Raw genomic sequence first — 56,088 nt, 5'->3', positions numbered from 1 at the left:
CGCGAGCGCCGTCGGCGCCGCTCTGGTGCTTGCTGTTCCCTTGGCGATCCTGATCGTTCCCGGTGTGCTCGCCCACGTGAGCGTGATGGGTTGGCGCCGCTGCGCGGAACGCATGGACGCTCTCGCGCTGCGACGCGTGGCACACCTGCCCGCCTGAGCGCGCGCAGCACCTGCGAGACCGAGGGCCCCGCAGCCCTCACTCCCCCGCCGACCCCACCACGAGCTCGTTGAGCGAGCGGAGAACGGGCGCCTCCACCAGTTCACGGGCCCGCTCGGCGGGCACGCCCTGCACCCGGATCTCGTACGTGCGGCCGGGCAGCAGCGTGAGCATCATCTGATCGGCCTCGGCCGCCGGAGCGACCCGGTCGGCGAACACGCAGAGATCCTTCACGACGGACTGGGCCCGGACCGTGAGTACCGCCTCGGTCCCGTCCATGGCGACCTCGGTGCGCACGTCCGGGTCGGCGAGCCGCAGTTCCTTGTCCACCGCGAAGAAGTGGGTGGCCTCAACCCCGGACGGTGTGGACAGGTGCACCAGCTCGTTGCTCGGGTCGCCAGGACGTGCCACCCGCTCGTCGATCAGGGCGCGCGCTGCACTCAGTCGGTCGACCGGTAGCCGGAGCGTCTGCGTGGCCAGCACGTTCCCGTCGAAGTCGAGGCGCGCGATCGTGACTTCCTCGCGCCAGGTGTCGCCGCCGTCGTTGACCGCCACCACCTGCAGGTCGCCCTCGATCGTGCTGGTCGTGAGCAGCCGCGGGGCGAAGGCGTCACGCATCGCGTACCACAGCGGCTTCTTCCGGCCGTACCCATCGATCGCGGCCCACGAGGTCACGGGCCAGCAGTCATTCAGCTGCCAGATCACCACGCCAGTGTTGGAGGGCCGCAACGATCGATAGTGCTCGATGGCGTACTGGATGGCGTGTGCCTGGTTGAGTTGCATGGCGTAGTGCCAGTCGACCATGTCGCTTGGCACCGGCAGGTGCGGTTCCAGGCCGCGGGACAGTTTCCCGTTCCCGTCTTCGGCCTTCTGGTGATGAAGCATCCCGACGGATCCAGGAGTGAGGGGATCATCAGAGATCGACCTCGTGATCGTCGACCACGTCGGCGGACCCTGCCACCCGAACTCCGAGACGAACCGTGGTGCGGCATCGGAGTAGTGGCGCCACTCCTTCTTGTTCCACACCCCCCACTCGTGGGTGCATCCGTGGGCGGGGTCATTCGGGTGAACCCCTCCACCGGAGTACGGACTCCCCGGCCAGTAGGGCCGAGAGGGATCGACGGCAGTGACGATCTCGGGCAGATCATGAAGGTAGTAAGCCTCTCCCCACGGCCGCCCATCGAGCACCTCCTGCCAGCCCCAGTCGTGCCAGCCCCAGATGTTCTCGTTGTTGCCGTTCCACAGCACCAGACTCGGGTGCGGCATGAGGCGCTCGACGTTGTCCCGGGCTTCGGCGCGCACCTGGCCGCGTAACGGCTCGTCCTCCGGATAGGCTGCACACGCGAAGAGGAAGTCCTGCCAGACGAGAAGTCCGCGTTCATCGCATGCCTCGTAGAACTCCCTGCTCTCGTACACACCGCCGCCCCACACCCGCAGCAGGTTCAGATTCGCATCCACGGCCTGATCGAGGCGCTCGGCCAGTCGGCGCTCGTCGACCCGCGGAAGGAAGCAGTCGTCGGGGATCCAGTTCGCCCCACGCACCGGGATCACCACCCCGTTGATCTCGAAAGCGAACTCGGAGCCGGCCTCGTCCTTCTCGGTCAGCAGGCGCAGGCTGCGGAAGCCCACTCTGGCCAACCACCGATCAACGGGGCGCCCGTTCTCCTCCAGGCTCACGTCAAGGTCGTACAGCGGTTGGCCGCCGAGGTCGCGCGGCCACCACAGGTCGGGATCGGGCACGTCCAGAACGAGGCGGGAGCTGCCCGAGGTCACCTCCTGCACCGCGGTGACGCCAGCAACGGAGGCCACGAGGCGAGTGTCGCCGTCGACGATGTGCCGGTCGAGATCGACATCGACGATCACGCGCCCGTCCGAGCCCTCGAGCCACGCCTGCGGCCGCACCGAGGTGAGCCGGCCGGCCACGCTGCGCACCAGGCGCACCTGGCGCCAGAGTCCGGCGGTAACCAGGGTCGGCCCCCAGTCCCACCCGAAGTTGCTGGCGTTCTTGCGGATGAAGTTGAACGGTGCCGGGTAGGCGTTCGGCATCGGCGGCGTCCGATCCCGATACGCCTCGGCGTACTGCCAGGCCGAGTGCAGCTGGACGGCGATGTGATTGCGTCCGGGGCGGAGCGCACCGGCCAGGGGCACGTCGTAGCGACGGTGCATGTTCTGCGTCTGGGCGACCTCGATGTCGTTGACGCGGATGGTGGCGATCGTGTCCACCCCGTCGAACTGAAGAGTCACGTCCGTACCGTCCACGAGCCCGCCCTCGGCGGTGAACCACTCCGGTGGGATCTGGACGTCCCGGTGGACGACCCATTCGACTCGTCCGATCCAGTCGCTGCGAAGTTCGTTCCGGTCCAGGTACGGATCCGGGATCAGCCGCGCGGCCAACAGGTCCAGGTGGACGGTTCCCGGTACAGATGAGGGGATCGGCAGAGCCTCACGCACGTGCGGCGGCACGTGCGTGCTCCCACGATCGGCGAGGTCCAGAGACCAGTCCTCCAGCGGCCAGCGGACGGCGTCGATGCTCTCCATCTCCACTACTTTACCGGTACAACGCTAGGTGGTGTCTCCCAGGTGCAGTGTGGGGACGGACAAGTCCCGCCCCTCGGCCAGGAAGCCTGGATACAGCGGCGTACGAGCAGCGTCCATCAGCGCCTCGGCAGCCCCGATCCCCAACGCCGCCACATCACGTCTGATCAGCGTGGGCGAGGGCGCGAGATAGGGGGTCAGTCCGGAACCATCCCAGGAGACGACGGCCAGATCCGCCGGAATTGCACGTCCCGATCGTCGCGCCGCCGCGAGTCCACCGAGCATGAGCGGATCGCTGTCATAGACGAGCGCGGTCACGCCACGCTCGAGTAGCGCCTCCGTCATCACCTCACTGTCGGCCATCGTCCTCGCGCCTTCGAGGACGTGCACGGTGAGGTCGAGCGTGGCTGCACACGCGGCGAACGCCTCCGAACGGGCCCTGGAGTAATAGAAATCGGGTGTTGCCGCCACGCGTCCGATACAGCGGTGGCCGCGATCGGCCAAGTGGTCGACGATCTGCTCCGCTGCACCGGAGACGTCTGCGGCCAACGTGGGAAACTGCGTCCCCGGCCCGCCCAGCGCGACGCTGGGGAGTCCGAGTTCCTCCAGGAGACTCGCGCGCGGATCATCGGCGGCGACGTCGGTCACCAGCACGGCGTCCACGGAGCGCCGGCGCGCGAAGGATGCGTAGATCTCTTCTTCGATGGCTACCGACTCGGCAACGTTGAGCGTCAGCGCAAGGCCGTTCGACGTCAGGTGCGACCCCATCGCCGCGATCAGTTGCATGTAGAAGGTATCCGCCGACACGTGGTGAGCGGGGCGCCGAATGACCAGGCCCACCGCACCCGCGCCCGCACCCGCGAGCCGGCGCGCCGTGCTGTCGGGCTCCCACCCCAGTGCCGCCGCAGCCTCGCGGACTCGGTGCCGGGTCTGCGCAGAGATGCCGGGCCGGTCGTTCATCGTGAGCGAGACGGTCATCTTCGACACGCCTGCTGATGCAGCGACATCGGCGATCGTCACTCGCCCGCGTTGCCCTCTCGGCATGGAGGGATCCTACGACGGATCTCTCGGCGCGCTGAGCGCCCGATCGACGGCAGCGATAGGACTATCCGGGCCGCTGCATCCCCGGAGTGTTGCGAACACGGGAACGCATGTACCACCAGATCCCGCCACCGACGACCATCCCCAACCCGAGCACCCCCAGTCCGATCGCGAGGAACACCCCGAACACGGTGCCGAACAGTCCGGAGAAGAAGGCAGGCAAGTCGTCACCCTCGGTCACCACTGCGGTGGCCCACGGGGTGGAGTCCGGGTCGGCGAGCTCTGGGACGTCGATCGTGTACTCACCAGCGGCGCTCGTACGGAAGGTGTGCACACCTTCCGCGGAGACCCCTCCGATGGTGGAGGTGCTGGCCGGGGCGGGGAGCCCGGGCAAGATCGTGCCCATCGCGTCGGTGACCGTCGGGTCCTCGCTGAGCGCGGCGGCGGTGTTGCTCGGGAACGCGAGGTAGACCGTGTACGCGGTGTCGGTCTCCAGGGTGAGGGTCACACTGCCAGGCACATCGGTGCCGCCGACCGCGTCCGGCCCCGGTGAGCCGTCGGAGTCGACGATCCCGAGCGGGAGCACCGAGAGGAACAATCGCACCACGAACACCGCGAGCACCGCGGTGACCACCAGCAGACCGATGCCACCGAAGGTGAGGATCTTCGGACCAGTGGTCGAGGTCTTCGCGGGCGGGGCAGGGTAGGTCACTCCTCCACGCTAGCCCGCACCGCTGCCGGTCGCCCATGGGTAGCAGTCCCCGACGAGAGGATCGTCCACCACCCGGCCCGCTCCACCTACCGCCGGTCCCCCTGCCTGGCCGGAATCGGACGACTACCCGCACCCTTGATAGCGTTCCACTATCTGGACAACCCAGGAGGAACGCCAAGAATGAAGGCCTTGTATAAGACCGGCCCTCACCCCGGGCTGGAGCTCGTTGACCGACCCGAGCCGGAGCCCGGCCCGCACGAGGTGAAGATCCGCGTGCACACCACCGGCATCTGCGGCACCGACCTGCACATCCTCGACTGGGATCACTGGGCTGCCTCGATGGTGACGTCGCCGATGATCCCCGGGCACGAGTTCTACGGCGAGGTCGTCGCGGTCGGAGACATGATCCACGACGTCGAGGTCGGTGAGCTGGTCTCCGGTGAGGGGCACATTGTGTGCGGGATGTGCCGCAACTGCCGGGCCGGCCGGCGGCAATTGTGCATCCGGACCATCTCGATCGGCGTGCAACGCGACGGTGCCTTCGCCGAGTACGTGGTGATCCCGCAGGAGAACGTGTGGTCCCACACCCGCGAGGGAGGCCACGCCGTCAGCCCGGAGCTCGGCGCCATCTTCGACCCCTTCGGCAACGCGGTGCACACCGCGCTGAAGTTCGGCGTGGTCGGCGAGGATGTGCTGATCACCGGCGCCGGGCCGATCGGGCTGATGGCCGCGGCGGTGGTACGCCATGCCGGTGCCCGGTACGTCGCTATCACCGACGTCTCCCCCGAGCGGCTGGCGCTGGCCGAACGGATGGGCGTGGATCTGGCGCTGAATGTCTCCACCACTCCGGTCAATCGTGCCGAGGAACTGCTGCACCTGCGGGAGGGCTTCGACGTCGGGCTGGAGATGTCGGGCCACCCCAGTGCCCTGCCGGAGATGATCACCGTGATGAACCACGGGGGGAAGATCGCCATCCTGGGGCTACCGAGCGAACCGATCGACATGGACTGGTCGCTGGTGGTCACCCAGATGCTGACACTGCAGGGGATCTACGGGAGGGAGATGTTCGAGACGTGGAACGCGATGAGCTCGATGCTGCAGACCTCCGAGTGGCTGCTCGACGCCGTCACCTCGGTGGTGACCGACCGGCTCCCGGCGTCGCAGTGGGAAGCGGGGTTCGCGGCCGCGAAGTCGGCCACGAGCGGCAAGGTCGTGCTGGACTGGACGAGGTTGTGAGGAGCACCGATGTACACGATCGCTGAGGATCTGCGCGCCGAGCTGGACGAATTGCGCTCGTCCGGGCTGTACAAGCACGAGCGGGCCATCGCCTCGCCCCAGTCCGCGCATGTGCTGGCCTCCCCTCCCGACGGCGGCCCTTCCGCAGCGACGGCGAACGCACCTGCCGAGGTGCTCAACTTCTGCGCGAACAACTACCTCGGGCTCGCCGGGCACCCGGACATCATCGCCGCAGCCCACCGGGCACTGGACGAGCGCGGTTTCGGGATGGCATCGGTGCGGTTCATCTGCGGCACCCAGGATCTGCACCTGGAGCTGGAGCGACGGGTCTCGCAGTTCCTGGGCACTGAGGGCACGATCCTGTTCGGCTCCTGCTTCGATGCCAACGGCGGAGTCTTCGAGACGCTGCTCAGTGCCGAGGACGCAGTGATCTCCGACGAGCTCAACCATGCCTCGATCATCGACGGGATCCGGCTGTGCAAGGCGGCACGGTTCCGGTATGCGAACCGGGATATGACTGATCTGCGGGCGCAGCTCACCCGGGCGAAGGAGGGCGGAGCGCGGCGGATTCTGGTGGTCACCGATGGCGTGTTCTCCATGGACGGCTACCTGGCGCCACTGGCCCAGATCTGCGATCTGGCCGAAGAGTTCGGTGCGCTGGTGATGGTGGACGACTCCCACGCCGTCGGGTTCATGGGGCCGACAGGGGCGGGGACTCCGGAACATGCCGGCGTGTCTGACCGGGTGGACCTGACCACGGGAACCTTCGGCAAGGCGCTGGGCGGTGCCTCCGGCGGATACGTCTCCGGGCGGGCCGAGATCGTGGAGCTGCTGCGCCAGCGGGCGCGGCCGTATCTGTTCTCCAACTCCCTGGCCCCGGCGATCGTGTCCGCGACGCTGACGGCACTGGATCTGATCAGCGGCGCCGGCGAGCTGCGGGATCGGCTGGGCGCCAACGCCGCGCTGTTCCGAGAGCGCATGGCGGCGGCGGGCTTCGACCTGCTTCCCGGGGAGCACGCCATCGTGCCGGTGATGTTCGGCGATGCCGCCCTCGCCGCCCAGATCGCCGACGCCATGCTCGCCCACGGGGTGTACGTGACAGCGTTCAGTTTCCCGGTGGTGCCGCGGGGGAAGGCACGGATCCGGGTGCAACTCTCGGCCGCACACTCAGCCGCGGATGTCGAGGCGTGCGTCGCGGCGTTCGTGGCGGCGCGGGATGCCGTACAGAACTGACAGGCCACGGCGATGCTGTGCCTGATGTGGCACAGTGTCGCCAGGGGCCGTCGGTTCGGTCCGGCGACCGCAGCCGAACGTGGATTCAAGCCCGGCAACGGTCGCCATCGGGCATCAGTGCACCATGTGCGCCCAGGGGTCCTCCCGGTCCAGGTCACCCTGGAGCACGCAGAACTCGTTCCCCTCGGGGTCTGCGAGGGTGACCCAGCCCCCACCGTCAGGCCGGCGGCGGTCGGCCATCTGCGTGGCCCCGAGCGCCAGGATCCGCTCCACTTCCTGCTCGCGAGTGAGATCGGTGGGCGCGAGGTCGAAGTGCAGCCGGTTCTTCACCGGCTTGGCCTCAGGAACCTCGATGAAGAGCACCCTGTGGCGCCCATCCGGAGAGAAGGTCATGCACTGGGCATGCCCGGGCAGGTTCGGATCTTCGGGATCCTCAAGGTAGCCGAGGACCTCCCGCCAGAAGACCGACTGGGCATAGGCGTCATGGGAGTCAACGGAGGTGTGCGAGATACGTGAGGTCATGTCAGCAGAGTGCGTCGGCTGCGCCGGCCATGTCGATTCAATTTCACCGACGCAACGCTCAGCCGTGCTGTGCTACCGCCGCCCTGATCTCCGTCTGGGTCACGTCATCGACCGCTGGCAGCGCCATCCGGCTGGCCCATGGCGCACCGCTGCGGGCGGCGAGGGCCACCTTCAGCCGGGTCACACTCGGACCGGCGAGCGCCACCGCACCGGCGGCGTCGGCCTGCGTAGCGGCGATCTCCTGCTCGTCCCCGGACCGCAGGGCCTGGGCAAGCCTCGAGAACGTCTCCGGGAAGGCCGAGGAGACCCCCGAGACCACACCGGTCCCGCCCGCGTCCAGCACGCCGGGCAGGGTCGCGTCGTTGCCGGAGTAGAGCTCCTGGCCATCCTGCAGCACGGCGGCGTACTCGGCGATCTGCTCCGAGGCTCCACCGGAGAGCTTCACCCCGACCATGCCCGGCAATGCCATCACCCGGCCGAGGACCTCGGCGGAGATGTCCATCCCGGTCCGCTCCGGGAACAGGTAGGCATAGACGCTCGCTGTGGGGTGCGCCCGGCAGAGGGCCGCGAAGAACTCCACCACGCCATCGTCGTCGGTGGGCAGGTAGTACGGCGAGAGCAGGGCGAATCGGGTGATGCCCAGCGCTGCGGTGCCGTTCGCCAGCCGGAGTACCTGCCGGCTGCTGCCGTGCCCGAGATGCGCGATCACCCGGTCGGCTCCGAGCACGTCCACGCCGACCTGGAACAGCTCGAGCCGCTCGGCGTCGTCCAGCGCTGGGAACTCGCCCGTCGTGCCGGCGATCAGCGCGCCGTCCACGTGTGCGTCGATCCCGCGCAGGGTCGCCGCGAAGGTGTCGAGGTCGAGCTCACCGGCGGGGGCGAACGGCACGGGGACGGCGCTGATGATGGAGCAGGTACGGGATGCGGTCACGCGAGGTTCCTTCCTAGAGCTTTCTCGAGCGGCAGGCTCGCCGCGACGATGCCGCGGCGCTGCCAGGTGTAGGTGATGTGCAAGTCGTGGCCGTCCAGGACGGCCGCCGGGTAGGAGTACTCGCCCACGCCGGTGGTGCGGACGCCGTCATCAGCTGCGTCGAACGGGTCCGACATCGGAAGGCGCGGTGGCCGGTCCGGGTGCACGGGCGTACGTCCATCCTCCAACACGACGGCGGTCCACCAGGTGTGCCCGTCGTCCTCGCTCACCGAGAGCACCAGCGGGCACCGAGGTGCCCAGTCCCCAGAGACCGGGTTGTGCACGCACGCCACCAGCCCGTCGGGCAGGGATAGGGCGGTGAGTCCAGAGTTGTTGTTCGGTAATGAGGTGGGTGCTGCCTGAGACCACGTGCGGCCGCCGTCGGTGGACTCTGATCGGTACACCACGCCTTCGGTGCTGCGCATCAGCGCCAGCACCCCCCAGGGGCGGGCGACGAGGGCCGGCTGGATCAGACCCGGCCCATGCAAAGCAGTCCGGTCCACGGGGATCGGCACGGGCGTCCAGGTGCGGCCGCTGTCGCTGGAACGGTCCACGAACGGCTCCCACCTGGCGGGCTCCTCGGTGCCTGAGGTCTCGGTCGAGGCGGGTGCCAGCCAGGTTCCGGGGAGCCACAGGGGTGGGTTCTTCACCGGTCCGCGCCCCGCCGCACCGTCCGGACCGGGGATGAGTTCGGCGGGCTCGGACCAGGTGCGGCCACCGTCGTCCGAGCGTCGCACCCAGGTGCGCCAGGTCGAGATCCGGCTGCCTCGCTTGAAGAACAGCCAAGTCTGGCCGTCCGGGCCGGCAGCGAGCACCGGGTTCCAGTGCGCCACATCGCCCTCAGCGATCACTTCGGGGGTGGACCAGGCGCCGGCATCCCGGCGGGCCAGGAAGATGCGGTTGTCCGGTGTGCCCTCCCGAGTGCCACCGAACCAGGCAACCAGGGCTGCGCCGTCGGCCATCAGCACGCTGGAGGCGTGCGCCTGCCGCCAGGCAGGGTGATCGACGGCGACGAACTCGCGCCGGAGGAAGTCCGGAACCCGCCCGGGTGGGGTGCTCACGTGCGGTCCACCTCAATCGGCTGCGGTGGGGCTCCGTCTCTGCGAGCGGCCCGTGCCCGGCGGATCAGCGGCATCGCCAGGGAGAAGGCAGCGAGCAGCAGTAGACTCGCGGCGATCGGCTGAGTCACCAGCGACGCGGGACCGTCAATGAGCAGCGCGCGGCGCAGGTTCGACTCCGCGAGCGGGCCGAGCAGCAGGCCGAGAACGACGGGGCCGGGTGGGAAGCCGGTGCGCTTCATGATCACACCCACCACACCCGAGAGCAGCATCACCCAGACCGTGTACATGTTGTTCGACGTGGTGTAGGTGCCGACGATGCAGAACAGCAGGATGCCGACCCAGATGTAGTGCCGTGGCAGGTCGAGGATCTTTACCATGCCCTGGCTGCGCACCAGGCTGATGCCGAGCGAGAGCACCGTGGCGATGATCATGATCCCGGCGATGGAGGCGACCAGCTCAGGGCTCTGCACGAACATCGACGGTCCGGGCTGCAGTCCCCAGATGAGCATCGAGCCGAGCATCACCGCCATCACCGAGTCGCCGGGGACACCGAGGGCCATGGTGGTCGTGAGGGAGCCGCCGAGCGTGGCCGAGGAGGCGGTGTCCGCAGCGGTGAGGCCCTCCAGGGAGCCCTTTCCGAACTTCTCCGGGTGCTTGGACATCCGCTTCGCCCGGTCCCAGCCGATCAGCCCGGCGATGTCACCGCCGGCCGCCGGGACCGCACCCACCACGGTACCGAGCACCGAGGAGAGGGCGAACGGGCGTGCCATCTGCTTGTACTCGGCGCGAGTGGGCCACCAGCGCCCGAGGCTGGAGACGATCTGGGCGGTGCCGGGGTGGTGGGTGAGGAGCTGGTCGAAGAGCTCGGCGATACCGAACAGGCCGATGATCACCGCGATGAACGGCAGACCGCTGTTGAGGTCGTTGAGGCCGAAGACGAAACGCTCGTCCCCGGTGATCGGGTCACGGCCGATGGTCGCGATCGCAAGACCGGCGATCCCTGCCAGTAGCCCCTTGAGCAGGGACCGGGACGAAATCGAGATCATCACCGTCAGCCCGAAGACCACCAAAGCGAACATCTCCGCCGGACCGAATTCGAGGGCGATCGAGGCAACCGGCCGGGCAGCGAAGATGAACACCACCACCGAGAGCAGGATTCCACCGGTGGTCACCATCGCCGAGCTCACCAGCGCCAGGCCACCCTTACCCTGTTTCGCCAGCGGATAGCCATCGAGGGTGGTGGCGATGGCGGCCGGCGTGCCGGGGGTGTTGACGAGGATCGCGGGGATGCGGTCCCCGTAGTTGGCGCCCACGTAGATGGTGAGCAGCACGGCAAGGCCCTGGACGGGCTCGAGTGTGAGCGTGAACCCGGCAGCCAGTGCCACCGCCATCGAGCCCGTCACGCCGGGGAACATCCCGACCAAAGTCCCGATGAGGAGGCCGACCAGCAGGCACACGGCGACCGTCGGGTCGAGCAGGGCATTGAGGCCCTCGGCGAACGCACTCATAGCGGAACCTTCAGGACGAGGTGGAAGAGGGCATAAGTGAAAGCCGTCATGACCACCGGGAAGACAGCCAGAGTTTTCCAGCCGCGACCACCGAACAGCCAGGTGAGGACCACGAGCATCGGCAACGTGGCGATCAGATAGCCGGTCCACGGCCAGAGGACGAGGTAGACCATCGCGATGGCAACGGACACGGCGAGCCGCACCCATCCGGCCCGGGTGGCGGATTCCAGTTCGTCCCGGGAGAACGGCGGGCGCAGAACGGCCACCGCCGCGAGGACGACGCCAAACGCGAGGGCGGCAGCGCCGAGGACGGTGGGCCACCAGCGAGGATCGATCCCGCCGGTCTCGTTACGCACCTCGATCTGCTGAGCCGCGAACACCAGCAGCGCACTCCCCACGATGGCGATCACTGCGCAGATGATCTCCAGCCGCCGCGACGACCCGGCGACCAGTGCCTGGTTCTCAGGCGCTGGTGCCGGGCCGGGCTCCAATGCCTGCATCAGCTGTCTCCGAGCAGCCCACCGAAGCGCTCGTACTCAGCGTTGACGAACTCGGTGAACTCGTCGGCGTTCTTGTAGACCGCGATGGCGCCAGTGTTCTCGATCGTGCTCACGAAGCTCTCCGAGGTAGCGGCTTCCTCGATCGCCGACTCGAGCGTGGCGCGGACCTCGTTCGGCAGGTCGAGCGGAGCGTAGATGCCACCCCAGCCACCGAACTCCAGGTCGTAGCCGGCCTCGGCCGCGGTCGGAACGTCCTCCAGCGCCGGGTGGCGTTCGTCGTGGAACACTGCGAGCGGGCGCAGCTGCCCGTCGGCGTAGGCGGCGGAGGTCTCACCGGTGCCACCGACAGCGGCATCCACCTGGCCGCCGATAACTGCGGTGACCGCCTCGGCGCCACCATCGAACGGGACCGAGGTCAGTTGGGCACCGGAGGAGTCCGCGAGGCCGAGCGCTGCCGCCTCCCAGATCGAACCGGCGCCGGAGTTGGCCACGGACAGCGGCTCGGACTGCGCCGCGGTGACGAGGTCGTCGAGGGTCTCATGCGGGCTGTCGGTGGGCACCGAGATGACGCCCGGAGCGAGCATGATCTGGCCGAGGAAATCGTAGTTGGCCGGGTCCACATCGAAGTTCTGGTGGCCGAGCATGGCAATCTCGACGGGGACGAAACCGATCGTGTAGCCGTCGGGCTCCTGGTCGGCGACGTACTGCATCGCCGTGGAGCCGGAGGCTCCGGGCCGGTTCTCCACCACGATGGAGACTCCCAGGATCTCTTCCAGCTCGGTGGCCAGCGCCCTGGAGGAGAGGTCGGAGCCGCCACCGGCCGCAGCCTGGACGATCAGGGTGATGTCTTCCTCGGGGAAGGCTCCGGAGTCCGCTCCGGCGTCACCACCGCTGCTGCAGGCGGCGAGGGTGAGGGCGGAGGCCGCCAGGGCGGCGGTAGCGGCGATACGGGGGGTGCGGTTCATGAGGACAACTCCTTCGTTGACGTGGTGTCGAAGTGGCGGGTGTAGGCGGTGAGCATGCGTCGGCGTGAGCCCTCCAGGTGCTCGTCCAGGAGCTCGAGAGCGTCGGTGGAGCGGTCGCTGATCCTCTGCAGCAGCTTCACGTGATCGCGGTAGGTGGGGCCGAGATCCCGGTCCTCGGCGTTCGTGACCGAGAGCATGGTGGCGAAGGTCGGGCGGTACTGCAGCCAGACCGATTCCAGGCGGCGGTGCCCCGAGACCGTGTAGAAGGCGCTGTGGAAGTCGAGATCTGCGCGGGCGAAGTCGGCCGAGTCCTGACGGGCGGCAGCCTGGGCCATCTGCTCGATGGCACCGCGGGCGGCCGTGAAGTCGCGCTCGGCACCCTCCATGCACAGGGCGACGGCACGGGTCTCGATGAGCCGGCGGAGGGAGTAGAGCTCGTCGATGTCGTCGACGCTGAGGCCGATCACGAACACTCCGCGACGGCGGGACTCCACGAGCCCTTCGGTCTCCAGCAGGCGCAGGGCATCCCGGATCGGTCCGCGGCTGACGTCGAAGGTGTCGGACAGCTGCGCCTCCACCAGGTGCGTGCCTGGAAGGAGTTCACCGGTGATGATCAGGCGGCGCAGGTGGTCCACCACATGCTGGCCGAGCGCGGGGGCCGGGCGCACGGCGGCGACGGACTCACGCCAAGCGCTACGGCTGTCCATCCAGTGACCTCCTCATTGAGCTCGATCATGTCTCGTTAACGGTTAACCGTAGACGGTAATCGATTACGCCGCAAGGCCCGGTGCTTGTCACACATAGGCTGAGCCCTCCACCCGATCGGAAGGACCTTGCGGTGACCGACGCCCTCCATGACCCGTACATCTGGCTCGAAGACGTCGAGAGCCCGGAATCCCTGGACTGGGTCCGCGCCCGCAACGCCGAACAGGCCGCCACCCTCGCCGAGACGACGGAGTTCACCGCCACTCGAGACCGGATCCGCTCCATCCTTGACTCCGACGAGAAGATCCCGGGCATCTCCAAGGTGGGCGAGTACTACTACAACTTCTGGCGGGACGCTGCGCATGAGCGCGGCATCTGGCGACGCACCACCCTGGAGTCCTACCGCAGCGAGAACCCCGACTGGGAGATCGTCCTCGACATCGACGCCCTGAACGAGGCCGAGGATGCGAACTGGGTCTGGCACGGAGCCAGCGTGCTGCGCACCGGACCGGATGCCTACCGTCTGGCGATCGTGGACCTCTCCCGCGGCGGCGCCGACGCGGACGTCTCCCGCGAGTTCGATCTGCACGCCAAGCAGTTCGTCGACGGCGGCTTCTACCGGCCCGAGTCCAAGGGTGGCACGTCCTGGATCGACTCGGACACCCTGTTCGTGTTCACCGACACCGGTGACGGCTCGATGACCTCCTCCGGGTACCCGCGCATCGCTCGCCGGTGGCGCCGCGGCACCGCGCTTGAGCAGGCGGAGATCGTCTACGAGGGCGAGGTGGAGGACTTGTACATCGCCGCGATGCACGACTCCACCCCCGCATTCGAGCGGAACCTGGTCTCGCGGGCCATCGCCTTCTATGAGCACGAGCTCTACCTGCTCGACGACGACGGCACGCTCACCCGGATCGATGTGCCTCGGTCAGCCAACCCTGGGCTCCACCGCGAATGGCTCACGGTCGAGCTGCGTGAGGACTGGACCGTGGAGGACACCGACGAAGCCGGGCGCACGATCACCCAGACCTACCGTGGGGGTTCGCTGCTGGCGCTCGGGCTGGACCCCTTCCTTGCAGGCTCGCGCGACTTCCACGTGCTCTACGAACCCACACCGAGCACGTCGCTGGCGGAGTACACGTGGACCAGGCGCCACCTCGTGCTGAACGTGCTGGACGACGTCACGAACCGGTTGGTCGTGCTCACCCCCGACGGCGGACGCTTCCGGGAGTCGGAGTTCGTGGGCGCCCCGCAGGTGGGCACCGTGGAGGTCGGCCCGGTGGATCCACGCAGTTCGGATGCGGTGTGGGTGTACGCCACCGACTTCCTCACCCCGACCACCCTGTCGCTGGCTGAGATCGGTGCCGAGCCGGAGCCGCTGAAGGCGATGCCGCAGTTCTTCGATCCCGCCGGCCTGGTGATGGAGCAGCACTTCGCCACCTCCGACGACGGTACGCAGGTTCCGTACTTCCTCGTGCGCCGAGAGAACCTCACCCTGGACGGGTCCAACCCGACCCTGCTCTACGGCTACGGCGGCTTCGAGATCTCGCTGACACCGACCTACTCGGGTGCACGAGGGAGCGCATGGTTGGAACACGGCGGGGTGTTCGCGCTGGCGAACATCCGCGGCGGCGGGGAGTACGGGCCGGGATGGCACCAGGCGGCCCTGAAGGAGAAGCGGCACAAGGCGTACGAGGACATGGCCGCCGTCGCGAAGGATCTGGTGGCCCGCGGAGTGACCAGCGCAGAACACCTCGGCGTGCAGGGCGGCTCCAACGGGGGGCTGCTCACCGGGAACATGCTCACCCAGTACCCCGAGCTGTTCGGTGCCGTGGTCATCCAGGTACCGCTGCTCGACATGAAGCGCTACTCCCACCTGCTAGCCGGCGCCTCCTGGATGGCTGAGTACGGCGACCCGGACGACCCCGAGCAGTGGGAGTTCATCCGCACGTTCTCGCCATATCACCTGTTCGATCCCGACACCTCCTACCCCCCGGTTCTCTTCACCACGTCCACCCGCGACGACCGGGTGCACCCCGGGCACGCACGCAAGATGGCGGCGCAGATGCTGGCCGCCGGCACGGACGTGACCTACTACGAGAACATCGAGGGCGGGCACGGCGGGGCCGCGACCAACGCCCAGGCGGCACATATGAGCGCGCTCGCCTACCGGTTCCTGGCCGAGCGGCTGCGCCTATGAGGTCGTGGGGCGTATCCTGGCGGCAGTTCCACAAGGGCAGCAAGCCTGGACCACCCGAGGACTGTCAGTGGTCGGCGCTACGGTGAGCGCAGTCTTCAGAAGGGAAGTGATCCCATGAGTCCGCGCACCATCACAGTCACCAGAGACGAACTCCTCGAGCGCCGAGAGCAGATCCTTCAGCACCTCGGGGTGGATCGACGCACCTTCGAACGGCGGGTTGCCGAGGGGGCGTTGGTCGGCGACGAATGGTACGCGGCTCAGGACCGCGAGGAGATCGCCTTCTTGCTTGACGATGAGCGAGACGCCTGACCTCGCTGCACGTTCCGCCGCGTTCGCCGAGGACGTGCAGCGATTACTCGATGCCGTACTACCGCACGACAAGCGCATCATTTCCGTCAAATTCGCGCAACGGTACGTGATTCGTCCCGAAGGGGAGGGCGCATACTCACAGCGGATCCCGCTGTTCATCGACGGCGAGCGCTATGCAGATCTGAGTTTCTCGCTCCATCAGGAGCTCGATCGACGAAACGAACACCTCAAGACCTCGCGCACAGACTTCGCCGCCTACTGGCGACAAGCAGTCGCCGATGGACGCGAGGCATGGCGCCGCCGCCAACTCCGCGCAGCAGTCAGAGACCTCCAGCACGAGGCCGCCGAGACGCTGCGCTCCTGTGGATGGGAGGTCAGTGAACCCTTGGCGGTCTCACCTGACCACAACGGGCCCTACCGGCGCTGGTAGTCACTACCCGGCCCGCAGCGCCGAGGGCCACGGCCCCAGCTCAGGCAGCGGTACCTCCTGATCGCCCTGGAGGGCGGTCGGCGGCTCGGCCAGATCACGGCCGGCGAGCCACGCCGTCAACTCGATGAGCGTTCCGGTGATGATGAGTGGCTTCTCGGGGATCCGCACCAGGGGGCCCGTTGCGGGACTCGGCCCGGTGACTGTGTAGTTGAACCCGTCCGCCGGTGCATCAAGAGCGATCTCGACGTGACCAGGCAACCGCACCGAGAGGAAGTCGACGAGGTGTTCGGCGAGCTCGCGGGACCAGACGTCCTCCGGGCGCGCTCCGCAGTTGAGATCGACCAGATGCACCCGGCTCTCACGCCACCAGGCCAAGGCCACGTCGACCACCGTGCCGTCCCGGAACGAGACCGGTTCGTACCAGACGAGGTCGTCGGCGTCGGGTCGGCTGGCGTGATGCCGGTCGCGCAACGTGCGCAGCGCGGCCAGGTGTTCCTCGCGGGTGCGCTGGGCACCCGTCTCGACAGCCCGCTCCAGAGCTGCGCGCCCTCCCTCCAGGAACGGCACCTGACGTCCACGGGCCGCCTGCTCCACCTGCACCGCGAGCGCCTCCCCCACCACCTCCACGTGGGCGAGCACGTGGCCGCGGGTCCACCCGGCCAGAGCGACCGGCACCGACAGGTCGGAACCTTCGAACTCCCCGACAGCTTCGATGATCGAGTCGAGCGCGGCTTCGGCCTCGTCCACCGCGCGCACGTGGTCGGTGGTCGGTTCGGTCGGGTTCATGGCCACACCAGTCCTCTCTGCCAGGTCTGTTCGAGGGTGTACCTCAGCCGGATCTGACCGCCGCTCGGCCTGGCGGCCCAGAACTCCACAGTGGTCGCGGCAATCCCGTAGCACCGCCAGGTGGTAGGTACGCGGCCGGGATGTTTCTCGACGGCGTCCCTCGCCTCAGCGTAGGCGCGATCGTAGGTCTCCAGAGAGTCCAGCGGGGCACTCTGCACCCCAGTGGTCGCTGCCGCGCGGGAACCCGGATGGCGCTCGAGGAAGTCCGCGGCGCCGGCCTCCTCACCCAGGTCGGTGACCACCCCGGTGATGCGGACCTGCCGGCCGAGCGGTGCCCAGAATGATGTCAGCGCCGCCATCGGGTTCTGTGTCATCGCTTGAGCCTTGGGGCTGCGTGCATCGGTGGCGATGATCCAGGAACCGGCCGTGATGTTCCGGAGAAGGACGGTCCGGGCGCCGACCTCGCCCGTGCCTGTGGCCGTCGCGAGGTTCATCGCGTGTGGCAGCGGCACCTGCCGTTCGGCGGCGAGAGTGAGCCAGGAGACGAACAGTTCGGCCGGGTCCTGCGGGGCGCTTGCCGGGTCGAATGCCACCAGGGCGTCGCGGTCGAGGCCCGGTAGCTCGCGCAGCAAGATCCGCAGACTCATACTCCGATCATGACCGGCGGGCCGCGTCACCGCCAACTGTGTGAGCGCCCAGGTACCGGTCACCGCCGTACGCACCTGCTCCCGGTCCGGACGAGGCAGGTGTGCCCATGGTGGCCGTGGCTGGTCTGGCGTCGTGATCTCAACGCGCTGCGCACCCATCGCGTCAAGCGAGGACGGTGGGCTCGCTACCCCCCACCGTGTGCACTTCCGCCGCCGTCGGTCGCCGCTACGAGTCGTTCCCCGAAGGAGCGGAAGGCGTGAGCCAGGTCCGCCTTCGCTTCGATCCGGAAGTCGACGCCGAGGAAGGCGAGCGGGAGGAGGACCCACTGCCAGTGCTCCAGCGCGAGTCGCACGCGGGTCCGGTTCTCGGCGATCGACTCGATCTCCGCGTCCTGGTGCACGAGTGCGTCGGCGACGGTCTCGGCCCTGGCATCGACCACCACCGTCACGACCTCCTTCCCGGCAGCAAAGCCCTGCCGCAGCAGGTCCAGAGCAGACTCAGCCGGCAGCGGGCGGGAGCGGTATCTCCGGCCGGTCCTACGGAGCTCAGCTACCCGGTCGAGGCGGAAGGTGCGCCAGTCCTCGCGGTCGAGATCGAACGCCACCAGGTACCACCGCAGCAGGTGGTGCACCTGTCGATACGGTTCGACCCGTCGATCGGTCGGCACATCACGCGCATCTCGATAGGAGAAGGTGATCGTCTCCTGGCCGGCGATCGCGTCGGCCACCGTGGTCAGGTGCGCAGCGGCCGGACCAGGCACTGCATGGCGGCTCGTCTCCAGGCTCGAACGAACGGAGATCAGGTGTGGACGCAGCCGAGCGGGAAGGAACTGGTCGATCTTGCCATAGGCACGGGTCGCGGCGTCATCGAGCCTGCCGGCGATGGACTGCTCGGCTGCCCCCAGCGCGGCGAGCGCGATCACGGTGGCTACCGCCTCATCGTCGTCGAGTACGAGTGGTGGCAAGGATCGACCAGGGGCGAGACGGTAGTACCCGCCCGGGCCCGGACGGGTCTGCACGGGGTACCCGTAGCCACGCAACCGGTCGACGTCGCGACGCAAGGTCCTCGGGCTCACCCCGAGCCGCTGCGTCAGCTCCTCGCTGGCGAATGAGCGTCCGGTCTGCAGTGTCGCGAGCAGCGCCAGCATGCGTCCCGTGACATCAGCCATGAACCGATGGTTCCACGAAATCCGGTCAGAAAGCGGCCACGTCTACACCTAGCGTGGCGATCATGACTGAGCCCGCCATCTCCCTGCGCCGCGTCCGGACCAACAACCTGGCCGACCTGGACGTCGACATCCCGCGGAAGCTGCTGGTCGTCTTCGTCGGCGTATCCGGATCCGGCAAGTCATCGCTGGTGTTCGACACGATCGCGGCGGAGGCAGGCTTCCAGCTCAACGAGACATTCCCTCCGTTCGCCAGGAACCGGCTGCCGACATGGACTCGACCGGAGGTCGAGCAGATCAGCGGCCTGACGCCTGCCATCGTCATCGATCAGCGGCGTATCGGTGGCAACGCCCGCTCGACGGTCGGCACGATCACTGAGATCTGGACCTATCTGCGGCTCCTCTTCTCCCGGCTCAGCCACCCACATGTGGGCGAGTCGGGGCGCTTCTCCTTCAACGATCCTGCTGGCATGTGCCCGACCTGCTCCGGGCTCGGCGTGGTGGTCGTCAGCGCCGCCGACCGGTTCCTGGATCTGGACAAGTCGCTGGCCGGCGGTGCAATCCGCGTACCTGGGTTCGGCGCGGGCGGCTATTGGTACTCGCAGTACGCCGACATCGGTTCCTTCAATGCCCACACACCGCTCCGGGAGTGGAGCGCGGCCGAACGAGATGCACTCCTGCGCGGCGGCCAGGCCGCTGCAGCGCTGGGTCGCCGCCCCCCGAGTGACTACGAAGGCATCCTGGAGCGCTTCGAGCGCATCTACCTGCACACCTCCGACAACCTGTCCGAGCGCAAGGAGGACGTCATTCGCCGGTTCACCCGGTCCGATACGTGCCCGGAGTGCGCAGGAGACCGGCTGAACGAGGTCGCGCGAACCGCAACAGTGCTCGGCCGCACCATCGGCGAGATGGCACGGATGGAGGTTGCCGAACTGACGGAGGTGCTCCGCACCATCGACTCCGCCCATGTCGAGCCGGTGGTCGAGGCAGCCACGGCCCGGTTGGAAGCGATGGTCACCATCGGCCTCGGCTACCTCACGCTCGGGCGAGCGACGACGACACTCTCCGGCGGGGAGTCGCAACGGATCAAGACCGTCAAGCACCTCGCCTCCAGTCTGACCGAGATGACATACATCGTCGACGAACCCACGGTCGGTCTCCATCCCACCGACGTCGACTCGATGATCGAGCTGCTGGCGCGTCTTCGTGACCGCGGCAATACCGTTCTCGTCGTCGAGCACGACCCGGCAGTGATGGCCCGGGCCGACCAGATCATCGAGATCGGCCCCGGTGGTGGCGAGGCAGGCGGGCAACTCATCTTCCAAGGCAGCCACGCCACCCTCCGATGCGCTGACACACCGACGGGTCGAGCGCTGCGCAAGCACGGCTCGGCGGAGCGTCGCCCTCGTCACGGTGCGGGGAGCATCACTGTCGCCCATGCCCGCCGCAACAACCTCCGCGACGTCACTGTCCAGCTCCCCACCGGGGTCATGACGGTGCTGACCGGTGTCGCCGGGTCCGGCAAGTCCAGCCTGGCCCACGAGTTGGTGGACCAGCACGAGGCGACCGTGATCGACCAGCGGCCGGTCAGCGCCAACCGTCGCTCCACTCCGATCACCTACACCGGGATCGCGCCCGCTATCCGCTCGTTGTTCGCGACCACGAACCAGGCCGCCACCGGCCTCTTCAGCGCCAATGCCGAGGGGGCGTGCCCAGACTGCGGAGGGCTCGGAGTCATCCGCACCGATCTCGCGTTCATGGACGCCCAGGAAGTGGTGTGCGAGACATGCGGGGGCCAGCGCTTCAATGCCGAAGCCCTCTCCCACACGGTGCACGGACTCTCGATCGCCGACGTCGAGGGGCTCACCATCGACCACGCCATCGCCGAGCTACCCGACGAGAGGATCCGCAGTGCGCTCAGCCAGTTGGCTGCCGTGGGCCTCGGCTACCTTCGGCTCGGCCAGTCCTTGAACACCCTCTCCGGTGGGGAATGCCAACGCGTCAAGATCGCCAAGCAGCTCCGGCTGGCGAAGCGTCCGACGACGTACGTGCTCGATGAGCCCACAACCGGCCTGCACATGGCAGATGTAGCAACGCTGCTGCAGGTGCTGGACCAGCTCCTCGATGACGGTCACTCCGTGATCGTCATCGAGCACAATCTCGCGGTGATTCGGCACGCTGACTGGCTCATCGACCTCGGTCCCGGGCCGGGCCGCCATGGGGGCGCCGTCCTGTTCGAGGGGCACGTGGCCGACTACATCGACTATGCGACTCCGACATCTCGCGTGCTCACCGCCGAGCTGTCGAGGAGCCGACGGGAGGGCTCGGAGTCAGAAGGGGACGGCCCCGACCCGCACAAGGCGGGCCGGGGCGCAGTGTGAGAACGGCGAGGCAAGGATCGGGCTGATCGCTCAGTCGCCTTCGGAGCCCTCGCGCGCGGCAAGCACGGAGGTGTTCTGGGAAGTCTTGATCGTGGCGACCGTGAACTCCAGGCCGATGCGGACCCCGATCAGGAACAGCGCCGGTGGGATCCAGCCGAACAGGATCGCCAGCACGCCGAGGATCGCGCCACCACCCCCGCCGCTGTACGGGTTCATCATGCTGCTGAACGCACCCGCGCCGAAGCCGCTGATGATGGCGCCGAGCCACCAGAGCGCCGCGATGATGATCGCGATGATGAAGATGACCTTGGCGAACGTCAGGGTGACGTACTTCGAGAAGGAGAAGTCGAAGAAGGCACCGAAGAAGCCGTTGCCACCCCCTCCGCCTCCGCTGGCTTGCGGGTAGGAGGGCTGCCCATATCCGCCTCCGGGTGGCGGTCCATAGCCGGCCGGGGGCTGCTGGGCGCCGTACCCAGCCGGGGGCTGCTGGGCCCCGTACCCAGGAACCGCAGTGCCGGGCTGAGGTGGACCGGGCTGAGCGGGCTGCTGAGGTGCAGGCTGCTGGGGTGCGCCGTAGACGGGTGCAGCCGGTGTACCAGGGTCCTGCGGCTGCTGGGAGGCCGACCCGTACGACGGCGGCTGCTGCGAACCCGGTCCGTACGGAGTTCCCTCAGCGGCCGGCTGCTGCGATCCCGCGCCGTACGAAGGCGACTGGTCGGCCGCGGCAGCGGGGTGCTCGGAAGAGGCACCGAAGGAGGGCGTGCCCGGCGGTGGCGGCTGCTGCCCGTACACGGGATCCTGCTCGTTGGGATCGGGCGGGGGCGGGGTGTAGGACACGACAATCTCCTCCAGGATGCGGGTGATACTCCCTGAACCCTAGCCACCAGCCGAGCCGACCACGAGTCCCGTTCGAATCCCCCTGCAGCCATCGAATCCAGCTCCGGACACCCGCAGGGGGATTCGATGGCTGACGCCGGGCCCCAGCGGGCGGTGCAAGCGTGGTTGTCGTCGCGCGAACGCCGGCCCGGGCGAAGAGAAGGCCGCCAATCTCGTCAGCGGTGCGGTCGCCAGAGCACCAGGGCGTTCGATTCCACCCGGCGCAACCGGGTGCCGAGCGGCACCGCGACAACATCACCGGAGGCGTCGGCGGTGAAGACGCGCCGGTTCACCCCGGCCCGCTCACGGAGGCGGGCGTTCTCCACCTCGAGGCGCTCGTTCTCGGCGGCCAGCTCAAGGATCCGTTTGATCCCGGCGAGATTGATGCCCTCCTCCTGCGAGAGACGCTGGACCTCACGCAGCACGTCAACATCGCGCTGGGAATACCGACGTCCCCTCCCCTGAGCACGCCGGGGCACCACCAGACCGAGCCGGTCGTACTGCCGCAAGGTCTGGGCGTGCATCCCAGCGCGCTCAGCGGCGATCGAGATCAGGAAGACCGGTGCGTCATAACCCGCCGCCACGATGACCTCACGCCTTCGCCGCGGCGGCGAGGTGCGCGCGAGGATCGGTTCCGTCGCTCGCGTTGGCGAACGCCTCGAGCGCCTCGGTGGCCTGTTTGGTGAGGTTTCTGGGCACCGCCACCTCGATCGTGACGATCAGATCGCCGGTCCCGGCCTTGGTCTGAACGCCACGGCCCTTGGCCCGCAGCCTGGTCCCCGACTGGGTCCCGGCGGGAACCTTGAGGCGGACTTCCTCGCCGGAGAGCGTCGGCACGGCGATCGTGGCGCCGTTCACGGCCTCCGGGAAGGTGACCGGCACCGTGATCGTGAGGTTCTTGCCATTCATCCCGAACACCGGATGCGGCTCGACGTGGACGGTGACGATCAGGTCGCCCGCTGGTCCTCCGGTCGGTGACGGCTGGCCCTTTCCGGCGAGCCGGATCTTCTGCCCGTCACGTACCCCGGCCGGGATACGAACCGTCATCGACCGACTGCCCTCGAGTGTCAGCGTGACGGTGGCACCGTCGACGGCGGAACGGAACGGCAGCGAAGCGGAGGTGCTGATGGCGCCACCCTTGGTGGGTGCGTTGCGCTGGAACCCCGCAGGCCCTGGACCCGCCGGCCCCGCTCCGGGTATCCCACCGCCGAACAACCCGCCAAGCAGGTCCTCGAATCCGCCGCCGGGCATCCCGCCACCGGTCGAGCTGTAACGCACCCGCGGACCGCCTGTCCCGCCGGCGCCGGTGAACATGCCACCGAACAGGTCCTCGAACCCGTTGGCGCCGGCCGCGCCGCCGGGGCCGGAGGCGAACCGGGCTCCGCCTCCGGCCATGGCGCGCAGCGAGTCATACTGCTTGCGCTGCTCGGGATCGGAGAGCACCCCGTAGGCCTCTCCGATCTCCTTGAACCGCTGCTCAGCCTTCTCATCCCCAGGCTTCTGGTCCGGGTGCCAGGTGCGGGCCAGCTTGCGGTAGGCCTTCTTGATCTCGGCGGCGTCGGCGTCCTTGGACACGCCCAGCGTCGCGTAGAAGTCCTTCTCCAGCCAGTCCTGTCCGGTCATCGCGCCACACCTCCTTCGATCATTCTTCCTCCTGCATCCGGGCTGGTCCCACCTTTCGGCAGCTGCGCGGTCACTGCGGTCCGGTCACCGCCACGCGGGCCGGGCGCACCACTCGCTCGCCCACCCGGTAGCCGGGCTGGAGCACCTGAGACACAGTCTCGGCCTCGACGTCCTCACTCGTGGAGTGCATGAGCGCCTCGTGCACCGTCGGGTCGAACTCCTCCCCCGGCGCACCGAAGCGCTCCACCTCGAAGCGAGTGGTCAGCGTGGATTCGAGCTTCTCCACCACCGACGCCAACGGACCTTCGAGACCGCCGTGCTGACGTGCGGCGTCGACGTCGTCGAGCACCGGGATCAGCGCCTCCACGACCGACTCGACACCGCGCCCCTTTTCCGCCTGCGCTTCCACGCGGGAGCGCTTGACGAACTGGTTGAACCGCTGGTCGAGGTTGTACAGGTCGGCCTTCGCACGCGCGAGCTGGTCCTGCAGGTCGGCGGCCTCCGCCTTGGCGGCAGCGACCGGGTCCTCAGCCTGTCCGCCCTCGGAACCTTCGGGAGTGGTGCCGTCAGAGGACTCGGAGGCTGCGCCGTCGGGAATCTGCTCCGTGGCGGTGGCCACAGCCTCGGCTGCGGCCACCTCCTCCGGGGTACGGAGCTCACCCGTGGTCGGGTCCAGGCGGCGCTTGTCGCGCACGACCGGCTGCTCCTCAGGTGGTTGAGACTCGGTCACTTCTTCTCATCCTCGTCCACGATCTCGGCGTCGACGATGTCCTCGTCCTCGCTGGAGGACTGGTCGGCCGAGGAGCCCTCGGCGCCCGCGGTGCCCTCACTGCCCGGCGCACCCTCGCCCTCAGCAGCCTGCTGAGCGTAGAGCGCCTCACCGATCTTCTGGCTCGACTCGCCGAGCTTGGTCTGAGCGGCCTTGATCGCCTCGACGTCCTCACCCTCCAGGGCGGACTTCAGGGCGTCGACATCCGCACGAACGTCCGAGGCGACGTCCTCCGGGAGCTTCTCGGAGTTGTCGTTCAGGAGCTTCTCGGTGGAGTAGGCGAACTGCTCGGCCGAGTTGCGGGTGTCGGCCTCCTCGCGACGCTTGGCGTCCTCGGCGGCGTGCGCCTCGGCCTCCTTGACCATCCGCTCGATCTCCTCCTCCGGGAGGGCGGAGCCGCCGGTGATCGTCATGGACTGCTCCTGACCGGTACCGCGGTCCTTGGCGTTCACGTGCACGATGCCGTTGGCGTCGATGTCGAAGGTGACCTCGATCTGCGGCATCCCGCGCGGGGCGGGGGCGATACCGGTGAGCTCGAAGGTGCCCAGCGGCTTGTTGTCGCGGGCGAACTCCCGCTCACCCTGGAACACCTGGATGAGCACGCTCGGCTGGTTGTCCTCGGCGGTGGAGAACACCTCGGACTTCTTGGTCGGGATCGCGGTGTTGCGCTCGATCAGCTTGGTCATCACGCCACCCTTGGTCTCGATACCGAGGGAGAGCGGGGTGACGTCGATCAGCAGCACGTCCGTGCGCTCACCCTGGAGCACACCGGCCTGCAGCGCGGCGCCGACGGCGACGACCTCGTCCGGGTTGACGCCCTTGTTGGGCTCCTTGCCGCCGGTGAGTTCCTTGACGACCTCGGTTACGGCGGGCATGCGGGTGGACCCACCCACGAGCACCACGTGGTCGATCTCGGAGATGGAGATCCCGGCGTCCTTGATGACGTTGTGGAACGGGGTCTTGGTGCGGTCCAGCAGGTCCGAGGTCATCTGCTCGAACTGGGCGCGGGTGAGGCGCTCGTCGAGGTGGATCGGGCCGTTCTCGCTCATCGAGAGGTACTGCAGCGAGATGTTGGTCGAGGTGGCCGAGGAGAGCTCCTTCTTGGCCTGCTCGGCGGCCTCACGCAGACGCTGCAGCGCGATCTTGTCCTTGGACAGGTCCACACCACTGCTGTTCTTGACCTGCTTGACCAGCCAGTCGACGATGCGCTGGTCCCAGTCGTCACCACCGAGGCGGTTGTCACCATTGGTGGCGCGCACCTGGATCGTGGAGAAATCGTCCTCGTCCTTACCCACCTCAAGCAGGGAGACGTCGAAGGTACCGCCACCGAGGTCGAAGACCAGGATGAGCTCGTCCTCCTTGCCCTTCTCCAGCCCGTAGGCGAGAGCAGCGGCCGTGGGCTCGTTGATGATGCGGGAGACGTTCAGCCCCGCGACCTGGCCGGCGTCCTTGGTGGCCTGACGCTCGGCGTCGTTGAAGTAGGCCGGGACGGTGATGACGGCGTCGGTGACCGGCTCGCCGAGGTAGGACTCCGCGTCCTTCTTCAGCTTGCCGAGGATGCGCGCGGAGATCTCCTGGGCCGAGTAGGACTTGTCGTCGATCTCGGTCTTCCAGTCGGTGCCCATGTGGCGCTTGACCGAGGTGATGGTCCGGTCGACATTCGTGACGGCCTGCCGCTTGGCGACCTCACCGACCAGCACTTCACCGGTCTTGGAGAATGCCACCACCGACGGCGTCGTACGGGCGCCCTCAGCATTGGCGATGACGGTGGGCTCGCCACCTTCGAGGACGGTCACCACGGAGTTCGTGGTGCCGAGGTCGATACCAACGGCTCGTGCCATGTTCCTGCAGCTCCTTCCGCTCCGGCGGCGCCGGATGCGACTAGTTGAGTCTTCCGCACTCAAGTGTGTGACGGTCCGATCGGAAGATCAAATCCAGTAGTCCAAACTTGAGTCTATTCGGCTCAACTGTGGGGTAGTGGATTCTATTCCCGACGGCGTCCCTCACCTCACGTTGGACGTGGCGCGGCTGCCGTTCGCGCTGGTAGCGAGTGGGGGCGGCGGTAGGCGTGGGGGTGGCGGTGGGCGTGGCGGCGGGGGCGGTAGCACCTAGGCGGTTGTGAGCCGTCAGCCGACGACCGCCCACAACCGCGTAGCTGGTGACAGGCGCTCCACAACCCCCCTGCGGGCACACCCGTCGATGAGGCGATCTCACCAGGATCGGCACATGGCCGACCCTGCGATGACACTGGACCCCGCCCTGAGCTTGATCGCGTCGACGCTCACGCAGCAAGAGGGCGTGATCAGCCGCGGCCAAGCCCACGCATGCGGGCTCACCGACAACGACTTACGCCGACTGCGGCGCCGTCGTCTCCTGACCACGGTGCACACCGGCATCTACGTCGATCACACCGGGCCGCGGACATGGGGCCAACGCGCGTGGGCCGCCGTTCTCGCATACTGGCCGGCCGCGCTGGCCGGCGAGTCGGCGCGACGGACCGTAGCAGGCGCGCGACGATCAGAACGCGGCGACGACAGCGCCATTCACCTCGTAGTGGACCGACACCGACACCTCTCCCCTGACGAAGGAATCGTCATCCGTCGCTCGGCACACCTTCGCGACTCCTGCCTCTGGAACACCTCGCCGCCGCGCCAGCGGATCGAGTACGTCGCGTTGGAACTGGCGGCGACCGCCCGGTCTGACGTCGACGCAGTTGCGCACCTCGCCGACGCCCTGGGTGCGCGCATCACGACACCGGAGCGACTCGCCGCCGCCCTGGCGCACCGGGAACGGTTCGCTCGACGGGCCTTCCTGGCCAGCGTCATCGACGATCTCCGCGCGGGAACCTGCTCCACGCTCGAGCATGGCTACTTCACCCGGGTCGAGCGGGCACACCGCCTTCCCCCTGCCAAGCGCCAGTTCCGCGAGTCGCTCAAAAGATCGCTCTACCGAGACGTGTACTACGAGGACCAGGCACTACTCGTGGAGCTGGACGGACGGCTCGACCATAGTTCCACGAGAGATCGCGACCGGGACCACGAACGCGATCTTGATGCGGCCGCCACGGACCGGCTGACCCTGCGACTCGGGTGGGGGCAGGTGTTCGACCGATCGTGCGCGACTGCGATGCGGATTGCCGCCGGTTTGCAGGCACGCGGCTGGAGCGGATCACCGCGGCGCTGCCCGGCCTGCCCAGCCTCACTCACAGTCCCCTTGTGCGGTTGAGGGCAGTCACCGGGTGACCGGACGCAACCGCACAGTGGGACGACTCGGGCAGTTGGGGCGGCAGCCCCGGCCGCGCGGAGATTGACTCCCAACCCAGGTCGTGTCATTGTATTAAGTACCTAATACAGTGACACGGAGGGGCCGCCATGGAGTTCGACACCAGCTCCCCCATCTGGGGCCAGCTCGTGACCGAGTTCTCCCGGCGGATCGTCACCGGCGAGTGGCCGGCCGGGGGCCGGATCGCCGGTGTGCGCGACCTCGCCAGTGAGCTGGGCGTGAACCCGAACACGGTTCAGCGCGCCCTGGCGGAGCTGGAACGCCGCGAGCTGTGCCGCTCGGAACGCACCGCGGGCCGGTTCGTCACCGCCGAGGAGGGCCACATCGACGCCCTCCGGGCCGAGCTCGCCCAAGACGCAGCCGATGACTTCATCCGCCGCGCCAGCGGACTGGGGATGCCCCCCGCGCAGGCCCGGCGACTGATCGAGGAGAGATGGAATGACCACGACCACCAGCACACGCAGAGAGCGTGATCCGGCGATGACCGAGAACGACTCCCTCATCAGCGTCCGCGACCTGACGGTGCGCTACGGCCAGCGCCGAGCCGTCGACCACCTCGACCTCAACCTCGCCGGAGGCCAGATCGTCGGGCTTCTCGGTGAGAACGGTTGCGGAAAGTCCACACTGCTGAAGACGCTCGCCGGCGTCTACGCCGACCACAGCGGAGAGATCCGTATCGCCGGCCGGCCGCTCGGACCGCAGACGAAGGCGATCGTCTCCTACCTCCCCGACCGCAGCGCCCTACCCGAGCGCTACCGAGTCCACTACTTCCTCGACCTGTTCGAGGACTTCTTCACCGACTTCGACCGGGCGAAGGCCACCGAGCTCATCGAGGGCTTCGGGCTGGAAGAGTCGATGAAGCTGAAGGAGATGTCCAAGGGGATGCGCGAGAAGGTGCACGTCGCCCTGACCATGGCGCGCCGCGCCCGGGTATACCTGCTCGATGAGCCGATCTCCGGCGTCGACCCCTCCGCCCGCGAGGGGATTCTCGAGGCGATCCTGCGCACTCTTGAACCGGACTCCCTCTTGCTGATCGCCACGCACCTGGTGCACGACCTCGAGACGTCGCTGGACTCGGTGGTGATGATGCGCCACGGCAGCGTCCTGCTCACCGGACAGGTCGACGATCTCCGCGCCGAGCACGGCACCAGTCTCGAGCAGATCTTCCGAAAGGTGTACCGCTCATGATGACCCTCCTCAAGCACGAGTTCATCCAGACCCGCGGCATGCTCGCGCTCACGGCCGGGGCGGCGCTGCTCGTCACCCTGGCCGGCAGCCTGCTTGCGGCCACCGGCTGGCCCGCGATCTCCCAGATCGGGATCGCCGTCGCGGTGATGGCCGTGCTCGGACTGGTCCCGATCGCGCAGATCCTGCTCGTCGTGCGGTACTGGCAATCCAGCTACGGTCGCGGCGGCTACCTGACTCAGACGCTGCCTGTGAACGGCTCGCGCATCTACTGGGCCAAGATGACCTGGGCATGGCTCGTCTCGCTCGTCGGCACCGTCCTGAGTATCGGCATGGGCCTGGCCGCCTCGCCGTTGATCACACTCAGCACCGGCGAGCCCTTGACGGTCATCACCTCGCTGCGCGAGGGATGGGAGCAGCTCACACAGGTGACCCCAGCCTGGGGCGTGGTGGCCGCAGTGGTGACCTTCGCCGTCATGATCCTGATCTGGCCGACGCAGTACTTCTTCGCGGCCTCCATCGGCAGCCAGGCGCCCATGAACCGCTGGGGTATCGGGGGCCCGGTGGTGATCTACTTCGCGGTCTACATCGCGGTCCAGATCGTCACGTTCGCCTCCTTCGTCGCCCTGCCGCTGGCGATCGGCATGGACGGCGAGCGGCTGGGGCTGGTGCGCTTCGACCTGTTCGCCGAGATGGCCGCCGATTCGAGTTCGGCCGAGGTGATGCCGATCGGGTTCGTGCCGGCGCTGGTGCTCACCACGGCCGTGTGCCTGGTGTGGAGTGTGCGCTCCTGGAAGCGGCGGGTGTCGTTGGTCTAGCAGCGGTAGTGCAGACCGGGGCCGCTCCGCACCACCGGTGCGCACCGCACCACTGCCGCGTGGCCCATCCCGCGGACTTCTACACCTCCCCGTTCGCCGGGAGCCGGAGCACACCGTCCACCCGCCGAGGAATGTTGAGCGGGTTGTCCTCCTGCAACGCGGGTGGCAGCAGCTCCGCCGGCGCCCCTTGATAGGCGACCGGGCGCTGGAAGCGGCGCACCGCCGTCGCACCGACGGAGGTGAACAGGGACGTGGTAGCCGGCCACGGACCACCGTGCTGCTGCGCCCAGCTGACCGCGACGCCGGTCGGCCATCCGTCGAAGAGCACCCGCCCGGCAATGCGTTCGAGGGCCGTGAGTACCTCCTCGACCGATTCCTCACGCTCGGCGTGCACAGTCGCGGTCAGGCTCCCAGGGACCGCGCCGATCAGCTCAAGCAGCTCACTCTGGCCCGCATAGCGCACCAGCAACGTGATCGGACCGAAGACCTCCTCCAGCAGCTCGCCCCGGTGCGCGATGACCGTACGGGCATCGGCGGCGATCACCAGCGCAGCCGGACCCTCATCCGACTCCGCTCGGCCCACGATCTCGACGCCCGGGATGGCGGTCGCGCGATCCGCGCCTGCGGCGTATCCCTCAGCGATCGAGCTCGTCAGCATGCGTGGCTGAGGCGCGAGATGGCGAGCGAGGCTTCCCTCGAGATCCGACCCCTCGGGGACCAGGACCACGCCTGGCTTCGTGCAGAACTGCCCGACACCCAACTGGAAGGAGCCAGCCAGGCCCTCGGCCAGTTCCGCGCCGCGAGCGGCATCCGCCCGGGCGGTGACCACCACGGGGTTCAGGGACCCGAGCTCACCGTAGAACGGGATCGGGTCCGGACGTGCCGCAGCCCGGTCAAAGAGTGCGCGACCACCACGCAGCGATCCCGTGAAGCCGACCGCCGCGATAGCGGGGTGGTCGACGAGCGCGAGGCCGGCATCGAATCCCTCCACCATCGCGAACGTCCCTTCAGGAGCGCCATGGGTGTTCAGGGCATCGATGACGATCTCGGCGGTGCGCCGGGACGTACGCGGATGGCCCGGATGCGACTTGACGATCACCGGAGCGCCGACGGCGAGCGCAGATGCCGTATCACCTCCGGCGACCGAGAACGCGAAGGGGAAGTTGGAGGCGGCAAACACCGCCACGGGACCGACCGGCCGCAGCATGCGGCGCAGATCCGGCACGGGCGGCGTGGCGTCCGGGTTGACGTGGTCGATGGTGGCCTCGAGGTAGGAGCCCTCATCGATCACGTCAGCGAACATCCGCAGCTGATTCGTGGTCCGTGCCACCTCGCCGGTGAGTCGCACCACTCCCAGGCCGGTCTCCTCGGCCGCGAGATCGACCAGTTCCTCGGCCGCAGCGTCCAGCGCGTCGGCGATGGCGTGCAGCCACCCAGCTCGGGTCCGGTCGGGAGCGGACGAGGTGACAGCGAAGGCCGCAGCAGCAGCCTCCGCCGGGATGTCCACCGTGGTGCTTGGCTCGGTCATGCGATCACCTTCCTCATGCTCTGCGCCAGCTGCTCACCACGGTCGAGAATGGCGGACAGGCGCGCGGTTTGCTCGGCTGTCGGATCGACCAGTGGGGCCCGCACGGAGCCGACGTCCCAGCCCTTGAAGCGAAGGCCGGCCTTGATCAACGAGACCGCGAAACCGGGAGTCTCGTCCCGCAGTGCGATCAGCGGACTGTAGAAGCCATCGAGGAGGTCGCGCTGCGCCCTGTGGTCCCCGGCGATATAGGCAGCGTAGAAAGCATTGGCGATGGCCGGCGACATCGCGAACGTCGCCGAGGAGTACAGCGGTACGCCGATAGCCCGGTAGGCAGCCTGACTGGCCTCAGCGGTGAGGAGCCCGTTGAAGAACTGCACGTCGGAGCGGCCGAGCCTCCCGGCGGCCAGCACGAAGCGCTGCATCAGCGCCACATCCCCGACGCCGTCCTTGATCCCCGCGAGCTGCGGGTTCTCCAGCAACCGGCACACCGCGTCATCACTGAGTGTGCCGCTGCCCCGGTGGTACGCGATCAAGGGCAGCGACGTCACTGCACCGATCGCTTCGAAGTAGTCCACCAGCCCCGCTTGCGGGCCGGAGACGAGGTACGGGGGCATCACCAGCAGCCCGTCAGCACCCGCCTCCTCCGCGACCCGAGCGCAGTCTCGAGCATGGCCTAGCGGGCCCCCGACCCCGGCGATCGCAGGACCGTGCCCCACGGCACCGGCAAGCCCGGCACGAATCACTTGTGCGTACTCCGAGGATGAGAGGGCGTGATACTCCCCAGTACCGCACCCGAGGAACGCGGCTCCGGCCCGGCTGTCGAATCCGTCCCGGACGAGCTGCGAGAGGAGGTCCTCGTTCACGGCGTCGCTTCGGGTGAACGGTGTCACCGGGAAGTAGAGGACCCCGGCGAACTGGGGCAGGGCGGGTGGGTGGGCAGTCATGTCAGAACCTCGGCAGGGTCGAAGAGAAGTCAGGCTGGAACTGCTGGATGTACCCGGAATCGTCACGGTGGGTACGGCCGGAGTCGAGGAACACCTGGTGCTGGCGTTCCAACGCCGCAGGGTCGAGTTCGACCCCGAGGCCCGGCGCTCGTGGGACCGCGACGGCGCCGTCGACGATCTCGAGCACGCCGGGGCGGACGATGTCGTCTTCGCGGTTCCACGGATAGTGCGTGTCGCAGGCGTAGGCCAGCTCCGGCGTTGCTGCTGCCACGTGGGTCATCGCAGCCAGCGAGATCCCGAGATGGGAGTTCGAATGCATGGAGACGCCCACACCCCAGTGACCGCAGATCGCAGCCAGTTCGCGGGTGTGCCGCAGCCCGCCCCAGTAGTGGTGGTCCGAGAGCACGATCTGCACGGCATCCTTGGCGAAGGCTTCGGGAAGGTGTTCGAAGGCGACGACGCACATATTCGTCGCCAGCGGGCGTTCCACCTCACGCGCCACGGCCGCCATGCCGTCGATCCCGAGCACAGGGTCCTCGAAGTACTCGAGTAGCTCACCCAGCTCGGCGCAGACCGCCACGGCAGTCTCGTGGCTCCACGCGCCATTGGGGTCGATACGCAACGGGTAGCCCGGGAACGCCTCGGCGAGCGCTCGCATCGCGGCCACCTCCTGCTCGGGAGGAAACACACCAGCCTTCAGCTTGATCGAGGAGAAGCCGTATCGTTCGATCAGCGTGCGCGCCTGAGCGACGATCCCGGCCGGGTCGAGGGCCGCGCCCCACTCGTCTGGCGCGGCGTCGGCAGGATCGGTAGACCTGGCCGGATCCGGATGGCCGGCGTACTTGTAGAACAGGTAGGCGCTGTAGTCCACGGAGTCACGTACCCGGCCACCGAGCAGCTCAGACACCGGTAGCCCGGTCAGATGACCCTGTGCGTCGTGTGCGGCGACATCGAGAATGGCATAGACCTCGCGCCGCTCTCGCCGTGTCAAGGAACCCGCATCCCCACCGAGCACCCGGTTCACTGCGGCCTCGATGCCATTCAGGTCGAACACGTTCAACCCGATCACTTCATCGGCGACCTGCCGCAATCGGTCGGCGACGTCCATGCCACCGCTGCCCTCGCCCAGACCGACGATCCCGCCCTCGACGTGCAGCTGCACGATCGTGCGCAGCGCGAGTGGTTCGTGCAGACCGACGGCGTTCAGCAACGGTGGATCGCGGAAAGCGATCGGTGTGACAGTGATGTCCCGGATGATCACGGACTATCCTTTCGTCGCGCCCGATGAGATGCCGCGGATCAGCGACTTCTGCATGAGCAGATAGATGATGAGGCTCGGCAACAGTGCCAGCAGTGCACCGAACAACAGCACGCCGGTGCCGGTCTCGGGGTCGTTGCGAAGCACGCCGAGCGCCACGGTGAGGGTGTAGTCGGCGGGTGAGTCCGCTGCGATGAGAGGGAGCAGGTACTGATCCCAGATCATCATGAAGCCGAAGATGGTGACCACGCCGAGCACCGGCTTGCACAGCGGTAGAACGATGCTCCAGAGCATCCGCAGCTCGCCGACGCCGTCCAAGCGCGCGGCCTCCTCGATCTCGCCGGGGATGTCCTTCATGAACTCGGTCATCACCAGGATGGAGAAACCCCAGACGGCAACCGGCAGAATCACACCCCAGGGCGTGCCACGCACACTCAGACCGGTTCCCGCAACATCGCCCAGCACTTGCGACAGTGGGATCGCGATGACCTCTTCGGGAAGCATCATCGTGGTCAGGAAGAGCATGAAGACGAGCGCGCGCCCTCGGAACCGGTGGCGCGCCAGCGCATATGAGGTCAGGACGGCGACCGCGACCTGGAGCAGCAGGCCCCCTCCGACGATGATGAAGGAGTTGGCGAAGTAGCCGAAGACACCGAGGCGCTCCGCCGCGCGCACGGAGGCCAGTGAGGGTTCGGCGGGGATGAGCCGGAGCGAGGTGGAATCTCCCTGGGCGTCGAACGCCCCGGAGAGCACGAGCAGGAACGGGAGGGCGAACACCGCGAGCACCACCAGGCACAGCAGCACCCGGACCACGTTCGAGATCTTCCAACCGGGAGCCCATCCGAGCGCACTGTCGAAGCGGCCCTCGGCATGGACCTTGCGCTGCTTCGCCGCAGACGGGGCGTTGGCTCGCATCGTCATGAGGTTTCCTTGCGGTGAGTGATCGCTCGAGTGGCCACCGTGAGAGCGAGAGTGACCAGCAGGAGCAGCACGGAGGCGGCGGAGGCGACGCCGAGATTATTGGAATCGAAGCCCAACGAGAATGTGCGGGTCATCCACACCTCGGTTGCCCCCGCTGGTCCACCACCGGTGAGAACGTACACCTCGGTGAAGATGCGCAGTGAGCGGATGGCCGCGAGCGTGAGAACCACGCTGATCGCAGGTCGCAGCGCGGGCAGCACGATGTACCAGATGCGCTGCCGCGTGGTGATCCCGTCCATCGCCGCCGCCTCGTAGAGCGAGCGATCGATCCCGACGAGCCCGGCCATGATGATGATCATGTTGTAGGGCGCTGCCGTCCAGATGCCGACCATCATCACCCACCACAGTGCCTGCGAGGGGTCACTCAGGAACTGCTGCGTCGGAAGCCCGAAGAGCGAGAGCACAGAGTTGGCGAACCCGGACTCGGAGGGGAAGAGAAGGATCCGCCAGACCTCACCGATGATCGCCAGCGCGGTGACGACCGGGAGGAAGACGGCGGTGCGCGCCCAGCGCAGTGGGCGCGACGCTCCCTCCATGAGGAGGGCCAGGCAGAACGCCAGCAGCACCGCACCAGTGGTCTGCCCGACGGCTAGTAGCACGGTGTGCTCCATCGCATCGATGAAGCGTTGATCGCCGAGGACGTCGGCATAGTTCTGCAGCCCGATCCATTCGTTGCCGAGGAACGGTTGCACCTTCTGGAAACTCATCCAGATGCCGTCGACGGCCGGATGGAACTTGAACAGCACTGCCAGCACGAGCCCAGGCAGCACGAAGAACCACGGGATGAGCTGACGCTTGATCCGGGGCCATGACAAGGGGCGGCGGCGCCCCGCTCCAGAGCCCGAGCCCTGGAGCGGGGTCCGCTCATGCGCGAGCGCGCTCGTCATCCGGCGAACTCATCGCGCTCGAGCTGCTCTTGCAGCTGCGCGGCGATCGACGTCACACCCTCGGCCACGTCGGCGTTGCAGTCGGCCGCGATGGCGTTGAGCCCGTCGGCGACGATCTGGCGGTAGGGCAGGTAGTCGATCGACCACGGGAACGGCTCGGAGTCGGCGTATGCCTCCTGGGCAACCGCGAGTCGCTCGTCCCCGGTGACCTGTGCGGCGTCGACATTCTCGTTGACCGGAATCCGGACCACGGCTTGAGCCGCGACACCCTCGTCGTTCTCCTCGTTCGACATCCCGATCTCCTGCGCCTCGGCGGAGATGAGGAAGGAGGCCAGTTGCTGCTGCAGTTCGAGCTTGTCCGAGCTGGCGCCGAAGTAGATGTTCTCGCCCTCCGCCCAGGCCGTGGTGCCCTCCGGCCCTGCGGGCGCGGGAATGATCTCGACGTTCTCGGCTCCGACAGCCTCGCTGAAGGTCGAGATGTTGTACGGGCCCGTGCTGTAGATGCCCGCGGTCCCCTGCTGGAAGAACGGAGTGTCTGCCGTGGTCAGGTTGATCGAGCCCGGCACGGTCACACCCTCGGTGCAGAACTGCTCCTGCACCCACTCCACCGCCTCGTTCACCTCTGGAGAGTCGAAGACCACGGAGAAGGTGCCGTCCTCGCTGCGCTCGAGCGCGTCGCCTCCGGCCTGCAGGATGTAGGGGTTGGCCCAGCGGTAGATGTAGCCGCTCTGCGCGGACCCTGGGACGACCATGCCGTAGGTATCGTCCTCACCGTTGCCGTCCGGATCTTCGGTTGCGAACGCCTCAGCGAGCTCAGTCAGCTCGTCCCAGGTGGTCGGGACGTCGTAACCGAGGTTCTCGCGCCAGTCCTTGCGGAGGATGGTGATACTGGCCTGGCGAGAGAACGGCACGCCGTACAGTTCCCCGTCGGGCCCGATACTCTCGTCCCAGATGCGCTGCGGTACTTCGTCGTTGCCCTCGATCGCCGCTTGGTCGACCGGGAGCACCAGACCTTGCGCCACGTAGTTGCCGAGCGAGCCCGCGTCGTTGACCAGCAGGTCGGGCAGATCGCCCTGCGAGGCACGTGCCTGCAGCTGAGTGTCGAACTCCTGGACCGCTTGGTACTCGACCTCGATCCCTGTCTGCTCGGTGAACTCGTCGAGCATGAACTGCCAACTGACTGCGGAGGCTTCATCGCTGCGGGCCCACACCTCAAGGCTCTGATCGGCATCGTCACCTGCTTCGCCGTCCGAAGCGCAGGCGGCGACCGTGAGCAGGATCGATGCCGCCGCGGCGCATGAGACGAACCTCATCGAGCGGGGATTCCTCATTGATACCCTACTTTCGCATATGTGAACTCGTCCGCTTCTGCGAACGCGTTCACGATGCTAATGTTGAGCCACATAGCTGTCAATGCGGCAGAGAGCCGCAACCTTCGTCGCTCGACCGAGAGGAACTGCGTCGTGGACTCACCGTTGACGATCCTGCTCACCGGAGCCGCCGGCCTCAGCGGTTCCGGACTGCGGCCGGTACTGCAGGACCGTGGGCACCGGGTGCGCCTGCTCGACAAGCTGCCAACGGCACCCACGACCACCGAGACGGCGATCGTGGCAGACCTCACAGATCTCGACGCGGTTCGTGCTGCCGCGCGGGGCGTGGACGTCATCGTGCATCTCGGGGGCCACAGCCGCGAGCAGTCCTGGGATGAGCTGGCACAGGTCAACGTCGAGGGCACCCGGACAGTGCTCGAAGCGGCACGGTTGGAAGGGGTCCGGCACCTGCTGATCGCCAGCTCCACCCACGCCGTCGGCGTCTGGCCAATCCCCGAGGAGCTGGTCGACTACCTCCCCATCCGCCCAGACAGCCTCTACGGCGTGAGCAAGGCGGCCATGGAAGCTCTTGCTTCCGCGTATGCCGATCGCCATGATCTCGTCATCTCACTCGCCCGGATCGGCACGATCCATGACAAGCCCAACAGCGTTCGTACGCTCTCGACCTGGCTTTCACTTCCGGACCTCGCGCGACTCGTCGAGGCAACTGCGAGGTACCAGCGAGCGGGGGCACATCTGGTCTGGGCTGTCTCTGCCAACTCCCGCGGCTGGTTCTCCCTGGAGCCCGGCCGACGGATCGGCTACGAGCCGAAGGACAACGCCGAAGATTTCGCCGACACTGTCTCCGATGACCCGATCGATCAGAATGGTCTGATCGGAGGCGCATTCGCAGACGACACCCATCCATTAGGAGTTCACTGGTGAGCACCACTTCCGCCGCCCGGGCCGAACCGGAGGAGACCGCCGGCCGGCGAGTGAAGTCGGCCGAGCGAACGCTCCACCTGCTCGACGCCCTCGCCGCGGCAGGCGCTCCGCTGCCGATGGCCGAGTTGCACCGCCGTGTCGGTTACCCACGTTCCAGCCTCCATCAGCTCATTCACACGATGGCCGCCAGCGGCTGGGTCGAGCTGACCGAAGCCGGGGAGGTCCGGATCGGGGCCCATGCACTCGTCGTCGGAACCTCCTACCTCGACCGCGAGCCTGCGTTGCCACTGGCTCAGGCCACGCTCGAGCGCGTCCGCGACAGCACGGGCTACACCACGCACTATGCCCGGCGCGACGATGCCCACATCCTCTATCTGGCCACGCGCGAGACCACCAACTCCTCACGCGCGACCTCGCGCGTGGGTCGGCGGTTACCCGCCCACGCCACCTCGCTCGGCAAGGCGTTGCTCGCCGAGCTGAGCGCGGCTGAGCTCGACGAGGCGCTGGGCGAGGAGCCGCTGGCGCAACTGACGCCTCAGACCATCGTGGAGCGCGATCTCCTCACCCAGTCGCTGGAAAAGGTCCGGCGCACGGGATACGCGGTCGAGCGGGAGGAGAACACTCCCGGCGTCTGCTGTGTGGCGACCACGATCTCCTACCGGATACCAGCCACCGATGCGATCAGCTGTTCGATCCCCAGTGACCGCGCCACTACCGAGGAACTGGAGAACGTGGGGAGCAAGTTGGCCAGTGCCGCGCACGACCTCGCCACACAGCTGCGTTCGGCAGGCGTGCGGTGACCACGACCTTCTGCGCCTATCCGTGGGACATCCTCGACGATCCCGGGGTATTCGATCGCGTGAGGCGCGCCGGAGCTACCGGCGTGGCGATCGCCGCTGCGTACCACTCCGTGCGCGCCGCGACCCCGCTGCACCCGGGCCACATGGTGATCGACGCCGCCGAGTCGGCCTTGTACATCGACCGCGCGCCGCACATCTGGACCGGCAGCACGCTTCTGCCGCAGACCGACACGCCCTGGACCGGATCGGACGCATTCGGCCGCGCCGCGGAGCTCTCCCGCCGGGCGGGCCTGCGAGTCGAGGCCTGGGTGGTGCTGACTCACTCCACTCAGGTGGGCCGCCGTCATCCCGATCACGCTGCGGTGAACGCGTGGGGAGAGATGTATCCGTACGCCCTCTGCCCCACCTCGCCAGCCGTGCGCGACTACGCCACCCGTCTGATACGCAGTGTGCGGGACCGATTCGCGGTGGACGGCCTGATGATCGAGGCGTGCGGTCCGATGGGGCTCGGCCATGTGGGTCGCCACGAGAAGACCGCGGGTGCCGACTGGACCGAGACAGCGCAGAACTTGCTCTCGATCTGCTTCTGTGGCTGGTGCCAGGCTGCCTATCAGCGGGCAGGCATCGACACCGAACGCGTGCGGGCGGACGTCGTGAACGGAGTGCGGGCCGAAGCGGAGGGGAAGCACGGCGAGGTCGAGTCCCACGTGCGTGAGGCCCAGGGAGTGCTCGCGGTGCGCACACACAGTCGCCGCGAGCTGCTCCGGAACGTGCTCGCCAGTTGCGCGGGCGTCGAACGGACGGTGTTCCACGCGGACCCGGAGCCGTGGAGCACCGGGCCGTTCGCGGCTCTGTTCGACGACGCCGACGACATGCACGGAATCGTGGTCCCCGCTCACCGCCTCGCGGACGGAGGCGCCCATGACCTACGCGCCCGGTTGAACGGCAGCAGACTCGGCGGCTACCTCATGGGCCTGCCGCCGATGGAACCGGCATCGATCCGCACCCAGTGGCCCGCGCTGATCGAAGGGCTCGATGACGTCTACCTCTACCACCTCGGCCTGCTGTCCCAACCGCGGCTGGACGCCGTCGGGCACGCCGTCACCACCGCGGGACATGGTCGCAGGGCTTCCACTGCCACCTTCTGACCGGCGGGAGCCCGAACGATGCACCGAGGCGCGCTGCACCAGCGAGACCAGGTGGGCGTGGGCGTACTCACACACCAACGCGTGCCGCGGGACGTCCAGGTGTTCCGGAGCCTCGACATCCACACCCTCCAGCGCGATCAGCACGTCATAGACGTTGATGTCGTGCCGCACGGTGGAGACAGGCACGCCCTCGCCCATGGAGAAGGCATCGCTCAGATATCGTCGATCGATGCGCGACCGCTCCCTGGCTCGGCTCACTTCTGAACAACGCTCCCTCCTGGCAGGCTGGATCCCTGAGCTCACGATCCTCGCGGACCTCAGTTGGGACCTGGTCGAGACCACCGTGCTCCACGGGTCCACAGGGGACGGCACCCAGGTGGTCATCAAGGCAGGCGGACCATCGGATCATCACATCGAACGAGAGATCCGGGCCCACCGCGAGTGGACCGCGCCGTGGACCGAGACCGGCCACGCGGCCCGGCTCTGGCACTGCGATCGCGACGCGAAACTCCTCGTCACCACCTACCTCACCGGTCACCTCGCTCTCGACACTCCGGCCGAGGAAGATCCCGAGGTCTACCGCCGGGCCGGCGCACTCCTGGCCTCTTTCCACGGGCAAGCCGCTCTGACCGAGCCCGACTGGGAACTGCGGGAGAACACCAAGATCCTCGACTGGCTGGACCGCCCACACCGGATCGATCCGGTGCATGAGGCAGTCCTGCGGAACTCGATCGCGGCCTGGCCGACACCACCGGCGACCCTCGTGCCCACGCACGGCGACTGGCAGCCGCGCAACTGGCTGATCGATGGCAGCGAGGTACGCGTCATCGACTTCGGTCGCGCCGCATGGCGACCGGCCTACACCGATCTCGCGCGGTTGGCAGCCCGCGACTTCAACCGGGACCCGACACTCGAACGAGCCTTCTTCTCGGGCTACGGTACGGACCCGCGGGAGCCCGAGTCGTGGCTACGGTGCCGGGCTCGGGAGGCGATCGGCACGGCGGCTTGGGCGTACCAGGTCAGGGACCGGGGGTTCGAAGCTGAGGGCCATCGCATGATCGAGAGAGTGGTCCCGCTGCTGCGCGACTCAGCCTAGGAATCGAGCAGTGCGATGACCTTCTCCATGGTCACCAGCGCAGATTCACGGACCACGTATCGCGCGATGCCCAGTTCTCGCGCTTGGCGCTTGAGCTGCGCGGCCATGTCCTCACGCGTGCCCACCAAGAGGAATGGCGCCTGGGCAAGGTCGTCCGCGGTCGAACCGGGGAGTCGCTCGGCGAGCTCGGTCAGCACAGCCCGGCGATCGTCGGTCTCTGTCACCACCTGCACGAGCGCCTCGACCTCGGGTGCCGTCCCTGTCCGCGCACTCTCGTCCTGGACGATCGCCAGCTGCGCGCGGAGCTTCTCCTTACTCCATCGCACCTCGTGACGGTGCCCGTCCGGCAGCGTGCGGCCGAGACCGCTCAGACCGACCACATCGGCAGTACGGGCCGCTAGCCGGAGCAACTCCGGGTGCGCCCCTCCGACGGCGATCCGGACCCTGCCGGTGGCCGGCACATCCTCGAGCACGGCATCATCGAGCTCGAGGAATCGACCCGTCGCGGTGACATGCTCCCCGTCGAGAAGCTGCGCCACTGCCGGGACGAACTCGGCAAGGCGACCGATCCGATCGGCGGGCGAGGGCCACCGTCGGCCGCTCACCTCCCACTCTCGGAACGTGTGCCCGGCACCCAAGCCGAGAATCACCCGACCAGGCGCCAAGGCGTCGAGGGTCGCCGCGTCCGTGGCTACCTGCAAAGGTTCTCGGACACCCGTCTGCAGCACGCACGTCCCCAGCCGCAGCGTCGAGGTGACGGCCGCGGCAGCGCCGAGCGCCGGCCAGGGCGAGGCCCCCGATCCCGGGTGATCTCCCATCAGGAGCGCCTCGAATCCGCTCGCCTCCAGCCGGCGCGCCAGGGCCAGCCAGGAGTTGAGGTCGCGAGGCTCGGCCTGCACGCTGATGCGAATCTCCGACATTCCCCGATGCTCCCACGTGCACACCACGGTCGCCTCGACGGTTGCCACTGCTGGGTGCAGCGCAACCTTGCGTGCGCATGGACCCCGGCACACCTGCTGGACCCACCGGTAGCGGTCTCAGCCCAGCGGGTCCCGCCCGATGAACCCCAGCAACCGCGTCTGTACGTCTGAGCCTTCCGGCACGTCCACCCGCGGACCGTACTGGCCACTCGCGCGGATCAGCTCCTCGATCGGCTCCATCCCGCGGAGCAACTCCCGGCACTTCTCAGGATCCAGCCTTTCGTCCTGCCCCGTCGCACGCGCCAGGTCCCAGGTGTGCATGAACACGTCGGCGGTATAGAACTGGTCGATCGCCTGGGCGAGCGGAAGCTCCCCGGTGTGAGGATTGGAGAAGGTGAGCTCCGCCGTCGCCGGATCATCGAGCAGTGCCTGCACGCCGTCGGCGTGTACCTGCCAGGCAGCCACGGGATCGGCATCCACATCGCCGGCGGGCAGCTCGATCCCGGCCCCCGCCTTGAGGAATCCGGGGAACCAGGTGAGGAGGTGACGCACCACATCCCGAGCAGTCCAGCCTCCCACCGGGGCCGGGGCGTCCCAGTCCCGGGTGCCACGCACCCGGTCGGCGAACACCCCGGCGATCCGGCGATGCTCCTCTGCGGGAGTCACACCGCGCCCTCGGCGAGCAGCTCGTCGAGCTTCTCGTAGCCCTCGTTGATACCGACCTCCATACCGCTGGCGAGCATGCCCTGCTGCGCCTCCATCGACTCCACGATCGACTTGGACACGATCCGCGTGCGGCCGCCCTCGAGCGGCTCGAACGTCATGATCTCCAGGGCGACGGCGTCACGCATCTCCTCGAACCCGAAGGTCTGCACGAGCTTCTCCCCCGGGATGGCGTCGTGGAAGCAGCCGAAGAAGTGCGCCACTACCTCACCGTTCTGGATGGCGTTGTAGCGGTAGCTGCCCCCGGTCTGGCAATCCCATGTCGCGATGTCCATCTCGACCGACCGAGGGCCCATCCACCGCTTCACCAGCTCCGGCTCGGCCCACGCGCGGTAGACGCGCTCGGGCGGGGCGTCGAACTCGCGGGTGATGGTGATGACGGGGATGGTGGGGTCGGCCTCGATCTGCGCTTCGCGGGTGGTGGTACTCATGATGCTGCTCCTTCGTGGTGTGGGTTCTCGTCGTCGGCCATGTCGGCCAAGAGTGCGTCCAAGCGCTGGAACCGCTCCTCCGCCTGGCGCCGGTAGCGCTCGATCCATCCGGTCATCAGATCGAGCACCTCCGCCTCCAGGTGCACAGGACGCTTCTGCGCTTCCTTGCGTCTGCTCACCAGACCGGCATCCTCGAGCACCCTCAGGTGCTTGGAGACGGCCTGCAGGCTCATGTCATACGGCTCGGCGAGCTCCCCGACCGTCGCGTCACCAGTGGCGAGCCGGGCGACCATGTCGCGCCGGGTGTCGTCTGCGAGTGCCTGGAACACGTGGGAGAGCCGATCCGCCACAAGACTCGCCTCCTCAACTGATTGGTTGAATACGACGAGCGTAGGCACGGACTCGATCGCTGTCAACCTCTTGGTTGAATACGGTGACCGGCTGACGCAGGTTCGGCAGACTGACACACGGATCACCCCGGCCAGCCGTGTGTCAGTCTGCCGGCGGTATGTCAGACGCCCCCGGGCGCGTTGTACGTTGACGTATGAGTTCCACCGAGCACACCATCTGGTGGCACGTCTTCCCTCTGGGCTTCCTGGGAACGGACACCACCGGCGCCGACCGCACTCCGGCCACCCGGCTGCCCGCCCTGATCGGATGGCTGGACCACCTGCTCGAGCTGGGGGCGAACGGGCTCGCACTGGGACCGGTGTTCGAGTCCTCCACGCACGGCTACGACACGATCGACTACTTCCGCATCGATCCGCGCCTGGGCACCGAGGCCGATCTGGTCGCACTCATCGATGCCGCCCACAGCCGGGGAATCCAGGTGATGCTCGACGGCGTGTTCAATCATGTCGGCCCCGAGTTCCCGGCATTGCTCGCCGCCCGCGAGGACCCCGCCTCCCCCGAGGCGCACCTGTTCGCGCAGAACCCCGACGGCGGACCGGTCACCTTCGAGGGGCACGGCGGCTTGATCACGGTGAACCATGGCGCACCCGAGGTGGCCACGTTGGTCACTGATGTCATGACCTATTGGTGTGACAGAGGTGTGGATGCGTGGCGTCTCGATGCCGCCTACAGCGTCCCGGTGGAGTTCTGGACCACGGTGCTACCCGCCGTCCGCGAGCGCCACCCGCAGGTCTACGTGATGGGTGAGGTACTGCACGGCGACTACGTCGCATTCACCCGCGACGGCGGCCTGGATGCCGTCACCCAGTACGAGTTGTGGCAAGGCATCTGGCACTCCATCGCCGACCGCAACTTCCACGAGCTCGACCACGCACTCGGCCGGCACAACGCCTTCCTGGACGCCTTCGTGCCCTACACGTTCGTGGGCAACCATGACGTCACGCGGATCGCCAGCCAGGTCGAGGACGCGCGTCACCTCCCGCATGCGATCGCCCTGCTGTTCACCCTCGGAGGGACCCCCTCGGTGTACTACGGCGATGAGCTGGGCCTCCAGGCGGTCAAGGAGGAGCGGTTCGGTGGGGACGATGCCATCCGGCCCGCTTTCGGCGCCAGCCGCGACGAGATCGACGGCGCGAAGCCGGAGGTCTTCACCCTGCACCAGGAGCTCATCGGCCTACGCAGGCGGCACCCCTGGCTACACACCGCGCGAAGCCGGACGGTCGCCGTCGGGAATGACACGATCGCCCTAGAGGTGGCCGGCCCGGACCAGGCGCTGATCGTATGTCTGAATATCGGCGACAGCGAGGTACGCACCCCCGGTGCGGGCACCGTCCTCGCCGGCCACGACGCCGGGCTGGATGGCGAGGAGCTGGTGGTCGGCCCGCACGGGTGGGCGGTCACCGAGACGGCTGCCTCGACGAAGGGGGTGGCGGCGCCTCACACCCGATCGCGGCGCCGCGTCCGCAATTGAGCCGCAGCCACGAGCACCAAGCCGCCGGCGAGCAGCGTGAGGCCGACCGTTGACGCGGTCACCCCATCGATCGGTCCGCCCGTGTCTGGCAGGGTGCCGGGGCCGTCGCCCCCTCCGGGCTCGGATGGCTCCACCGGCCCAGGGGATGCCGAGGGCCCAGGGGTGGGGCTGGGTACCGAGGTCGGGGTGGGAGTGGGGGTCGGGGTCGGCGTGGGCGTTGGGGTGGGGGTCGGCGTGGGCGTTGGGGTGGCGGTGACGGTGGGGGTCGGCGTGGGCGTGGCACCTGCCTCACGGCAGGTCAACTCAGCGGCGAACGGGAAGTCATGCACTTCGCGCGGCACCCCCGGCGGAGCCTGAGTCGGGATGCCATGGATGAACGATGCGGCGATCACGTTCCCGGCGATGTTCTGAGTGACCTGCCAGTTGAGCACGGCGTGGGGCGCGTAGATCGTCCCGTTCACGCTGTCGCCCCCATTGACGACGACGGAGGTCGCGTCGACGAAGTTGTAGAGGATCGACGGCGCATCCGCCTCTCCGACTCCGGCCTGGTTCGGGAACGCGCCCGCGAACGAGGCGCCGACGACGTTCACCAGGAGCGGTGAGGATGCGGTGGGCGGGTCCGGAAAGCTGATCTCCGCGATGTTCGCCAGGTCATCGGTGGTGATGTTCAGGACGTTGGTCTGGTCGGATTCGATCGGCAGGCGCACGTTAGCCCCAGGGGCGAGGGGGGACGCGACTGGGGAGCCGTCGTCGCGGTTCAGCAGTTGCACGGTGGGAGCGCACTGACCGAGCAACGTCGATGTCGGCCGGTAATGCTCGAACGCGGTCTCGATGTCGACCAGGTCCGCCGAGACGGGAGCGCTGATGGAGGCCGGCGACTGCGGCGAGGTGAGATCGATACGTGGCGGGCTCGATTCATAGCTTGCCCCGGGCGGAACGACGCGGGCGTTCACGTTCGCCCCGTTCGAGTCGGTGTTGAAGGCGTCGTAGGTGCTGGTGTCAGCGATCTTCACGTACCCACCGCCGAGCACCGAGAGCACCTGGGGCCCGCCGGACCAGTCCACTCCGCCGCCGACGAACAGGGCCACCGGAACAGTGTCGCCAGGCGCCGTGAAGGTCTCACGTGGGCTCATGACGTTGTACGAGGACGCGAACAACAGATCCCCACCGAGAGCCATCGTTCCTTCGGCTTCATCGGCGTTCAGCTGCACATCCCCTTCGACGAACACCAGGAAATTACTGTTCGCGGGGCGCTCGGACGTCGACTGCCCGAGCGGATAGGTCACCGGGTTCAGCGGTCCGATGGTGTCGCCTGGCGCGGCCACAGCGGATTGGGCCACCAGGAGGGTGGCACCAACAGCAGCGAGGAGCCCTCCGGCCATCGTCATGCGGGTACGCGGCTTGTGCAGCATCTCTGCATCCTCGCGCACGAGTCGACGAACTTCTAGCCCTCGGCCGAAGCGCACCCTGCATGCGACGTCCTCGTTGGGCTTGATCGAGGCGCACGGTGGCGCAAGACTGGATGCCGTCGGGGGCACAGCATTGGCGCCCTGCGCCCGCATCAACCGGAAGGATCCCGTGATGTGCACGAGAGTTGTCTACCTGGGTGAAGGTGACCGCGTCATCACGGCGCGGTCGATGGACTGGAACGTGGACCTGGGCACCAACATCTGGCTGTTCCCCCGGGGGATGAAGCGCGATGGCGCCGCCGGCCCCCACTCGATCACCTGGACCTCTCGCTACGGCAGTGTCGTCTCCAGTGCCTACGAGCTGGCAACCGCCGATGGCATGAACGAGAAGGGACTCGTCGCCAATGCTCTGTGGCTGGTTGAGTCGAGGTACCCGGATCCGCACGAACGCCGGCCCACACTCTCGATCGCGGCATGGGCACAGTACGCCCTCGACAACTTCGCGACCGTCGCCGAGGCGGTCAGGGAACTCTCCGCCGAGACCTTCACCGTCGCCACCTCCACCGTGCCGGGTCAGGAGCGGGACGCCACGATGCACCTCGCCCTGTCCGATTCGAGCGGCGACAGCGCCATCTTCGAATACCTCGACGGTGAGCTCACGGTCCACCATGATCGGTCCTACCAGGTGATGACGAACTCGCCGCCCTATGCGCAGCAGCTCGCGATCAACAGCTACTGGGACGAGATCGGTGGCACCGTGATGATGCCCGGGACCAATCGTGCCGCCGACCGGTATGTACGGGCGAGCTTCTACGTCAACGCCGTCCCTCAGGTTGAGGACCGAACCATTGCGACGGCCGCCGTGTTCGGCGTGATCCGCAACGCTTCGGTGCCGTACGGAATCACCACACCGGGCCAGCCGAACATCTCCTCCACGCGGTGGCGCACCGTGGCCGACCACAAGGATGGCCGGTACTACTTCGACTCGGTGCTCTGGCCCAGTGTCATCTGGGTCGACCTGAGCGACCTCGACTTCTCCGAGTCGGCGTCACCGCAGAAACTCGACCTCACCGGGGGCCTGCCGCCGGCACAGGGCGGCGACGCGTCAGCGCTCTTCGAGCCTGCCGCGCCCTTCCCGTTCGCCGGCCCTGAGTGAGTCACCCTTGCGGAACGGTTCGGGCAATCTCCGGCGCAGGTCCTCCTACCCGACCATGGTGGCCATCCGCCGCATGAGCGCATCGAACGCCCGGTCCGGCAGCACCCGTCGCAGCCCGATCAAGGGCTTGGCCCCGAAACCGATGGCGTATCTCGTGCGCGGCCTGGTGGCCGTGACGGCCCGCTCGACGGCGTCAGCCACCACGTCCGGGGACGAGTCCCGCTCCCCGCTCGCAGCGAGCATCCCCGCCACGGCGCTCGCCTGCCTCCTATAGGGTCCCGACCCGGAGGTGCGAACGACATTCTCGGCCGCGATGGTGCCCCACTCGGAGCGGATCCCGCCAGGCTGGATCACCACCACGTCCACCCCGAACGGAGCGAGCTCCAGGCGCAGACAGTCACTGAGGCCTTCGAGGGCGAACTTCGTTCCGTGGTACCAGCCGCCGAGCGGGGTGTAGATCTCACCACCCATCGAGGAGATATTGACGATCCGGCCCGACCGCTGCTCCCGCATCGTCGGCGCCACCAGCTGGGCCAGCCGCATCGCACCGAACACGTTCACCTCGAACTGCTGCCGGGCTTCGTCGATCGGCACGTCCTCGATCGCCCCGTAGGAGCCGTAGCCGGCGTTGTTCACGAGGACGTCCAAGCGCCCGGTCTCGGCCAGGATCTGCCCGACGGCGTCCCTTGTGGAGTCCTCGTCCGTCACGTCCAGGCTCAGGGTGCGGATACCGACGGCGGCCAGCGGCTTCATCCTGTCGGTGCGGCGGGCGGCGCCGTAGGTGACGTAGCCCTGCTCAGCGAGGCGGCGAGCCACCACCTCCCCGATCCCGGACGAAGCCCCGGTGACCAGGGCGACCTTCTCGTTCATCGCTTGCTCCTCGCCGTCGGGACTCCTCGCTCCCATCATGCCGGGTGCCCCCTCCCACCGCGAGGTGCCACCCATCGTCGGTATGTGGTCCCGGAACCGACAGAGGATGGCACCCACCTGACAGACCCCCGCGTCCTAGGCGCCACCATCCGTCGCCAACCCGCAGTGGAAGCGACGGACCATGGCGCCTACCGAGACGGCGGGCCGCACCGTCAGGCCGGGACGGCGACGCACTCGTGGATCCCCAGGTCCAGCGGTGCGGCGTCGGTGACCAGGCGCTGGTCCCGGTCGTAGCCACCATGGCGCAACGTGCGGTAATCGATCGGTTCCTCGGCGGGCAATCCGTCCAGCCGCGTCAGGAGGCGCTCACGCTCATGGTTGAGCCCTGCGAACTCGCGCCGGTCGGTCGCGGCGATCAGGTGTGGGCGCAGCGGCTGGATACCCGTGTACCAGAGGATGCCGTGCAGCAACGGAAACAGCAGTGCCTCGAGATGCCCGTTCACTCCCCCAGCGGCGAACGACGGCTCACGGTCCCCGGCGGTGACCACGACGAGTGCTCGTTTCCCCTCCAGACCGCCTTCGCCGTACTTCAACGTGCGACCGGCCGCGTTGGTGACGTTGAACGCGAACCCGTTCACGAACACCCGGTCGAACCAGCCCTTGAGAATCGCCGGCATCCCGCCCCACCAGAGAGGGAACTGCAGCACCAGAAGGTCGGATTCCCGCAGCTTGGTCTGCTCGGCCCGGATGTCCGGAGCGAGGGTGCCAGCCAGATGCGCCTCCCGCGTGCGGGTGCCGAAGGTCTGGTCACCACCCACGCCTCCGAGGTCGTCCTCGGTGAGAGCGGCCTGCCAACCCATGGCGTACAGGTCGGAGGTGGCGACGGCGTGGTCCCGGCTCAGGTGCGCCACGCCCGCGGCGCGGAGGGCGCCGTTGAGGGACCGGTCGGTGGGGTGTGCGGAGAGCCAGAGGGCGGATGAGGTGTCGGTCATGACTCCATCTGACGTGGTACCACGACTAGGCACAAGTACGGTCCTGGATTGCATGTACCGACAGTTGTGTAAGTATGGAGGTCATGCGCGCATCGGTGATCAATGCTCTGGAGGTCTGCCCGGTCGAGGTGGCGATCAGCGCCGTGGGCGGTGCGTGGAAGCTCACCATCGTCAAGCATCTGCTCGCGGGCACATTCCGATTCGGCGAACTGCGCCGCGCGGTCGGCCCAGTGAGCGAGCGAACGCTGGCACGCCAGCTGCGTGAGCTGGAGACGGACGGGTTGGTGCATCGTGAGGTGTACGCCGAGGTGCCTCCGCGGGTGGAGTACAGCCTCACTGAGCTCGGGGCCTCGCTGCGGGAGGTCGTAGCGGCCATGGATGCGTGGGGTGCTGTACTCAGCCGGGAGGCCGAGACCGCGTGGCAGGTCCGCCAAGCCTGAGCCGGCGACCCGACGGCACCCAGATCAATCGTCGCCACACCACGTCACCAGCTTTCGAGTCGTGGACCCGTTCGGCAATGTGGCTCGGTCTGATGCACAACCCGCACTACGTGGATATTCTCCCGGCGAGGGAGGCAGGGCACTACCGTCGCTCGATTGCTTACGACAACTGGCGAGACGATCCCCGGAGCGTGCTGAACCACCAGGACACGAGGCCGACGCCCACGAGAGCCACCAGCGCCGCGCTCACCCACACCGGGCTGAGTGGGCCACCGCCGATCCCGAGCGCGACCACCGCCAGGGCGGGGCCAGCGGCGGCACCGACGTTGAGCGCCGCCGTGGCATACGAACCAGCCATGGTGGGAGCGCCAGCCGCTTCGTACAGCACGCGCGTGATCAACGTGCTGCCCACGGCGAAGGACAGCATCCCCTGGATGAACACCAGGACGATCAGGGCCACCGGTGAACCGCTCGTCATGGCCACCGCGATCCAACCGATCAGCAGCAGTGGGGTTCCGAATCCGATGAGCGCACCGGGGCGGCGATCTGAGAACCCGCCCGCGACCGTGACACCGGAGAACGAGCCCACTCCGAAGCACATCAGCGCCACCGAGACCCACAAGCTTCCGAGCCCCGCGACGTCGGTCACGATCGGAGCCAGAAAGGTGAAGGTGGCGAAAGTGGCAGCGTTGACCAGGGATCCGAGCAGCATGGCCATCACCAGGCCTGGCCGGCGCAGCTGGGCGATCTCCGTCCGCAACGACACCTGCCGGACTGCCGGCGCGCCGTCGTGCGGCTTCAGGCCGAGCGCAATGCCGACCGCAGCCGGTAGGCAGAGCACCGCGATCGCCCAGAACGTGGCGCGCCAGCCCAGCATCGAACCGAGAAGCGCTCCACCGGGCACACCGGCCACCGTGGCCACGGTGATACCGGACAGGAGGACCGCCAACGCTCGCCCGGTCTGTTCGGGAGCCACCAGGGTGGCAGCTGTGCGCAGAGCCACGGCGAGGAATCCGGCGTTGGCGAGTGCGGCCACCACCCGGGTGGCGAGCAAGACGCCGAAGCTGGGAGTCAGGGCACCGAGTACGTGAACGGCGCCAAAGAGCAGCAGGAACCCGAGCAGTGCCCTGCGGCTGGGCCAGCGGCGGGCGAGGGCCGCCGTCAGGGGTGCGCCCACCACCATCCCGACGGCGAAGGCTGAGGTGAGCAGGCCGGTGGCACCCACCGTCACATCGAGGTCGGCGGCGATGTCCGGGATGAGGCCGGCGAGCATGAACTCTGAGGTCCCCATGGCGAAGATCGCCAGGGCAAGGAGGTACAGCGGACGAGGCATCGAAGAACTCCGGGTGGGAGAGAGCGAACAGGGGTCGTCTCGTCACCGCGGCCAGCGCCCGGATCCGTGTGCACCTCAGCAGGCGCTGCGGCTCAGCTCAATGGTTCAACTCAGTGATTCAGGGACTGACGGCGTGACCGGCAGCCCCACCGTGGATGCCTCAGGGGTGGACATGCCCTGAACACTACGTCGACCCGCCTGCTCGCACGCAATAGGTTTTCACCATGCAGCATCACCAGGACACCCTCGCCGCCTTCGTCGAGCACGTCCGCCACGACCCTGACGCAGTGGGCGTGGTGGTCACCGGATCAGTAGCCCACGGGACCGAACGCCCCGACTCCGATGTGGACGTCCAGCTCGTCCTGACCGAGGAGGCGTTCGCTCAGGCGTGGGAGCAGAACCGACTGAGCTACGTCGTCCGGGACGTGGCCACCTACGACGGTGGCTACGTCGACATCAAGGTGGCGAGCGCCGACTTCCTGCGCCGGGCAGCACGGGACGGGGACGATGCGATGCGCCATTCGATGATCGGCGCGCGGGTTGCCTGGTCTCGGATAGAGGGTCTGGAAGAGGTGGTCGCGGCGATTCCGGTGCTGCCCGCGGACCTCTGGGAGGACCGGATGGCGTCGTTCATCGCGCAGGCGCGGCTGCATGGTGGCTACTTCCTGAAGCAGGCGGTCATACTCGACAACACTCATCTGCTGCACCATGCCGCTGTCCACGCCGTCACCGCCGGTGGCCGGGCGCTGCTTGCCCTGAACCGGACCCTGTTCAAGGGGCACAAATACCTGGACGAGATGCTCGCTTCGGCCGGGCATGTGCCCGACGAGTATGCGCGTGCGGCAGCCGAGCTACTGCACCAACCCAGCATGGAGTCCGGGAAGGCCTACATGGACCTGCTGGAGTCATTCCACCCTTGGCCGCTCAGCAAGGAGCAGACGCTGTCCACCTTTGTCCGGGACAATGAGCTCGGCTGGTACTCGGGCCGGATGCCACCGGAGTATGCGTGATCCTCCGGTACGACCGACGGGAGGTCACCGCCCCAGCCAGCGGGTACACAACAGACGGGCCAGGAGCACGCCGCGCCACTATTGGCACGACATGCCTGAGGGCCGTCAGTTCGGGACGGCGGCCGCCACCACGCCCAGGTCCTCGAGCAGCGCGACGATGCGTCCCCGGATCTCGTCCCGGATCGGGCGCACGGCCTCGATCCCCTGCCCGGCGGGGTCCTGCAGTTCCCAGTCCTCGTACCGCTTGCCGGGGAAGATCGGGCAGGCGTCCCCGCAGCCCATCGTGATCACGACGTCGGAGGCCTGGACGGCGTCGGTGGTGAGCACCTTGGGCTGCTCGGCGGTGATGTCGATGCCGAGCTCGGCCATCGCCTCCACCGCGACCGGATTGATCTGATCCGCCGGCGCCGACCCGGCCGACCGGACCTCGACGCCGTCACCGCCGAGTGCACGCAGGAAGCCGGCGGCCATCTGCGAGCGCCCGGCGTTGTGCACGCAGACGAACAGGACGCTGGGCTTGTCAGTCATCATTCTCCTCAAGATGGGTGGACTGGGCGGCGGAAGGGCCACCGTCGGGAATGGTCAGATCGGGTACGAGGGTGGCGAGCAACTCGCGCACGTGGGAGTCGATCTCGGCTTGGATGGCGGCGACGCCGGCGGCCGAGGCGAGGGCCGGGTCACCCACCTGCCAGTCCTCGTAGCGCACGCCGGGGATCACCGGGCAGACGTCACCGCAGCCCATGGTCACGACCACGTCGGCGGCGCGGACGGCGTCGTCAGTGAGCGGCTTGGGGAAGGCGTCGGCGGCAGTGCCGAGAGAATCGAGCGCGTCGCGCACGCCCGCGTGGATCTCCGACGCCGGAGTGGACCCTGCCGAGCGGACGGTCACCCGGTCTCCGGCGTAGTGCCGTACCAGAGCCGCCGCAAGCTGGGAGCGGCCGGCGTTGGCCACGCAGACGAACAGCACCTGGGGTGGGGTGCTCGCGCGGTCACGGGTGATGTCGACCAGGCGCTGACGGGCGAAGCGCTCGGTGAGCGGCACCAGGTGGGCGCTGATGGTGGCGGTACGGGCGAGCCCGGTGTAGGACTCCCGGACGATCGCCCGCACAAGAGTGGCGTCGACGTCAGCGAATCGGCCGGTCATCGCAGTGGTGAGGTGTTCCAGCGCGAGCTCGACATCGGTCAGACCGGTCAGATGCGGGGAGTCGCCGTGAGCGGCGAGCGCCGCCGGGGCGAAAGAGTCGAGCAGCGCGGTGACGGCGCTGCGGTACCCGGGGGTGATGGAGTACCAGACCCAGGTGCCGCGGCGCTCGCTGGTGAGCACGCCCACCTCGCGGAGCACCTTGAGGTGGTGGGAGACGGTCGGCTGGGACAGGTCGGTGAGCGCGGTGAGATCGCACACGCACGCCTGGCCGCCCTGAGCGGCGGAGATGAAGGAAAGCATCCGCAACCGGAGCGGATCGGAGAGCGCCTTGAGGGCGGCGCCAACCTGGTCGGCGACGGAGCGGTCGATGGCGCGCGCTTCGAGGGCCGGGGCACAGTCGGGGTCGGTGGACAGGGGCTGGAGCTCGGAGGTGGTCATGAGCGGATCTCCTCGTGGGAGGTGGGGGTGTCAACGGTGACGGTGGTGTCGCCCTGTGAGCCCCGAGGGCTGCGTGGATCATGGCCCCACCAACGGCGGCCGACCCACAGGGAGACATAGACGAGGCCCACGAGCACAGGGACCTCGATGAGCGGGCCGACGACGCCGGCGAGCGCCTGCCCGGAGGTGGCTCCGAACGTCCCGATCGCCACGGCGATCGCGAGTTCGAAGTTGTTGCCGGCTGCCGTGAATGCGAGGGTGGTGGACCGTCCGTAGCCCAGCCCGAGAGCCTTGCCGGTGACCATCCCCAGGCCCCACATGAGTGCGAAGTAGACGAGCAGCGGCAGGGCGATGCGGACGACGTCCCAGGGGTTGGAGGTGACCGCCTCGCCCTGGAGCGCGAACAGCAGCACGATGGTGAACAACAGACCGTAGAGGGCCCACGGTCCGATGCGGGGAACGAAGCGCTCCTCGTACCAGTCGCGTCCGCGGGCGCGTTCACCGATCAGGCGAGAGAGGAAGCCGGCCAGGAGCGGTATCCCGAGAAAGACGAGCACATTGACGGCGATCTTCCCCATGGAGACGTCCAGGGCAGCACCCTCGAGGCCAAGCCAGTCGGGCAGCACGGCGAGGTAGAAGTAGCCGAGGAGGCTGAAGGCGAGCACCTGGAAGACGGAGTTGAGGGCGACGAGCACGGCAGCCGCTTCCCGGTCCCCGCAGGCGAGGTCGTTCCAGATGACCACCATGGCGATGCACCGGGCCAGGCCCACGATGATCAGACCGGTGCGGTACTCGGGCAGATCGGCGAGGAAGATCCAGGCCAGGGCGAACATCAGCAGCGGGCCGAGCAGCCAGTTCAGCGCGAGCGAGGCGAGCAGGAGTTTACGGTCGCCGGTGACGGCGGCCACCTTGTCGTAGCGGACCTTGGCCAGCACTGGGTACATCATCACCAGCAGGCCGAGCGCGATCGGCAGGGAGATCCCGCCGATCTCGAGCCGGGCGAGCAGTTCGCTCAGCGCGGGGACGAAGCGGCCGAGGACCAGCCCGGCGACCATCGCGAGGCCGATCCAGAGCGGGAGGCCACGGTCGAGGGCGGAGAGGCGAGCGGGAGCCTGCTGTATCGACATGACTCAATATTGATGGATATCGATACAGTGCGTCAAGCGTCGCACTCCCACCCACCCCGAGCTCACCGCGCCCGCCCGTCACATCCGTCCACGCCGACTTCTGCAACTTCCTCAAATACTGCAGAAGTGAGGACGAATCCGCACTCGATCGCTCGCACTCATGCCCAGAGCGCGCTGATCGGTGCAGCAACGATCCGATCACCCAGCTCGAACGTGGTCGGCCCTGTGTGCAGCACGATGCCGCGCGCGAATCGTGAGCCGAGACTGTCCCGCAACCACGTGAGATGGCGCGCGTCCTTCGCGGTCACCGCCGCAGCAGCCTTGATCTCGATGGCGACCACTCCCCGATGCCCGAGGTCGATCAGGAGGTCGACCTCGTGCCGACCATCGGAGGACCGCACATGGTGCAGCGTTCGCCGCCGCGTCGCGGCGAGAACCGGGCGAAGCTGGGCGGCAACGAACGAATCGATCATCCGCCCGAACAGATGGCCGTCCGCCAGGATGTCGTCCACGTCCGCCTGCAACGCTGCGGCCGTGAGGCCGGTATCAGTCATGTAAACCTTGCGGCGGGAGGAGAGCCTCTTGATCCGGTTCGTCGTCCATGCCGGGGCGAGATCGACGATTCCGAGTCCGGCGAGCAACTCGTCATAGCGGCGGGCGGTCTTCGCCGTGACTCCAGCGGCCGTGTAGAGAGTCGCATCGCTGGGCGCACCTGCTGTGTTCTCGGCCAGGGCCATGAGGTACGCCATCAATCGACCACCGTCGACTGTCGCACCGGCCGAGGCGAGATCGCTGTCGACGAACTGTTCGAGATAGTCGCCGTACCAACGCGCCCCCGTGCGCTCGCCCAGCGCAGGCGTCGGCATGCCGCCGCGCACCGCGCGGCTGAGGTACCCGGGAAGGTCCTCTGGCGAGCGCGGCCCCTGAAGTTCGCCGTCGACCAGCCTGGGGATGAGCACGTCCAGGTCAGGGCCCCCGGCCAGTTCGGCTTCCGTCAGGCCGAACATGCGCAACCGTGCGATTCGCCCGGTGCCCGGCCACAACTCAGGCGCGTGATGGAAGCGGATGCTCCCGGTCAGGATGAATCCACCCGGCTCGGAACCCTCATCGGTCAGCCTCTTGATCGCCGGTAACACCGCCGGAACGTTCTGCCACTCATCGATGAGCACAGGAGGCTCGAGCCGACGCAGCGCTGCATCGGGATCACTATGAAACTGCGCCGCTTCCGCGGGAACGTCCAGCCGCACGATCGTCTGCGCGCGACGTCCCGCAGTCGTGGTCTTGCCGCAGGCGCGGGGACCAGTGATGAGGACCGCAGGGGCGTTGTCGAGCAGCTCGTCCAGTACGGGATCAACGATCCGCGTCGTGTAAGCACCGCTCGACATGGACCGACGATACCAAGTTTACGCACGCGGCGCTGCTAAATTTACACATTCGCGACTGCCAAACTTACACATCTGGGGGCGCTCACATCGCGACCTGCCTTCCCACACGTTCCTGCCGGGCGCACGAGATCACCGCGGCGGCAGCGCCACCAACTGCTCGATCCCCCGCCCCGCCAGGTACGCGACGTCGTGCCGCCGCTCGGCCGCATACTCCTCGTTGAACTCCCCCGCCGAACGCTGACTTCCACGGCGTCTGGGCCGGCGATGTCAAGGGGTCAATGCAACTTCGGGCGGATTGGCGAGTAGGTGGGTCA

General features: G+C 67.9%; 55 protein-coding genes (1 of these 55 only partly in view). 19 read left to right on the top strand and 36 right to left on the bottom strand.

Translation table 11 applies throughout. The annotated features are described in order from the left end of the window. Positions 1-157: the 3' portion of a hypothetical protein gene (locus FV560_RS18215; protein WP_159623066.1), read on the top strand. The gene continues 485 nt to the left of window position 1, outside the view; 157 of the gene's 642 nt are visible here — the last part of the coding sequence; the start codon falls outside the window, past its left edge; it ends in the stop codon at positions 155-157. Between the two features lie 39 nt (positions 158-196). Here FV560_RS18215 and FV560_RS18210 read toward each other — a convergent pair whose 3' ends face one another. The 3 genes from FV560_RS18210 to FV560_RS18200 all read right to left on the bottom strand — a co-directional run bounded on the left by FV560_RS18210 (position 197) and on the right by FV560_RS18200 (position 4,445). Next, positions 197-2,695: a glycoside hydrolase family 2 protein gene (locus tag FV560_RS18210; protein WP_159623064.1), complete on the bottom strand. Its 2,499-nt coding sequence runs from the start codon at positions 2,693-2,695 to the stop codon at positions 197-199. A gap of 24 nt (positions 2,696-2,719) precedes the next feature. Further along, positions 2,720-3,736, bottom strand: coding sequence for a LacI family DNA-binding transcriptional regulator (locus FV560_RS18205; protein WP_159623062.1), 1,017 nt, complete (start codon positions 3,734-3,736; stop codon positions 2,720-2,722). Positions 3,737-3,797: 61 nt separating this feature from the next. Continuing rightward, on the bottom strand, positions 3,798-4,445 hold the full coding sequence (locus tag FV560_RS18200; protein ID WP_159623060.1) for a hypothetical protein: 648 nt from the start codon (positions 4,443-4,445) through the stop codon (positions 3,798-3,800). A gap of 180 nt (positions 4,446-4,625) precedes the next feature. Between FV560_RS18200 and tdh the strand changes: the two genes are divergently transcribed. Beyond that, on the top strand, positions 4,626-5,681 hold the full coding sequence (tdh, locus tag FV560_RS18195; RefSeq protein ID WP_159623058.1) for an L-threonine 3-dehydrogenase: 1,056 nt from the start codon (positions 4,626-4,628) through the stop codon (positions 5,679-5,681). A gap of 9 nt (positions 5,682-5,690) precedes the next feature. After that, entirely contained in the window at positions 5,691-6,914 is a 1,224-nt protein-coding gene (locus FV560_RS18190) for a glycine C-acetyltransferase (RefSeq protein ID WP_159623056.1), read from the top strand. A gap of 114 nt (positions 6,915-7,028) precedes the next feature. On the opposite strand, the gene FV560_RS18185 is transcribed toward FV560_RS18190, so the two are convergent. The 7 genes from FV560_RS18185 to FV560_RS18155 are packed head-to-tail and all read right to left on the bottom strand — an operon-like array spanning position 7,029 to position 13,147. Then, positions 7,029-7,436, bottom strand: coding sequence for a VOC family protein (locus tag FV560_RS18185; protein WP_159623054.1), 408 nt, complete (start codon positions 7,434-7,436; stop codon positions 7,029-7,031). A 58-nt stretch (positions 7,437-7,494) separates the two neighbouring features. Then, on the bottom strand, positions 7,495-8,367 hold the full coding sequence (locus FV560_RS18180; RefSeq protein ID WP_159623052.1) for a dihydrodipicolinate synthase family protein: 873 nt from the start codon (positions 8,365-8,367) through the stop codon (positions 7,495-7,497). Next, positions 8,364-9,467, bottom strand: coding sequence for a sialidase family protein (locus tag FV560_RS18175; protein WP_159623050.1), 1,104 nt, complete (start codon positions 9,465-9,467; stop codon positions 8,364-8,366). Before FV560_RS18175 ends, FV560_RS18180 begins: the two co-directional genes overlap by 4 nt. Further along, complete coding sequence (locus FV560_RS18170) at positions 9,464-10,975, bottom strand: tripartite tricarboxylate transporter permease (RefSeq protein WP_159623048.1); 1,512 nt, start codon at positions 10,973-10,975, stop codon at positions 9,464-9,466. The genes FV560_RS18175 and FV560_RS18170 overlap by 4 nt, the downstream gene beginning before the upstream one ends. Next, the gene (locus FV560_RS18165; protein ID WP_159623046.1) at positions 10,972-11,475 is read right to left on the bottom strand and encodes a tripartite tricarboxylate transporter TctB family protein; all 504 of its coding nucleotides are present in this window, start codon (positions 11,473-11,475) and stop codon (positions 10,972-10,974) included. The genes FV560_RS18170 and FV560_RS18165 overlap by 4 nt, the downstream gene beginning before the upstream one ends. After that, positions 11,475-12,440, bottom strand: coding sequence for a tripartite tricarboxylate transporter substrate binding protein (locus FV560_RS18160; RefSeq protein WP_159623044.1), 966 nt, complete (start codon positions 12,438-12,440; stop codon positions 11,475-11,477). Before FV560_RS18160 ends, FV560_RS18165 begins: the two co-directional genes overlap by 1 nt. After that, a complete protein-coding gene (locus FV560_RS18155; protein WP_159623042.1) occupies positions 12,437-13,147 on the bottom strand; it encodes a GntR family transcriptional regulator in 711 nt (236 codons plus the stop codon). Before FV560_RS18155 ends, FV560_RS18160 begins: the two co-directional genes overlap by 4 nt. Before the next feature lie 131 nt (positions 13,148-13,278). On the opposite strand from FV560_RS18155, the gene FV560_RS18150 reads away from it, so the two are divergent. From FV560_RS18150 to FV560_RS18140, 3 genes are all read left to right on the top strand, one after another. Further along, complete coding sequence (locus tag FV560_RS18150) at positions 13,279-15,345, top strand: prolyl oligopeptidase family serine peptidase (RefSeq protein WP_235020212.1); 2,067 nt, start codon at positions 13,279-13,281, stop codon at positions 15,343-15,345. Between the two features lie 114 nt (positions 15,346-15,459). Next, positions 15,460-15,654 (top strand): hypothetical protein, encoded by a 195-nt coding sequence (locus FV560_RS18145; RefSeq protein ID WP_159623038.1) that lies wholly within the window; start codon positions 15,460-15,462, stop codon positions 15,652-15,654. Then, on the top strand, positions 15,638-16,084 hold the full coding sequence (locus FV560_RS18140; protein WP_159623036.1) for a hypothetical protein: 447 nt from the start codon (positions 15,638-15,640) through the stop codon (positions 16,082-16,084). The genes FV560_RS18145 and FV560_RS18140 overlap by 17 nt, the downstream gene beginning before the upstream one ends. A 3-nt stretch (positions 16,085-16,087) precedes the next feature. On the opposite strand, the gene FV560_RS18135 is transcribed toward FV560_RS18140, so the two are convergent. From FV560_RS18135 to FV560_RS18125, 3 genes are all read right to left on the bottom strand, one after another. Further along, positions 16,088-16,870, bottom strand: a complete 783-nt coding sequence (locus FV560_RS18135; RefSeq protein WP_159623034.1) for a maleylpyruvate isomerase family mycothiol-dependent enzyme — start codon at positions 16,868-16,870, stop codon at positions 16,088-16,090. Further along, positions 16,867-17,517, bottom strand: a complete 651-nt coding sequence (locus tag FV560_RS18130; RefSeq protein WP_159623032.1) for a pyridoxine/pyridoxamine 5'-phosphate oxidase — start codon at positions 17,515-17,517, stop codon at positions 16,867-16,869. Before FV560_RS18130 ends, FV560_RS18135 begins: the two co-directional genes overlap by 4 nt. A 185-nt stretch (positions 17,518-17,702) precedes the next feature. Continuing rightward, positions 17,703-18,686, bottom strand: a complete 984-nt coding sequence (locus FV560_RS18125) for a helix-turn-helix transcriptional regulator (RefSeq protein WP_159623030.1) — start codon at positions 18,684-18,686, stop codon at positions 17,703-17,705. Between the two features lie 62 nt (positions 18,687-18,748). On the opposite strand from FV560_RS18125, the gene FV560_RS18120 reads away from it, so the two are divergent. Continuing rightward, positions 18,749-21,064: an ATP-binding cassette domain-containing protein gene (locus tag FV560_RS18120; RefSeq protein WP_159623028.1), complete on the top strand. Its 2,316-nt coding sequence runs from the start codon at positions 18,749-18,751 to the stop codon at positions 21,062-21,064. 30 nt (positions 21,065-21,094) lie between these two features. On the opposite strand, the gene FV560_RS18115 is transcribed toward FV560_RS18120, so the two are convergent. The 5 genes from FV560_RS18115 to dnaK all read right to left on the bottom strand — a co-directional run bounded on the left by FV560_RS18115 (position 21,095) and on the right by dnaK (position 26,173). After that, the gene (locus FV560_RS18115; protein WP_159623026.1) at positions 21,095-21,901 is read right to left on the bottom strand and encodes a DUF4282 domain-containing protein; all 807 of its coding nucleotides are present in this window, start codon (positions 21,899-21,901) and stop codon (positions 21,095-21,097) included. Positions 21,902-22,116: 215 nt separating this feature from the next. Continuing rightward, on the bottom strand, positions 22,117-22,524 hold the full coding sequence (locus FV560_RS18110; protein WP_275401920.1) for a heat shock protein transcriptional repressor HspR: 408 nt from the start codon (positions 22,522-22,524) through the stop codon (positions 22,117-22,119). Positions 22,525-22,531: 7 nt separating this feature from the next. Beyond that, a complete protein-coding gene (locus FV560_RS18105) occupies positions 22,532-23,563 on the bottom strand; it encodes a DnaJ C-terminal domain-containing protein (RefSeq protein ID WP_159623024.1) in 1,032 nt (343 codons plus the stop codon). A 70-nt stretch (positions 23,564-23,633) separates the two neighbouring features. Beyond that, on the bottom strand, positions 23,634-24,293 hold the full coding sequence (locus tag FV560_RS18100; RefSeq protein WP_159623022.1) for a nucleotide exchange factor GrpE: 660 nt from the start codon (positions 24,291-24,293) through the stop codon (positions 23,634-23,636). After that, positions 24,290-26,173 carry a molecular chaperone DnaK gene (gene dnaK / locus FV560_RS18095; protein WP_159623020.1) on the bottom strand — a complete coding sequence of 628 codons (1,884 nt, stop codon included), beginning with the start codon at positions 26,171-26,173 and terminating at the stop codon, positions 24,290-24,292. Before dnaK ends, FV560_RS18100 begins: the two co-directional genes overlap by 4 nt. Positions 26,174-26,558: 385 nt before the next feature. Here dnaK and FV560_RS18090 point away from each other — a divergent pair, with 385 nt between their 5' ends. The 4 genes from FV560_RS18090 to FV560_RS18075 all read left to right on the top strand — a co-directional run bounded on the left by FV560_RS18090 (position 26,559) and on the right by FV560_RS18075 (position 29,617). Beyond that, on the top strand, positions 26,559-27,557 hold the full coding sequence (locus FV560_RS18090; protein ID WP_200837788.1) for a type IV toxin-antitoxin system AbiEi family antitoxin domain-containing protein: 999 nt from the start codon (positions 26,559-26,561) through the stop codon (positions 27,555-27,557). Between the two features lie 146 nt (positions 27,558-27,703). Further along, entirely contained in the window at positions 27,704-28,087 is a 384-nt protein-coding gene (locus FV560_RS18085) for a GntR family transcriptional regulator (RefSeq protein ID WP_159623018.1), read from the top strand. After that, the gene (locus FV560_RS18080; protein ID WP_235020211.1) at positions 28,053-28,802 is read left to right on the top strand and encodes an ABC transporter ATP-binding protein; all 750 of its coding nucleotides are present in this window, start codon (positions 28,053-28,055) and stop codon (positions 28,800-28,802) included. The genes FV560_RS18085 and FV560_RS18080 overlap by 35 nt, the downstream gene beginning before the upstream one ends. Beyond that, positions 28,799-29,617, top strand: a complete 819-nt coding sequence (locus tag FV560_RS18075; protein WP_159623016.1) for a hypothetical protein — start codon at positions 28,799-28,801, stop codon at positions 29,615-29,617. The genes FV560_RS18080 and FV560_RS18075 overlap by 4 nt, the downstream gene beginning before the upstream one ends. Positions 29,618-29,696: 79 nt before the next feature. Here FV560_RS18075 and FV560_RS18070 read toward each other — a convergent pair whose 3' ends face one another. From FV560_RS18070 to FV560_RS18045, 6 genes are read right to left on the bottom strand one after another with little or no spacing between them, the layout of a single operon-like run. Then, the gene (locus FV560_RS18070; RefSeq protein ID WP_159623014.1) at positions 29,697-31,145 is read right to left on the bottom strand and encodes an aldehyde dehydrogenase (NADP(+)); all 1,449 of its coding nucleotides are present in this window, start codon (positions 31,143-31,145) and stop codon (positions 29,697-29,699) included. Beyond that, positions 31,142-32,089, bottom strand: a complete 948-nt coding sequence (locus tag FV560_RS18065) for a 5-dehydro-4-deoxyglucarate dehydratase (RefSeq protein WP_159623012.1) — start codon at positions 32,087-32,089, stop codon at positions 31,142-31,144. The genes FV560_RS18070 and FV560_RS18065 overlap by 4 nt, the downstream gene beginning before the upstream one ends. Before the next feature lies 1 nt (position 32,090). Beyond that, positions 32,091-33,350 (bottom strand): glucarate dehydratase family protein, encoded by a 1,260-nt coding sequence (locus FV560_RS18060; protein WP_159623010.1) that lies wholly within the window; start codon positions 33,348-33,350, stop codon positions 32,091-32,093. A gap of 3 nt (positions 33,351-33,353) precedes the next feature. Continuing rightward, a complete protein-coding gene (locus FV560_RS18055) occupies positions 33,354-34,268 on the bottom strand; it encodes a carbohydrate ABC transporter permease (RefSeq protein WP_159623008.1) in 915 nt (304 codons plus the stop codon). After that, complete coding sequence (locus tag FV560_RS18050; RefSeq protein ID WP_159623006.1) at positions 34,265-35,215, bottom strand: carbohydrate ABC transporter permease; 951 nt, start codon at positions 35,213-35,215, stop codon at positions 34,265-34,267. Before FV560_RS18050 ends, FV560_RS18055 begins: the two co-directional genes overlap by 4 nt. Continuing rightward, positions 35,212-36,528: an ABC transporter substrate-binding protein gene (locus FV560_RS18045; RefSeq protein WP_235020210.1), complete on the bottom strand. Its 1,317-nt coding sequence runs from the start codon at positions 36,526-36,528 to the stop codon at positions 35,212-35,214. The genes FV560_RS18050 and FV560_RS18045 overlap by 4 nt, the downstream gene beginning before the upstream one ends. 150 nt (positions 36,529-36,678) lie before the next feature. On the opposite strand from FV560_RS18045, the gene FV560_RS18040 reads away from it, so the two are divergent. The 4 genes from FV560_RS18040 to FV560_RS18025 all read left to right on the top strand — a co-directional run bounded on the left by FV560_RS18040 (position 36,679) and on the right by FV560_RS18025 (position 40,514). Next, a complete protein-coding gene (locus FV560_RS18040) occupies positions 36,679-37,470 on the top strand; it encodes an NAD-dependent epimerase/dehydratase family protein (protein ID WP_235020209.1) in 792 nt (263 codons plus the stop codon). Beyond that, positions 37,467-38,270, top strand: a complete 804-nt coding sequence (locus FV560_RS18035) for an IclR family transcriptional regulator (protein ID WP_235020208.1) — start codon at positions 37,467-37,469, stop codon at positions 38,268-38,270. Before FV560_RS18040 ends, FV560_RS18035 begins: the two co-directional genes overlap by 4 nt. Next, on the top strand, positions 38,267-39,418 hold the full coding sequence (locus FV560_RS18030) for a hypothetical protein (RefSeq protein ID WP_159623000.1): 1,152 nt from the start codon (positions 38,267-38,269) through the stop codon (positions 39,416-39,418). Before FV560_RS18035 ends, FV560_RS18030 begins: the two co-directional genes overlap by 4 nt. Before the next feature lie 229 nt (positions 39,419-39,647). Further along, entirely contained in the window at positions 39,648-40,514 is an 867-nt protein-coding gene (locus tag FV560_RS18025; RefSeq protein ID WP_159622998.1) for an aminoglycoside phosphotransferase family protein, read from the top strand. Here FV560_RS18025 and FV560_RS18020 read toward each other — a convergent pair. From FV560_RS18020 to FV560_RS18010, 4 genes are all read right to left on the bottom strand, one after another. Next, positions 40,511-41,434 (bottom strand): TIGR03621 family F420-dependent LLM class oxidoreductase, encoded by a 924-nt coding sequence (locus tag FV560_RS18020; protein WP_159622996.1) that lies wholly within the window; start codon positions 41,432-41,434, stop codon positions 40,511-40,513. The genes FV560_RS18025 and FV560_RS18020 overlap by 4 nt on opposite strands. 117 nt (positions 41,435-41,551) lie before the next feature. Next, positions 41,552-42,100: a TIGR03086 family metal-binding protein gene (locus FV560_RS20180; protein WP_200837786.1), complete on the bottom strand. Its 549-nt coding sequence runs from the start codon at positions 42,098-42,100 to the stop codon at positions 41,552-41,554. Next, on the bottom strand, positions 42,097-42,588 hold the full coding sequence (locus FV560_RS20175) for an SRPBCC family protein (RefSeq protein WP_200837784.1): 492 nt from the start codon (positions 42,586-42,588) through the stop codon (positions 42,097-42,099). The genes FV560_RS20180 and FV560_RS20175 overlap by 4 nt, the downstream gene beginning before the upstream one ends. After that, positions 42,585-42,986: an ArsR/SmtB family transcription factor gene (locus FV560_RS18010; RefSeq protein WP_420853389.1), complete on the bottom strand. Its 402-nt coding sequence runs from the start codon at positions 42,984-42,986 to the stop codon at positions 42,585-42,587. The genes FV560_RS20175 and FV560_RS18010 overlap by 4 nt, the downstream gene beginning before the upstream one ends. Before the next feature lie 146 nt (positions 42,987-43,132). Here FV560_RS18010 and FV560_RS18005 point away from each other — a divergent pair, with 146 nt between their 5' ends. Further along, positions 43,133-44,470: an alpha-amylase family glycosyl hydrolase gene (locus FV560_RS18005; RefSeq protein ID WP_159622994.1), complete on the top strand. Its 1,338-nt coding sequence runs from the start codon at positions 43,133-43,135 to the stop codon at positions 44,468-44,470. On the opposite strand, the gene FV560_RS18000 is transcribed toward FV560_RS18005, so the two are convergent. Beyond that, positions 44,437-45,882, bottom strand: coding sequence for a choice-of-anchor A family protein (locus tag FV560_RS18000; RefSeq protein ID WP_159622992.1), 1,446 nt, complete (start codon positions 45,880-45,882; stop codon positions 44,437-44,439). The two genes, FV560_RS18005 and FV560_RS18000, sit on opposite strands and share 34 nt — an antisense overlap. 169 nt (positions 45,883-46,051) lie before the next feature. Here FV560_RS18000 and FV560_RS17995 point away from each other — a divergent pair, with 169 nt between their 5' ends. Then, positions 46,052-47,035 (top strand): linear amide C-N hydrolase, encoded by a 984-nt coding sequence (locus tag FV560_RS17995; protein ID WP_159622990.1) that lies wholly within the window; start codon positions 46,052-46,054, stop codon positions 47,033-47,035. Between the two features lie 45 nt (positions 47,036-47,080). Here the strand turns inward: FV560_RS17995 and FV560_RS17990 are convergent, their stop codons facing one another. Together FV560_RS17990 and FV560_RS17985 are read right to left on the bottom strand one after the other, a co-directional pair. Continuing rightward, on the bottom strand, positions 47,081-47,905 hold the full coding sequence (locus FV560_RS17990; protein WP_159622988.1) for an oxidoreductase: 825 nt from the start codon (positions 47,903-47,905) through the stop codon (positions 47,081-47,083). Positions 47,906-48,117: 212 nt separating this feature from the next. Then, positions 48,118-48,897, bottom strand: a complete 780-nt coding sequence (locus FV560_RS17985) for an NAD(P)H-dependent oxidoreductase (RefSeq protein ID WP_159622986.1) — start codon at positions 48,895-48,897, stop codon at positions 48,118-48,120. Positions 48,898-48,980: 83 nt separating this feature from the next. Here FV560_RS17985 and FV560_RS17980 point away from each other — a divergent pair, with 83 nt between their 5' ends. Then, positions 48,981-49,337 (top strand): winged helix-turn-helix transcriptional regulator, encoded by a 357-nt coding sequence (locus FV560_RS17980; protein ID WP_200837782.1) that lies wholly within the window; start codon positions 48,981-48,983, stop codon positions 49,335-49,337. 160 nt (positions 49,338-49,497) lie between these two features. Here FV560_RS17980 and FV560_RS17975 read toward each other — a convergent pair whose 3' ends face one another. After that, positions 49,498-50,670 carry a Cmx/CmrA family chloramphenicol efflux MFS transporter gene (locus FV560_RS17975; protein WP_159622984.1) on the bottom strand — a complete coding sequence of 391 codons (1,173 nt, stop codon included), beginning with the start codon at positions 50,668-50,670 and terminating at the stop codon, positions 49,498-49,500. Positions 50,671-50,894: 224 nt separating this feature from the next. Between FV560_RS17975 and FV560_RS17970 the strand changes: the two genes are divergently transcribed. Beyond that, positions 50,895-51,680, top strand: coding sequence for a nucleotidyltransferase domain-containing protein (locus tag FV560_RS17970; protein WP_159622982.1), 786 nt, complete (start codon positions 50,895-50,897; stop codon positions 51,678-51,680). A gap of 105 nt (positions 51,681-51,785) precedes the next feature. Here FV560_RS17970 and FV560_RS17965 read toward each other — a convergent pair whose 3' ends face one another. From FV560_RS17965 to FV560_RS17950, 4 genes are all read right to left on the bottom strand, one after another. Then, on the bottom strand, positions 51,786-52,208 hold the full coding sequence (locus FV560_RS17965) for an arsenate reductase ArsC (protein ID WP_159622980.1): 423 nt from the start codon (positions 52,206-52,208) through the stop codon (positions 51,786-51,788). Beyond that, positions 52,201-53,262, bottom strand: coding sequence for a metalloregulator ArsR/SmtB family transcription factor (locus FV560_RS17960; protein WP_159622978.1), 1,062 nt, complete (start codon positions 53,260-53,262; stop codon positions 52,201-52,203). Before FV560_RS17960 ends, FV560_RS17965 begins: the two co-directional genes overlap by 8 nt. Further along, entirely contained in the window at positions 53,259-54,389 is a 1,131-nt protein-coding gene (gene arsB / locus FV560_RS17955; RefSeq protein WP_159622976.1) for an ACR3 family arsenite efflux transporter, read from the bottom strand. Before arsB ends, FV560_RS17960 begins: the two co-directional genes overlap by 4 nt. Before the next feature lie 158 nt (positions 54,390-54,547). After that, the gene (locus FV560_RS17950) at positions 54,548-55,774 is read right to left on the bottom strand and encodes an ATP-binding protein (RefSeq protein ID WP_159622974.1); all 1,227 of its coding nucleotides are present in this window, start codon (positions 55,772-55,774) and stop codon (positions 54,548-54,550) included. Positions 55,775-56,088: the final 314 nt, after the last annotated feature.

Source organism: Ruania rhizosphaerae (assembly GCF_009805705.1).
GTDB classification, from domain to species: domain Bacteria; phylum Actinomycetota; class Actinomycetes; order Actinomycetales; family Beutenbergiaceae; genus Ruania; species Ruania rhizosphaerae.
The sequence above is the reverse complement of the archived record's forward strand: the minus strand, read 5'-3'. Positions and strand labels throughout refer to the sequence as shown.

Excerpts from the sequence above, each read along its gene's own strand:
- FV560_RS18210 (WP_159623064.1), bottom strand. The coding sequence starts at position 2,695 with ATGGAGAGCATCGACGCCGTCCGCTGGCCGCTGGAGGACTGGTCTCTG.
- FV560_RS18205 (WP_159623062.1), bottom strand. The coding sequence starts at position 3,736 with ATGCCGAGAGGGCAACGCGGGCGAGTGACGATCGCCGATGTCGCTGCA.
- tdh (WP_159623058.1), top strand. The coding sequence starts at position 4,626 with ATGAAGGCCTTGTATAAGACCGGCCCTCACCCCGGGCTGGAGCTCGTT.
- FV560_RS18190 (WP_159623056.1), top strand. The coding sequence starts at position 5,691 with ATGTACACGATCGCTGAGGATCTGCGCGCCGAGCTGGACGAATTGCGC.
- FV560_RS18185 (WP_159623054.1), bottom strand. The coding sequence starts at position 7,436 with ATGACCTCACGTATCTCGCACACCTCCGTTGACTCCCATGACGCCTAT.
- FV560_RS18170 (WP_159623048.1), bottom strand. The coding sequence starts at position 10,975 with ATGAGTGCGTTCGCCGAGGGCCTCAATGCCCTGCTCGACCCGACGGTC.
- FV560_RS18165 (WP_159623046.1), bottom strand. The coding sequence starts at position 11,475 with ATGCAGGCATTGGAGCCCGGCCCGGCACCAGCGCCTGAGAACCAGGCA.
- FV560_RS18160 (WP_159623044.1), bottom strand. The coding sequence starts at position 12,440 with ATGAACCGCACCCCCCGTATCGCCGCTACCGCCGCCCTGGCGGCCTCC.
- FV560_RS18155 (WP_159623042.1), bottom strand. The coding sequence starts at position 13,147 with ATGGACAGCCGTAGCGCTTGGCGTGAGTCCGTCGCCGCCGTGCGCCCG.
- FV560_RS18145 (WP_159623038.1), top strand. The coding sequence starts at position 15,460 with ATGAGTCCGCGCACCATCACAGTCACCAGAGACGAACTCCTCGAGCGC.
- FV560_RS18140 (WP_159623036.1), top strand. The coding sequence starts at position 15,638 with ATGAGCGAGACGCCTGACCTCGCTGCACGTTCCGCCGCGTTCGCCGAG.
- FV560_RS18135 (WP_159623034.1), bottom strand. The coding sequence starts at position 16,870 with ATGAACCCGACCGAACCGACCACCGACCACGTGCGCGCGGTGGACGAG.
- FV560_RS18130 (WP_159623032.1), bottom strand. The coding sequence starts at position 17,517 with ATGAGTCTGCGGATCTTGCTGCGCGAGCTACCGGGCCTCGACCGCGAC.
- FV560_RS18125 (WP_159623030.1), bottom strand. The coding sequence starts at position 18,686 with ATGGCTGATGTCACGGGACGCATGCTGGCGCTGCTCGCGACACTGCAG.
- FV560_RS18120 (WP_159623028.1), top strand. The coding sequence starts at position 18,749 with ATGACTGAGCCCGCCATCTCCCTGCGCCGCGTCCGGACCAACAACCTG.
- FV560_RS18105 (WP_159623024.1), bottom strand. The coding sequence starts at position 23,563 with ATGACCGGACAGGACTGGCTGGAGAAGGACTTCTACGCGACGCTGGGC.
- dnaK (WP_159623020.1), bottom strand. The coding sequence starts at position 26,173 with ATGGCACGAGCCGTTGGTATCGACCTCGGCACCACGAACTCCGTGGTG.
- FV560_RS18090 (WP_200837788.1), top strand. The coding sequence starts at position 26,559 with ATGGCCGACCCTGCGATGACACTGGACCCCGCCCTGAGCTTGATCGCG.
- FV560_RS18085 (WP_159623018.1), top strand. The coding sequence starts at position 27,704 with ATGGAGTTCGACACCAGCTCCCCCATCTGGGGCCAGCTCGTGACCGAG.
- FV560_RS18080 (WP_235020211.1), top strand. The coding sequence starts at position 28,053 with ATGACCACGACCACCAGCACACGCAGAGAGCGTGATCCGGCGATGACC.
- FV560_RS18075 (WP_159623016.1), top strand. The coding sequence starts at position 28,799 with ATGATGACCCTCCTCAAGCACGAGTTCATCCAGACCCGCGGCATGCTC.
- FV560_RS18070 (WP_159623014.1), bottom strand. The coding sequence starts at position 31,145 with ATGACCGAGCCAAGCACCACGGTGGACATCCCGGCGGAGGCTGCTGCT.
- FV560_RS18065 (WP_159623012.1), bottom strand. The coding sequence starts at position 32,089 with ATGACTGCCCACCCACCCGCCCTGCCCCAGTTCGCCGGGGTCCTCTAC.
- FV560_RS18055 (WP_159623008.1), bottom strand. The coding sequence starts at position 34,268 with ATGACGATGCGAGCCAACGCCCCGTCTGCGGCGAAGCAGCGCAAGGTC.
- FV560_RS18050 (WP_159623006.1), bottom strand. The coding sequence starts at position 35,215 with ATGACGAGCGCGCTCGCGCATGAGCGGACCCCGCTCCAGGGCTCGGGC.
- FV560_RS18045 (WP_235020210.1), bottom strand. The coding sequence starts at position 36,528 with ATGAGGTTCGTCTCATGCGCCGCGGCGGCATCGATCCTGCTCACGGTC.
- FV560_RS18025 (WP_159622998.1), top strand. The coding sequence starts at position 39,648 with ATGCGCGACCGCTCCCTGGCTCGGCTCACTTCTGAACAACGCTCCCTC.
- FV560_RS18020 (WP_159622996.1), bottom strand. The coding sequence starts at position 41,434 with ATGTCGGAGATTCGCATCAGCGTGCAGGCCGAGCCTCGCGACCTCAAC.
- FV560_RS20175 (WP_200837784.1), bottom strand. The coding sequence starts at position 42,588 with ATGAGTACCACCACCCGCGAAGCGCAGATCGAGGCCGACCCCACCATC.
- FV560_RS18005 (WP_159622994.1), top strand. The coding sequence starts at position 43,133 with ATGAGTTCCACCGAGCACACCATCTGGTGGCACGTCTTCCCTCTGGGC.
- FV560_RS18000 (WP_159622992.1), bottom strand. The coding sequence starts at position 45,882 with ATGCTGCACAAGCCGCGTACCCGCATGACGATGGCCGGAGGGCTCCTC.
- FV560_RS17995 (WP_159622990.1), top strand. The coding sequence starts at position 46,052 with ATGTGCACGAGAGTTGTCTACCTGGGTGAAGGTGACCGCGTCATCACG.
- FV560_RS17990 (WP_159622988.1), bottom strand. The coding sequence starts at position 47,905 with ATGAACGAGAAGGTCGCCCTGGTCACCGGGGCTTCGTCCGGGATCGGG.
- FV560_RS17985 (WP_159622986.1), bottom strand. The coding sequence starts at position 48,897 with ATGACCGACACCTCATCCGCCCTCTGGCTCTCCGCACACCCCACCGAC.
- FV560_RS17980 (WP_200837782.1), top strand. The coding sequence starts at position 48,981 with ATGCGCGCATCGGTGATCAATGCTCTGGAGGTCTGCCCGGTCGAGGTG.
- FV560_RS17975 (WP_159622984.1), bottom strand. The coding sequence starts at position 50,670 with ATGCCTCGTCCGCTGTACCTCCTTGCCCTGGCGATCTTCGCCATGGGG.
- FV560_RS17970 (WP_159622982.1), top strand. The coding sequence starts at position 50,895 with ATGCAGCATCACCAGGACACCCTCGCCGCCTTCGTCGAGCACGTCCGC.
- FV560_RS17965 (WP_159622980.1), bottom strand. The coding sequence starts at position 52,208 with ATGACTGACAAGCCCAGCGTCCTGTTCGTCTGCGTGCACAACGCCGGG.
- FV560_RS17960 (WP_159622978.1), bottom strand. The coding sequence starts at position 53,262 with ATGACCACCTCCGAGCTCCAGCCCCTGTCCACCGACCCCGACTGTGCC.
- arsB (WP_159622976.1), bottom strand. The coding sequence starts at position 54,389 with ATGTCGATACAGCAGGCTCCCGCTCGCCTCTCCGCCCTCGACCGTGGC.
- FV560_RS17950 (WP_159622974.1), bottom strand. The coding sequence starts at position 55,774 with ATGTCGAGCGGTGCTTACACGACGCGGATCGTTGATCCCGTACTGGAC.